Origin of the sequence: Streptomyces sp. NPDC013187, from assembly GCF_042899705.1 — a bacterium.
Lineage (GTDB): Bacteria > Actinomycetota > Actinomycetes > Streptomycetales > Streptomycetaceae > Streptomyces > Streptomyces hawaiiensis_A.
In genome coordinates, this window is the sequence record NZ_JBIBAF010000016.1 from 168202 (window position 1) to 214829 (window position 46628).

At 71.1% G+C, this 46628-nt stretch carries 43 protein-coding genes (1 of these 43 running past the window's edge); 31 read left to right on the top strand and 12 right to left on the bottom strand.

Features of this window, described 5'->3' with window-relative positions:
- From ACFY5B_RS31000 to ACFY5B_RS31035, 8 genes are all read left to right on the top strand, one after another.
- Positions 1-1133: the 3' portion of a septum formation family protein gene (locus tag ACFY5B_RS31000; protein ID WP_389975726.1), read on the top strand. The gene continues 25 nt to the left of window position 1, outside the view; 1133 of the gene's 1158 nt are visible here — the last part of the coding sequence; the start codon falls outside the window, past its left edge; its stop codon occupies positions 1131-1133.
- Between the two features lie 147 nt (positions 1134-1280).
- Entirely contained in the window at positions 1281-2033 is a 753-nt protein-coding gene (locus ACFY5B_RS31005) for a GntR family transcriptional regulator (protein ID WP_104777579.1), read from the top strand.
- A gap of 341 nt (positions 2034-2374) precedes the next feature.
- Positions 2375-2569: an SPOR domain-containing protein gene (locus ACFY5B_RS31010; RefSeq protein ID WP_033311135.1), complete on the top strand. Its 195-nt coding sequence runs from the start codon at positions 2375-2377 to the stop codon at positions 2567-2569.
- A 61-nt stretch (positions 2570-2630) separates the two neighbouring features.
- Positions 2631-3086 (top strand): (deoxy)nucleoside triphosphate pyrophosphohydrolase, encoded by a 456-nt coding sequence (locus ACFY5B_RS31015; protein WP_389975730.1) that lies wholly within the window; start codon positions 2631-2633, stop codon positions 3084-3086.
- 408 nt (positions 3087-3494) lie between these two features.
- Positions 3495-3926: an ATP-binding protein gene (locus tag ACFY5B_RS31020; protein WP_389975733.1), complete on the top strand. Its 432-nt coding sequence runs from the start codon at positions 3495-3497 to the stop codon at positions 3924-3926.
- Between the two features lie 252 nt (positions 3927-4178).
- On the top strand, positions 4179-6815 hold the full coding sequence (locus tag ACFY5B_RS31025) for a SpoIIE family protein phosphatase (protein ID WP_389975736.1): 2637 nt from the start codon (positions 4179-4181) through the stop codon (positions 6813-6815).
- Positions 6816-6836: 21 nt separating this feature from the next.
- The gene (locus ACFY5B_RS31030) at positions 6837-7412 is read left to right on the top strand and encodes a GNAT family N-acetyltransferase (protein WP_389975739.1); all 576 of its coding nucleotides are present in this window, start codon (positions 6837-6839) and stop codon (positions 7410-7412) included.
- 67 nt (positions 7413-7479) lie between these two features.
- Positions 7480-8571 carry a hypothetical protein gene (locus ACFY5B_RS31035; RefSeq protein ID WP_389975742.1) on the top strand — a complete coding sequence of 364 codons (1092 nt, stop codon included), beginning with the start codon at positions 7480-7482 and terminating at the stop codon, positions 8569-8571.
- 3 nt (positions 8572-8574) lie between these two features.
- Here the strand turns inward: ACFY5B_RS31035 and ACFY5B_RS31040 are convergent, their stop codons facing one another.
- Genes ACFY5B_RS31040 through ACFY5B_RS31055 form a run of 4 tightly spaced genes read right to left on the bottom strand, consistent with a single transcriptional unit; the run spans position 8575 to position 12517 of the window.
- Complete coding sequence (locus ACFY5B_RS31040) at positions 8575-9351, bottom strand: succinate dehydrogenase/fumarate reductase iron-sulfur subunit (RefSeq protein ID WP_389975745.1); 777 nt, start codon at positions 9349-9351, stop codon at positions 8575-8577.
- Complete coding sequence (locus ACFY5B_RS31045) at positions 9348-11315, bottom strand: fumarate reductase/succinate dehydrogenase flavoprotein subunit (protein WP_389975748.1); 1968 nt, start codon at positions 11313-11315, stop codon at positions 9348-9350. Before ACFY5B_RS31045 ends, ACFY5B_RS31040 begins: the two co-directional genes overlap by 4 nt.
- Before the next feature lie 17 nt (positions 11316-11332).
- Complete coding sequence (locus ACFY5B_RS31050) at positions 11333-12169, bottom strand: hypothetical protein (protein WP_389975751.1); 837 nt, start codon at positions 12167-12169, stop codon at positions 11333-11335.
- A 57-nt stretch (positions 12170-12226) separates the two neighbouring features.
- Entirely contained in the window at positions 12227-12517 is a 291-nt protein-coding gene (locus tag ACFY5B_RS31055; RefSeq protein WP_389975753.1) for a hypothetical protein, read from the bottom strand.
- Positions 12518-12805: 288 nt separating this feature from the next.
- On the opposite strand from ACFY5B_RS31055, the gene ACFY5B_RS31060 reads away from it, so the two are divergent.
- The 8 genes from ACFY5B_RS31060 (at position 12806) to ACFY5B_RS31095 (ending at position 24332) form a co-directional block, all read left to right on the top strand.
- On the top strand, positions 12806-14977 hold the full coding sequence (locus ACFY5B_RS31060; RefSeq protein WP_389975756.1) for an ABC transporter family substrate-binding protein: 2172 nt from the start codon (positions 12806-12808) through the stop codon (positions 14975-14977).
- 114 nt (positions 14978-15091) lie between these two features.
- Entirely contained in the window at positions 15092-15724 is a 633-nt protein-coding gene (locus tag ACFY5B_RS31065; protein ID WP_389975759.1) for a hypothetical protein, read from the top strand.
- A 211-nt stretch (positions 15725-15935) separates the two neighbouring features.
- Positions 15936-17843: a translational GTPase TypA gene (gene typA / locus ACFY5B_RS31070; RefSeq protein ID WP_031103289.1), complete on the top strand. Its 1908-nt coding sequence runs from the start codon at positions 15936-15938 to the stop codon at positions 17841-17843.
- Between the two features lie 603 nt (positions 17844-18446).
- Positions 18447-20087, top strand: coding sequence for an ABC transporter substrate-binding protein (locus tag ACFY5B_RS31075; RefSeq protein ID WP_389975762.1), 1641 nt, complete (start codon positions 18447-18449; stop codon positions 20085-20087).
- Between the two features lie 146 nt (positions 20088-20233).
- A complete protein-coding gene (locus ACFY5B_RS31080; RefSeq protein ID WP_053671697.1) occupies positions 20234-21160 on the top strand; it encodes an ABC transporter permease in 927 nt (308 codons plus the stop codon).
- Positions 21153-22121: an ABC transporter permease gene (locus ACFY5B_RS31085; RefSeq protein WP_306929516.1), complete on the top strand. Its 969-nt coding sequence runs from the start codon at positions 21153-21155 to the stop codon at positions 22119-22121. Before ACFY5B_RS31080 ends, ACFY5B_RS31085 begins: the two co-directional genes overlap by 8 nt.
- A gap of 11 nt (positions 22122-22132) precedes the next feature.
- Positions 22133-23191, top strand: a complete 1059-nt coding sequence (locus ACFY5B_RS31090; RefSeq protein WP_389975767.1) for an ABC transporter ATP-binding protein — start codon at positions 22133-22135, stop codon at positions 23189-23191.
- Positions 23184-24332: an ABC transporter ATP-binding protein gene (locus ACFY5B_RS31095; RefSeq protein ID WP_389975770.1), complete on the top strand. Its 1149-nt coding sequence runs from the start codon at positions 23184-23186 to the stop codon at positions 24330-24332. Before ACFY5B_RS31090 ends, ACFY5B_RS31095 begins: the two co-directional genes overlap by 8 nt.
- Positions 24333-24550: 218 nt before the next feature.
- Here the strand turns inward: ACFY5B_RS31095 and ACFY5B_RS31100 are convergent, their stop codons facing one another.
- On the bottom strand, positions 24551-26677 hold the full coding sequence (locus tag ACFY5B_RS31100) for a prolyl oligopeptidase family serine peptidase (RefSeq protein WP_389975773.1): 2127 nt from the start codon (positions 26675-26677) through the stop codon (positions 24551-24553).
- Positions 26678-26854: 177 nt separating this feature from the next.
- Here ACFY5B_RS31100 and ACFY5B_RS31105 point away from each other — a divergent pair, with 177 nt between their 5' ends.
- The 4 genes from ACFY5B_RS31105 to ACFY5B_RS31120 all read left to right on the top strand — a co-directional run bounded on the left by ACFY5B_RS31105 (position 26855) and on the right by ACFY5B_RS31120 (position 31196).
- On the top strand, positions 26855-27049 hold the full coding sequence (locus ACFY5B_RS31105) for a hypothetical protein (RefSeq protein WP_003992731.1): 195 nt from the start codon (positions 26855-26857) through the stop codon (positions 27047-27049).
- 28 nt (positions 27050-27077) lie between these two features.
- Positions 27078-27938, top strand: coding sequence for an N-acetyl-1-D-myo-inositol-2-amino-2-deoxy-alpha-D-glucopyranoside deacetylase (gene mshB / locus ACFY5B_RS31110; protein WP_389975777.1), 861 nt, complete (start codon positions 27078-27080; stop codon positions 27936-27938).
- Entirely contained in the window at positions 27935-28345 is a 411-nt protein-coding gene (locus ACFY5B_RS31115; RefSeq protein WP_389975780.1) for a DUF6113 family protein, read from the top strand. Before mshB ends, ACFY5B_RS31115 begins: the two co-directional genes overlap by 4 nt.
- 193 nt (positions 28346-28538) lie before the next feature.
- Complete coding sequence (locus tag ACFY5B_RS31120; protein WP_389975783.1) at positions 28539-31196, top strand: hypothetical protein; 2658 nt, start codon at positions 28539-28541, stop codon at positions 31194-31196.
- Between the two features lie 85 nt (positions 31197-31281).
- On the opposite strand, the gene ACFY5B_RS31125 is transcribed toward ACFY5B_RS31120, so the two are convergent.
- Positions 31282-31611, bottom strand: coding sequence for a hypothetical protein (locus ACFY5B_RS31125; RefSeq protein ID WP_389975786.1), 330 nt, complete (start codon positions 31609-31611; stop codon positions 31282-31284).
- Between the two features lie 220 nt (positions 31612-31831).
- Here ACFY5B_RS31125 and ACFY5B_RS31130 point away from each other — a divergent pair, with 220 nt between their 5' ends.
- From ACFY5B_RS31130 to ACFY5B_RS31145, 4 genes are read left to right on the top strand one after another with little or no spacing between them, the layout of a single operon-like run.
- Complete coding sequence (locus ACFY5B_RS31130; protein ID WP_389975789.1) at positions 31832-32743, top strand: ABC transporter ATP-binding protein; 912 nt, start codon at positions 31832-31834, stop codon at positions 32741-32743.
- Complete coding sequence (locus ACFY5B_RS31135) at positions 32740-33480, top strand: ABC transporter permease (protein WP_389975792.1); 741 nt, start codon at positions 32740-32742, stop codon at positions 33478-33480. The genes ACFY5B_RS31130 and ACFY5B_RS31135 overlap by 4 nt, the downstream gene beginning before the upstream one ends.
- On the top strand, positions 33477-34643 hold the full coding sequence (locus ACFY5B_RS31140; RefSeq protein ID WP_389975795.1) for a sensor histidine kinase: 1167 nt from the start codon (positions 33477-33479) through the stop codon (positions 34641-34643). Before ACFY5B_RS31135 ends, ACFY5B_RS31140 begins: the two co-directional genes overlap by 4 nt.
- Positions 34640-35254: a response regulator gene (locus ACFY5B_RS31145; RefSeq protein WP_389975798.1), complete on the top strand. Its 615-nt coding sequence runs from the start codon at positions 34640-34642 to the stop codon at positions 35252-35254. Before ACFY5B_RS31140 ends, ACFY5B_RS31145 begins: the two co-directional genes overlap by 4 nt.
- 114 nt (positions 35255-35368) lie before the next feature.
- Here ACFY5B_RS31145 and ACFY5B_RS31150 read toward each other — a convergent pair whose 3' ends face one another.
- On the bottom strand, positions 35369-36220 hold the full coding sequence (locus ACFY5B_RS31150; RefSeq protein WP_389975800.1) for a tetratricopeptide repeat protein: 852 nt from the start codon (positions 36218-36220) through the stop codon (positions 35369-35371).
- Between the two features lie 30 nt (positions 36221-36250).
- Complete coding sequence (locus tag ACFY5B_RS31155) at positions 36251-37258, bottom strand: GNAT family N-acetyltransferase (protein ID WP_389975803.1); 1008 nt, start codon at positions 37256-37258, stop codon at positions 36251-36253.
- A gap of 140 nt (positions 37259-37398) precedes the next feature.
- Between ACFY5B_RS31155 and fdxA the strand changes: the two genes are divergently transcribed.
- Together fdxA and ACFY5B_RS31165 are read left to right on the top strand one after the other, a co-directional pair.
- A complete protein-coding gene (fdxA, locus tag ACFY5B_RS31160) occupies positions 37399-37719 on the top strand; it encodes a ferredoxin (protein WP_003973842.1) in 321 nt (106 codons plus the stop codon).
- Between the two features lie 120 nt (positions 37720-37839).
- Complete coding sequence (locus tag ACFY5B_RS31165; RefSeq protein ID WP_389975806.1) at positions 37840-38931, top strand: bifunctional succinyldiaminopimelate transaminase/glutamate-prephenate aminotransferase; 1092 nt, start codon at positions 37840-37842, stop codon at positions 38929-38931.
- Positions 38932-39012: 81 nt separating this feature from the next.
- Here ACFY5B_RS31165 and ACFY5B_RS31170 read toward each other — a convergent pair whose 3' ends face one another.
- On the bottom strand, positions 39013-39459 hold the full coding sequence (locus tag ACFY5B_RS31170; protein WP_389975809.1) for an ATP-binding protein: 447 nt from the start codon (positions 39457-39459) through the stop codon (positions 39013-39015).
- Positions 39460-39803: 344 nt separating this feature from the next.
- The gene (locus ACFY5B_RS31175) at positions 39804-40724 is read right to left on the bottom strand and encodes a heavy metal transporter (RefSeq protein WP_389975812.1); all 921 of its coding nucleotides are present in this window, start codon (positions 40722-40724) and stop codon (positions 39804-39806) included.
- A 145-nt stretch (positions 40725-40869) separates the two neighbouring features.
- Here ACFY5B_RS31175 and dapE point away from each other — a divergent pair, with 145 nt between their 5' ends.
- Together dapE and ACFY5B_RS31185 are read left to right on the top strand one after the other, a co-directional pair.
- The gene (dapE, locus tag ACFY5B_RS31180) at positions 40870-41949 is read left to right on the top strand and encodes a succinyl-diaminopimelate desuccinylase (protein ID WP_389975814.1); all 1080 of its coding nucleotides are present in this window, start codon (positions 40870-40872) and stop codon (positions 41947-41949) included.
- 119 nt (positions 41950-42068) lie between these two features.
- Complete coding sequence (locus ACFY5B_RS31185; protein WP_389975817.1) at positions 42069-42827, top strand: TIGR00730 family Rossman fold protein; 759 nt, start codon at positions 42069-42071, stop codon at positions 42825-42827.
- A gap of 166 nt (positions 42828-42993) precedes the next feature.
- On the opposite strand, the gene folP is transcribed toward ACFY5B_RS31185, so the two are convergent.
- Positions 42994-43854, bottom strand: a complete 861-nt coding sequence (gene folP / locus ACFY5B_RS31190) for a dihydropteroate synthase (RefSeq protein WP_389975820.1) — start codon at positions 43852-43854, stop codon at positions 42994-42996.
- Between the two features lie 145 nt (positions 43855-43999).
- On the opposite strand from folP, the gene ACFY5B_RS31195 reads away from it, so the two are divergent.
- Complete coding sequence (locus ACFY5B_RS31195; protein ID WP_389975823.1) at positions 44000-44383, top strand: DivIVA domain-containing protein; 384 nt, start codon at positions 44000-44002, stop codon at positions 44381-44383.
- The gene (locus ACFY5B_RS31200) at positions 44380-44967 is read left to right on the top strand and encodes a DNA-3-methyladenine glycosylase I (RefSeq protein ID WP_389975826.1); all 588 of its coding nucleotides are present in this window, start codon (positions 44380-44382) and stop codon (positions 44965-44967) included. The genes ACFY5B_RS31195 and ACFY5B_RS31200 overlap by 4 nt, the downstream gene beginning before the upstream one ends.
- A 94-nt stretch (positions 44968-45061) precedes the next feature.
- Here ACFY5B_RS31200 and ACFY5B_RS31205 read toward each other — a convergent pair whose 3' ends face one another.
- The gene (locus ACFY5B_RS31205) at positions 45062-45865 is read right to left on the bottom strand and encodes an enoyl-CoA hydratase/isomerase family protein (protein WP_389975829.1); all 804 of its coding nucleotides are present in this window, start codon (positions 45863-45865) and stop codon (positions 45062-45064) included.
- 384 nt (positions 45866-46249) lie between these two features.
- Here ACFY5B_RS31205 and ACFY5B_RS31210 point away from each other — a divergent pair, with 384 nt between their 5' ends.
- Positions 46250-46417 carry a DUF3117 domain-containing protein gene (locus ACFY5B_RS31210; RefSeq protein WP_003966491.1) on the top strand — a complete coding sequence of 56 codons (168 nt, stop codon included), beginning with the start codon at positions 46250-46252 and terminating at the stop codon, positions 46415-46417.
- Positions 46418-46628: the final 211 nt, after the last annotated feature.

The window sequence follows — 46628 nt, forward strand, 5'->3', positions numbered from 1 at the left end:
ACCAGCAGCCCGAGGACCCGTTCGGCCCGCCCGTGGTGAACGGGCCCCAGGGAGCCCCGGGTCACGGCCCTTACGGTCCCTTCGGCCCTGCCGGTCGCCCTTACGGAACTCCGGTCTCCGTCAACGCGCTCGCGGTGGCCGCGCTGGTCCTCGGCGTGCTCTGCTTCCTGCCCGCCGCGGGGCTCGTGCTGGGGCTGATCGCGCTGCGGCAGATCCGGAAGTCGGGGCAGAGCGGGCGGGGCATGGCGATCGCGGGGTCGGTGCTGTCGTTCGCCGGGATCGCACTGTGGGCGGTGGTGCTGTCCACGGGGGCCGCGTCCAAGGTCTGGGAGGGGGTCAAGGACGGCGCGCAGGGCAACGAGAGCCTGTCGCTGGAGAAGGGCGACTGCTTCGACGCGCCCGGCGGGCTGGAGGGCGACACCTACGACGTCGACCGGGTGCCGTGCCGGGGCGGGCACGACGGTGAGGTGTTCGCGGTCGTCACCCTGCCGGGCGGCGCCTTCCCGGGCGACGCCCGGATCACCGACGTCGCCGACGAGAAGTGCTACGCCCTCCGGGACCGGTACGCGATGGACACCTGGGCGATGCCGGCCGATGTCGACGTGTACTACCTGATGCCGTCCCGGGAGAGCTGGCGCTACGGCGACCGCGCGATCACCTGCATCTTCGGCAACACCGAGGCCGGGGCCGAGCTGACCGGTTCCCTGCGCGGCGACCCCACCACCCTCGACACCCACCAGGTCACCTTCCTGTCGACGGCCAACGCCCTCGACGCGGCGCTCTACCAGGAGCCCGAGAAGACCCCCGAGGAGGACCTCGCCGCCCACCGTGCCTGGGCCGCCCGGGTCCACGACGTGCTCGGCGAGCAGATCGAGGCCCTGCGTGGGCACGCCTGGCCGCCCGGTGCCCGCACACCCGTCGCCGACCTCGTCGCGGACCTGGAGGACGCCCGGACGGAGTGGAAGAGGGCGAGCACCGCGAGCGACGCGGACGGCTACTACGCGCACTACGACAAGGCGTACGGCTTCGTGGACGGGCCGGCGACCGTCACCGCGCGCAAGGCCCTCGGCCTGGCGGCGACCCCGCCGACCCCCGGGGAAAGCGAGAAGAAAGAGTCCGAAGCGCAGGTGTGACGGCGGCTATAGCGGGGAGAAAGTGCCTGCGTAAAGCCCTCCGCCACCCCATGTCATCACATCGAGTGATTCTCTGGCCTTTGCTTGCACCGCACAACCTACGGTTGCCACGCTGTTGCTGTCTGTACAACCTGATGGGAGCGGCCAGTGACATTCGGTGAGCAGCCGGCGTACCTGCGCGTCGCGGGTGATCTCCGCAAGAAGATCGTCGACGGTCAGCTGCCACCGCACACGCGCCTCCCCTCCCAGGCCAGAATCCGCCAGGAGTACGGGGTCTCGGACACGGTCGCGCTGGAGGCCCGCAAGGTGCTCATGGCGGAGGGCCTGGTCGAGGGCCGTTCCGGCTCGGGGACCTATGTGCGCGAGCGGCCCGTGCCCCGGCGCATCTCCCGCTCCGGCTACCGCCCGTCCGGCGGGGCCACACCGTTCCGCCAGGAGCAGGCCGACGGCGAGGGGCGCGGCACCTGGGAATCCAGCAGCGAGCAGTCCGAGGCGAGTGTCGCGGTCGCCGAGCGGCTGGGCATCGAGCCGGGCGAGCGGGTCATGTGCACGCGGTACCTCTACCGTGAGGGCGGCGAGGCGATGATGCTGTCCACGTCCTGGGAGCCCCTCACCGTCACGGGGCGTACGCCCGTGATGCTGCCGGAGGAGGGGCCGGTCGGCGGTATGGGCGTCGTCGAGCGCATGCGCGCCATCGACGTGGTCGTGGACAACGTCACCGAGGAGGTCGGCGCCCGGCCCGGCCTCGCCGAGGAACTGCTCGTCCTGGGCGGCGTCCCGGGGCATGTGGTCCTGGTCATCCAGCGCACCTTCTACGCCTCAGGACGTCCGGTGGAGACGGCCGACGTGGTCATTCCGGCCGATCGGTACCGGGTGGCCTACCACCTTCCGGTCAAGTAGCACACGCTCCCATCCGCCCCGCGGCGCGCTCCTCGCGCGCCCCGCCCACCCGATCGCCGTACAGACCGGCCTGGGCCGGGGCGCCGCGCGACCCGGGGCCGACCGTCGTTCACGCAGGTGGACGCCCATGTATGCGGTATGCCTGCGGCTGGTTGCGCAGAGGCACGCGAACGGCGCGTTCAGCGGCGTGCGCCCCCTGGGTTCTGGCTGGTTGCGTACCTCTTCGTGAAAACCCGTATTCGCTCCGTGAAGGTAAGGCGTAGGCTCGGGCATATGCGCATTGCGGTTTCCTCAGCGGGTGGGGCACGGCACAGGCCGCGGGCGGGAAGTGGAGGGGCGCGATGAACGACAGCACGGTCACTCTCCCCTGGCTCGTGATACGAGAGGACGACAACGGCAACCGCTACCGAGTGGGCCGGTACGCGACCCGGGCCGAGGCCCAGAAGATCGCGGACAGTCTCGACGGTCGCGGCCACAAGCAGCTGTACTGGGTCGAGCGGCTCGGCCAGAACGGGCCGGCGGTGGCGCACGACTGACCGTTGAGGGGGCGCCCGGGGAGGGCTCCGGAGAGCGGCGGGGCTCCCGTAGGCTCCCCGCATGAGTGAGCGGATCGTCGTGGGGGCCGCGCTGGTCGAGGACGGGCGGCTGCTGGCCGCCCGGCGCAGCGCGCCCGTCGAGCTGGCCGGGCGCTGGGAGCTGCCCGGCGGCAAGGTCGAGCCCGGGGAGACGGCCGACGCGGCGCTCGCGCGGGAGCTGCGTGAGGAACTCGGCGTCGACGCCGAGGTCAGCGGGCGCGTTCCGGGGGAGTGGCCGCTCAGGGCGCCCTACGTCCTGCACGTGTGGACCGCCCGGCTGCGCCCCGGTTCAGCCGCTCCCCGGCCCCTGCAGGACCACGACGAACTGCGCTGGCTCGGCCCCGACGAGATCTGGGACGTGCCCTGGCTCGACCAGGACGTCCCGGCCGTACGGCAGGTCCTCGCGCACCTGGGAGTCGCACAGAGCCCGGCCTCGCACGGCCCCCGCCCCGGCGGACCGGAAGAGCCCGGAGCCTGAAGCCGGCAGGAAGAGCACCGCCCCGGCGGACCGGATGAGCCCCGCCCCGGCGGACCGGAAGAGCCCGGAGCCTGAAGCCGGCAGGAAGAGCACCGCCCCGGTGGACCGGATGAGCCCCGCCCCGACGGACCGGCAGAGCCCAGTCCAGCGGACCAGAAGAGCCCGGAGCCTGAAGCCGGCAGGAAGAGCACCGCCCCGGTGGACCGGATGAGCCCCGCCCCGGCGGACCGGATGAGCCCCGCCCCGGCGGACCGGAAGAGCCCGGCGCCTGAAGCTGGCCCGGGGCGTGCGGCCTCATCGCACTGCCGTACCAGCGCCCTCTACGCCTTTCGTGCCACAGTGCGCCGCCCCGCGCGATACTCCGCCCCAGATATCGGGTATGTGCCCATTAACCCCATGAAACCGGACATGGGCGGGGCTCCTGCCTGGGAAGTGATCGGCGTGATCGACACCGAGGACGACCGCGCCGACTGGACCTTTCCCGCCGAACCGGGCGCCGTACGCACCGCTCGCCAGGCCGTGCGCGGCCAGCTCCGCGACTGGGACCTCGACAGCCTCGCGGACCTTGCGGCACTGCTGGTCAGCGAGTTGGTCACCAACGCCCTGCGGCACGCCACGGGCCCCATCGGGGTCCGCCTGGTGCGCCGCTCGGGCCTGGACGGCGCCCTCCTGGTCGAGGTCTCCGACCCGTTGCCGGACCCGCCCCGCGAGCGCGCCGCCCGACTCGAGGACGAAAGCGGCCGCGGACTGCATCTGGTGGCCTCCTCCTCCCGTCGCTGGGGCACCCGGCCCGGCGCCACGGGCAAGACGGTGTGGTTCGAACTCGCAGTGCCGGAGTGAATATCCGGTGTACGTACGGCTCGCCGCTGTAGAGCGATTGGTTCACGCCAGTGGCGGTTGCCGTCGGACGGGATTCGACGACGTGTCCCCTGGTTAGAAGACTGGAAGTGTTGTCACGGTCCGGACCGAAAACCATCGGGACCGTGCTGTGATCGTGAACATCGTGTTGTGCGGCACCGTAGTGCTGGATACTGCGGGCAGCCGCCCCCGGTGACCGGTGCCGGACGCGGTGAGCTGGAGGGGACGGTTCGCGTGAGCGAGATACCAGCGAAGGCCACGGAGTCCGAGGACCCGTCGGAGGGCGCGAGGGCAAGGGCTGCCGACGGCCTGGCCTCCGCGGTGGGAGGTGCGCTCGCCGCCGACGGTGTGCCGCCCGGGGACGCCATGTGGCAGAGCAGTCCCCCCGGATCCATCTACGACTACATCAAGGTCGCGTCCTTCTCCATCGGCCCCGACGGGCTGGTCGACCAGTGGAGCCTGCGAGCCGAGCACCTCTTCGGCATCCGCGCCGACCACGCGGTGGGCATGGACCCCATCGAGGCGTTCATCGACCCGCGCCACCGTGAACGCGGCATGCGCAAGATGGCCGAGATCCTCGACGGCCGCGAGTGGACCGGCGTGGTGCCCTTCCGGATGCCGAGCGGCGCCGAGGGGGAACGCGGCCACGAGGGACTCGCCGAGGTGTACGTCATGCCGACGCGCACCGAAGAGGGTGAGAAGGCCGCCGTCTGCATCGTCGTCGACGTGCGCACCCTGCGCAGCATCGAGACCGACCTCGCCGCCTCGCAGGCCATTTTCAGTCAATCCCCGTTCGGCTTCCTGCTGATCGACCCCGACCTGCGGGTCCGCCGCGTCAACCAGCGGTTCGCCTCCATCTTCGGCGGCGCGCCCGACGACCACCGCGGCAAGGGCGTCCACGACTACCTCCAGCGCGGCGAGGCCGACCGGGTCGCCGCGACCCTGCGGCGGGTGCTGGAGACCGGCAGCTCCATCACCGACATGCACGTCACGGGCTTCGTGCCGGGCTCCGACGAGCGCCGCCACTGGTCCGTCAACCTCTACCGCGTGCACAGCGGTTCGGGCCGCCCCATCGGGATCGCCTGGCTCGGCATCGACATCACCGCCCGCCGCGCCGCCGCCCGTGAGGCCGCCGCCGCCCGGCGCAACCTCGCCCTGCTGAACGAGGCCGGTGCCCGCATCGGCAACTCCCTCGACCTGGAGACCACGGCCCGGCAACTCCTCGACGTCGTCGTCCCCGGCTTCTGCGACCTGGCCACCGTCGACCTCTACCAGGGCCTGCTGGTCGGCGACGAGACCCCGCCCGGACTCGCCGACGGCAGCGGCGAGCTGCGCCGGGTGGCCTTCGCCAGTGCCGTCTCCGACGCGCCCTTCGCCGGCACCGGCGTGCCCGTCGCGGTGGGCGCCGTCCACCACTATCCGTTCAACTCGCCCTGTGCGGACGCCCTGCGCACCGCCCGGCCCCAGACCGTGCCGGGCGAGGACGGCGGGCTCGTGCAGTCCACGCTCGCCGTGCCGATGGTCGCCCACGACACCGTCGTAGGACTCGTGCAGTTCGCCCGCACCAAGGGCAGCGAGCCGTTCGGCGACCGGGACCGGGACCTGGCCGTCGAACTCGCCGCCCGTGCCGCGGTCTGTATCGACAACGCCCGCCTCTACCGACGCGAGCACGAACGCGCGTTGATACTGCAGCGGTCCCTGCTCCCGCCCGGCGACCCGGAGGCCTCCGGTCTCGACATCGCCTGCCGCTATCTGCCCGGCAGCGTCAACACCGGCCGGCCCAGCGAGGTCGGCGGCGACTGGTTCGACGTCATCGAACTGCCCGGGCACCGCACCGCGCTGGTCGTCGGCGACGTCATGGGCCGCGGCCTGCGCGCCGCCGTCGCCATGGGCGAACTCCGCACGGCGGTCCGCACCCTGGCCCAGCTGGACCTGGAACCGGCCGAGGTGCTCTCCCAGTTGGACGAGATCGCCCGCGGCCTCGGCGCCCCCGGAGGGGTCCAGCAGGCGACCCGGGCGGCCCGCCGCCCCCGCGAGGCGGACCTGTCGGAGGTGTACCTCGCCACCTGCGTCTACGCCGTCTACGACTCCGTCACCCGGCGCTGCACCTTCGCCAACGCGGGCCATCTGCCGCCCGTGCTGGTCGAACCGGGTGAGGCCGCGCTGATGCTCGACGTGCCGCCGGGCATGCCGCTCGGCGTCGGCGGGGAGCCCTTCGAGGAGGTCGAGGTCGAACTGCCCGAGGGTGCCCTGCTCGCGCTCTACACGGACGGCCTGGTCGAGAGCCGCGACCACCCCCTGGACGAGGGCCTCCAGGCCTTCGTCAGCGCCCTCTCCGACCCGACCCAGCCGCTCGAGGACGTCTGCGACCACGTCCTCAACACCCTCGACACCCATCACGGCGAGGACGACATCGCGCTGCTGATGGCACGTGTGCAGGGGCTGCCCGCGGATTCCGTCGGTGACTGGACCCTGCCGCGTGAGCCGCGCAGCGTGGGCCGGGCCCGCGAGTACGCGCGCGCCCGGTTGCTGGCCTGGGACATGGAGCCCCTGGTCGACACCACGGAGCTTCTGGTCAGCGAGCTGGTCACCAACGCCCTGCGCTACGGCGAGGGTGAGATCCGGTTGCGCCTCCTGCTCGACCGCACCCTGGTCTGCGAGGTGTGGGACTCCGGCCTGGTCCAGCCCCGACGCCGCCGGGCCCGTGACACCGACGAGGGCGGCCGCGGCCTCCAGCTCGTCGGCCTGCTCAGCGCCGCGTGGGGCTCCCGCCGCACGCCCCGGGGCAAGACGGTGTGGTTCGAACTGCCCCTGCCCGGCGGCGACACGAGCCTCACCGATCCGGCGGAGGCCCTCCTGAGCCTGTTCTGACCGAGCCCGTACGATCGCCCCATGCCCGACACCACGCCCCGTCTCCGCGCACCCGCGACACCGACGGCCCCCGCCCTGGTGCTGCGTCCCTGGAGCCTGGCGGACGCGGAGGGGCTGGTCGCGTTGAGTGGGGACGAGGCCCTGCGCCGCTGGACGTCCTTCGCCGTGGACGACGCGTCGAGTGCGGTGCGGTGGCTGCGGGAGCAGCGGCACGCATGGGAGCAGGGCCGCCGCTTCGCGTTCGCCGTCGAGGAGGCCCGCCCCTCGGCAGAAGGGCAGGTGGCCGGCCACGTGGTCCTCAAGGACGTCGCCCCCGGGGCCGCCTCCGCCGAGGTCGGCTACTGGACGGCGGCGCGGGCACGCGGCCGGGGCATCGCGCCGCGTGCCCTGCGCGCACTGTCCGACTGGACCTTCACGACCTTCGCCCGCACCGGCCTGACCAGCCTCACTCTCCTCCACCAGGTGGACAACACGGCCTCCTGCCGCGTGGCGGAGAAGAGCGGCTACGCACGCACCGGCGTCCTGCCGGCGAAGCCGCCCGCCTACCCCCTGGAGGGCCACCTGCACCTGCGGCACCTGGCAGACGCCCCCAGCTGATCGCAACCGAACGTGCGTACTGATCGTCCTCCCCGGCGACATCGACCGCACCGGCAGGGGAGACGGCATGGACCGCACGGAAGCCATCGAGCGCGCGAACTCCTTACAGCCCCGGGATGATCCCGCGCCCGACCGTGCCGGCGGCACGAGGCGCAGGCGCTGGGTCAGACGGACGGCCATCGCCGTCCCCCTGCTCCTCCTGCTCCCCCTTCTCTCCGCTCTGGCAGCCCTCCGCGTCAACTACACGGGCGACCCGGCGGACGGCACCCGGACCCGCAACCGGGACGCCCTCTGGCTCGGGCATGCCTGGGTCGACGGGCGTAAGAAGGAAGCCGACGTCAACGCCCTGGCCGGCCGCCTGCGCGGCACCGGCATCCGCGATCTGTACGTCCACTCGGGTCCGCTGGAACACGACGGCACGCTCCCCGAGTCGGTGTATCCCAAGGCTCGCTGGTTCATCGACGCCGTCCACGAGAAGCTGCCCGGCGTCCGCGTCCAGGCCTTCCTCGGCGATGTCCTCGCCACCGAGACCCCCGACGGCATGCGTCTGGAGAAGCCGGAGACCCGCACCGCTGTCGTCCGCTCCGCCCGCCAGGTCCTGGACACCGGCTACGAGGGCATTCACCTGGACCTGGAGCCCCTGCACTCCGGCGACAGCGACTACCTCACCCTCCTCGACGCCCTGCGCCGCGAGACCCGCTCCCGGGACGCGAAACTCTCCGTCGCCGCCCACCAGATCGATCCGCTCCCGGCCTTCCACACCGTCTGGGGCGGCATCACCGGCCACCCCAAGTGGTGGTCGCAGGAGTTCTTCGGCCAGGTCGCCCGCCGCGTCGACCAGATCGCCATGATGTCGTACGACACGATGCAGCCCCTGGAGAGCACCTACGGCGGTTACGTCGCCCAGCAGACGTCCCTCGCGCTGGAGGTCACCCCGCCGTCCACCGACCTGCTGATGGGGCTGCCCTTCTTCCACGAGAACCGCTTCGGGCACTGGAACCACGCCGAAACCGTCCCCGCCGCCGTACGCGGTGTCCGCCTCGGCCTGTCCCGCACGGACGCGGACCGGGCCCGCTTCGGTGTCGCGCTGTACATCGACTTCGCCGCGACCGAGGCGGACTGGCACGCCTATGAAGAGGGCTGGGCCGACAGGCTCTAGTGCTCAGCCTGCTGAGGACCGCCTCCTGATCTTCGATCCCAGCCACACCAGCGGGTCGTACTTGCGGTCGGCCGCCCGTTCCTTCAGGGGGATCAGCGCGTTGTCCGTGATCTTGATGCCCTCGGGACAGACCTCCGTGCAGCACTTGGTGATGTTGCAGTAGCCGAGGCCGTGTTCGTCCTGGGCGGTGCTCTTGCGGTCCAGGCCCGACTCCGCCGCCGCGTCCAGCGGGTGCATGTCCAGCTCCGCCACCCGCATCAGGAAACGCGGCCCGGCGAACGCCTGCTTGTTCTCCTCGTGGTCGCGCACCACATGGCAGGTGTCCTGGCACAGGAAGCACTCGATGCACTTGCGGAACTCCTGCGAGCGGTCCACGTCCTCCTGCATCATGCGGTACTCGCCCGGAGCGACACCGGCCGGCGGGACGAAGGCCGGGACCTCCCTCGCCTTCTGGTAGTTGAAGCCGACGTCGGTGACCAGGTCGCGGACGACCGGGAACGCCCGCAGCGGCGTCACCGTGATGGTCTCGTCCCGGTCGAACACCGACATGCGGGTCATGCACATCAGCCGCGGCCGGCCGTTGATCTCCGCGGAGCAGGAACCGCACTTGCCCGCCTTGCAGTTCCAGCGCACGGCGAGGTCGGGTGTCTGGGTGGCCTGGAGGCGGTGGATGATGTCGAGCACCACCTCGCCGTCGTTGACCTCGACCTCGAAGTCCTCCAGGCCGCCGCCGCTCACGTCCCCGCGCCACACCTTGAAGTGGGCCGTGTAGCCGCTCATTCGTACAGCTCCTCTTCGGCGAGGTACTTGACCAGCTCCTCCTTGTCGAACAGGGCGAGCAGGTCGGTACGGACGGGTTCGGTGGTCTCCCGGGTGAGGGTGATCTGGCCGCGGACCGGGTCCGTCGCCGCCAGGCCGCCCGTCGGGTCGGTGAGCGCGCACAGCAGGTTGATCCGCCGCCACTTGCGGTCCATGCCCGGATGGTCCTCCCGGGTGTGCCCGCCGCGCGACTCGGTGCGCTCCAGCGCGGCCCGCGCCACGCACTCGCTCACCAGCAGCATGTTCCTGAGGTCCAGGGCGAGGTGCCAGCCCGGGTTGAACTGCCGGTGCCCCTCGACCCCGGCCCGGCGGGCCCGTAGCCGCAGCTCGGCCAGCTTCTGAAGGGCCTGCTTCATCTCCGGCTCCCGGCGGATGATGCCGACCAGGTCGTTCATCGTCTGCTGGAGCTCCTGGTGCAGGGTGTACGGGTTCTCCGGCGGACCGCCCGCCGGTTCCTCGATCTCCGCCTCGGCCGAGAAGGGCCGCAGGGCCTCCGCAGCCGCCGAGTCGACCTGGACGTCGTCCACCACGGGCCGCGCCCCCGCCAGGCCTGCCGTGTAATCGGCCGCGTGCCGGCCCGCCCGGCGGCCGAACACCAGCAGGTCGGACAGGGAGTTGCCGCCGAGCCGGTTGGAGCCGTGCATGCCGCCGGCCACCTCACCGGCCGCGTACAGCCCGGGCACCCCGCGCGCCGCCGCCGTGTCGGAGTCGACCGCGACTCCGCCCATCACGTAGTGGCAGGTGGGCCCCACCTCCATCGCCTCCGCCGTGATGTCGACGTCCGCCAGCTCCTTGAACTGGTGGTACATCGACGGCAGTCGGCGCCTGATGACCTCGGCGGGCATCCGGGTCGACACGTCGAGGAACACGCCTCCGTGCGGGGAGCCGCGTCCCTCCTTCACCTCGGCGTTGATGGCTCGCGCGACCTCGTCGCGGGGGAGCAGCTCGGGCGGGCGCCTGTTGTGGTCCGGGTCGTCGTACCAGCGGTCGCCCTCCTCCTCCGTCTCGGCGTACTTGTCCTTGAAGACGTCGGGGATGTAGTCGAACATGAACCGCTTGCCGTCGGAGTTGCGCAGCACCCCGCCGTCGCCGCGCACCGACTCGGTGACGAGGATGCCCTTCACCGACGGCGGCCAGACCATGCCGGTCGGGTGGAACTGCACGAACTCCATGTTCAGCAGGGGAGCGCCCGCGAGCAGGGCCAGCGCATGGCCGTCGCCCGTGTACTCCCAGGAGTTCGACGTCACCTTGAAGGACTTGCCGATGCCGCCGGTGGCGATCACCACGGCCGGTGCCTCCAGCACGAAGAACCGGCCCGACTCGCGCTCGTAGGCGAAGACCCCGGAGACCCGGCCGCCGCCCGCGGCGGAGCCGCTGTCGGACACGGTCTTCAGCACGCGCGTGACCGTGCACTCCTGGAAGACCTTCAGCCGGGACTCGTAGTCGCCGGTCTCCTTGTAGTCCTCCTGCTGGAGAGAGACGATCTTCTGCTGGAGGGTGCGGATCAGCTCCAGGCCGGTGCGGTCACCGACGTGCGCGAGGCGGGGGTACTCGTGGCCGCCGAAGTTGCGCTGGGAGATCCGGCCGTCCTTCGTACGGTCGAAGAGCGCGCCCCAGGTCTCCAGCTCCCACACCCGCTGCGGCGCCTCCTGGGCGTGCAGCTCGGCCATCCGCCACTGGTTGAGGAACTTGCCGCCGCGCATGGTGTCGCGGAAGTGCACCTGCCAGGAGTCGTTCTCGTTGGCGTTGGCCATCGCCGCCGCGATGCCGCCCTCGGCCATCACCGTGTGCGCCTTGCCGAACAGCGACTTGCAGATCACGGCCGTACGGGCGCCCCGCTCGCGGGCCTCGATGGCGGCGCGCAGCCCGGCACCGCCCGCGCCCACCACGACGACGTCCCACTCCTGCCGGTCGACCACGGACATCAGAAGGCCTCATCCCTCTAGAAGAAGCGCGGATCGTCGAAGGCGCCCGACGCGACCAGGTAGACGTAGAAGTCGGCGAGCGCCACGCTCACCAGCGACGCCCAGGCGAGCTGCATGTGCCGGGCGTTGAGCTTCCCCGCCCACTGCCACATCCGGTAGCGCACGGGATGCTTGGAGAAGTGCTTGAGCTTGCCGCCGACGATGTGCCGGCAGGAGTGGCAGGAGATCGTGTACGCCCAGATCAGCACGATGTTGACCAGGAACACGAGCGTGCCGAGACCCATGTGGCCCCAGGCGTAGGTCTCGTCGCGGAAGGCGAGCACGGTGTCGTAGGTCAGGATCCCGGCGACCACGATCGCGGCGTAGAAGAAGTACCGGTGGATGTTCTGCAGGATCAGCGGGAAGCGGGTCTCGCCGGTGTACTTCTTGTGCGGCTCGGCCACCGCGCAGGCCGGCGGCGACGCCCAGAAGCCCCGGTAGTAGGCCTTGCGGTAGTAGTAGCAGGTCAGGCGGAAGCCGAGCGGGAAGATCAGGATGATGATCGCGGGGGAGATGCCCCACCAGCTCCCGAGGAGTTCCCAGTTCGGGCCGGACCTCATCGGCTCGCAGTTCTCCGCCAGGCACGGGGAGTAGAACGGCGAGACGTACGGTGCCGCGTAGTAGTCGGTGTTCGCGAAGGCCCGCCAGGTCGAGTAGACGATGAAGGCGAGCAGGCCCGCGGCGGTGCCGGCCGGGGCCAGCCACCAGCGGTCGGTGCGCAGGTGCGGGGCGGCGATCGCGGCCCGCGCAGCGCCCCGGACACCGCCGCTCTCAGGTCTGGGTTCGGTGGCAGGGGTTTCCGTACCAGTGGCCACGTGACGACTCCGGTCGGGTTCGGGGGAGGTGCCGGTCGGGCTCGACTCCTCCCCGGATCAGGGAGCGCGCCGGTCCCGGGCGCCGAGCCCCTCGTCGTCCGAGTCGCTCCACAGGGCGGAGTCGTACGGCGTGTCCGAGATGGTGACCAGCTCGGGGCGGGTCGGCGCGGCCGATGACGCGGCGGCGTCGCGCAGCAGGGCGACGCTCTCGCGCAGGTGGTTGGCGTCGGCACGGACGCGGCGCATCTCCAGGCCGCCGGTGCCGAGCTGCTTCTCCAGACGTCCCAGCGATCGCAACACTTCGTCGAGACTGCGCTGGACTGACGTCAGTTCGTCGTGAACGGACATGACTTGCCCTCACTTCCGCGGGTCCTTCATGGCCCAAGGCGGCAACGCTCATGCGCCTGCGAGTGTTGCGCGTCACACCTTGTGCTGTGAAGGGATGTGCATCGATTGGCCGAGGCGTGCGGGTGCACTGTGCGGTGCGTTGCGCCGCACGGGTGACTTCCCGTCGGTGACCGCCGTGTCGCTCTGTGTTGCCGAACCCTTTCCTCTTCAGTGGCCGCATACATCAGATGAACTCCAAATACCGCCAAAAGTGATCATAACGCCCGCGGCTTCCCGGAGGTAGCACAGATGTCCCAGCACGGCGTCGGCCCGCGCGCGGTCATGCGCTCGGTCGCCTTCCTCACCGCGGGCGTGCTCGCGGTGCCCGCGCTCGCCGGATGCGGCTCCGACGACCCGTCCGGCAAGCCGCTCGCCGGGCAGGACATCCAGCCCGCCCCCCGCGACCGGATCACCGACGGCGGCACGCTGCGCTGGGCCGTCGACTCCGTACCCGACACGCTGAACACCTTCCAGTCGGACGCCGACGCCACCACCGCCCGCGTCGCCCAGGCCGTCCTGCCGTCGATGTTCCGTATGGACGCCTCCGGCCGCCCGGAGCGCAACCCCGACTATCTGGAGTCCGCCGAGGTCGTCGACACCGAGCCCAAGCAGGTCGTCCTGTACAAGCTCAACCAGCAGGCCGTCTGGAGCGACGGCCGGGAGATCGGCGCCGCCGACTTCGCCGCCCAGTGGCGCGCCCTGTCCGGCAAGAACACCGCCTACTGGACCGCCCGCAACGCCGGCTACGACCGCATCCAGAAGATCGAGCGCGGCGAAAACGCCCTGGAGGTCCGGGTCACCTTCAGCCGCCCGTACGCGGACTGGCGCTCGCTGTTCTCCCCGCTGTACCCGAAGGACGTCATGGGCACCCCGGACTCCTTCAACGACGGGGCCCGCAAGAAGCTCAAGGTCACCGCCGGACCCTTCACCGTGAAGGAGGTCGACCGCAAGGACGAGGAGATCACCCTCGCCCGCAGCCCGCGCTGGTGGGGCAAGCCGGCCAAGCTCTCCGAGATCGTGCTGCGCACCGTCCCGCGCGACAAGCGGGCCGCCGAGCTGGCCGCCGGCGACCTCGACCTGGCCGAGATCGACCCCACGGCGGCCCGCCGCATCACCGTCGCCGCCCGCCCGCAGGGTTCCACCGGCCCGCAGATGGGCCCCGGCGCCGACCGGTCCGCCGCTGACTCCCTGGAGTCCTGGGCCCGCGCCAACGGCTCCGACGAGGACGCCGCCGACGAGGAGATCGTCGCCCGCAAGAAGCTGCGCAAGGCGGTCGTCAAGTACACCCGGCAGCAGCAGGCCCTCAGCGGTTTCGAGGTACGCAAGTCCCTGGAGCCCGCCTACACCCAGCTCGCCCTGAACGGCGCCGAGGGCCCGCTCACCGACGAGCGCGTCCGCAGGGCGGTCGCCCGCGCCCTGGACCGCAAGGAACTCGCCCGGGTCGTCCTGGGGCCCCTCGGCCTGCCCGCCGTCCCGGTCGGCAGCCACCTCGCCCTGTCCGGCCAGGCCGCCTACGCCGACAACAGCGGCGCCCTCGGCGGCCAGGACACCAAGGAGGCCCAGGCCCTGCTCGCGGACGCCGGGTGGGTGCGCGGCGGCCCGGTCAAGGAGGAGAAGAAGAAAGAGGAGGCGGCCGGTCCCGAGGGCGGCAAGGCCGCCGGTCCCGAGGGCGGGAAGTCCGACGACAGCGGCGAGGACGACAAGGCGCGGCGGGGACCGGACCCCGCGGAGCACCTCGCCCGGGACGGCAAGCAGTACGCGCCCCCGCACCAGGGTGGCGCGCCCGGGGCGTACGCCCCCCGCGGCACCGCCGCCCCGGCGAACCAGGAGGCCGCCCCGCTCGCCAAGAACGGCAAGGCTCTCACGCTCCGCTTCGTGCTGCCCTCCGGGCCCGGCTCCCAGACGCTGCGCACGGTCGCGAACCGCATCTCCCGCATGCTGGAGCGCGTCGGCATCACGACCGAGATCTCCAAGGTCTCCGACGAGTCCTACTTCAAGGACCACATCGCGTCCGGCCAGTACGACCTCGCCCTGTACTCCTGGCCCGCCACGGCGTTCCCCGCCACCGACGCCCGCCCCGTCTACGCCAAGCCCGTCCCGGCCGCCGACGGCTCGCTGAACGTCGAGCAGAACTACACCCGCGTCGGCACCGACCAGGTCGACCAGCTCTTCGACGAGGCCGTGGCCACCCTCGACGAGAGCGAGTCCCGCTCCCTGCTCCGCAAGGCCGACTCCAGGATCTGGGCGGCGGCGGGCTCGATCCCCCTCTTCCAGCGCCCCCAGCTCCTGGCGGCCCGCAAGAACCTGGTCAACACCGGCGCCTTCGGCTTCGGCACGCCGGTCTACGAGGACATGGGCTTCCTGAAGAAGGGCGCGAAGCCGGCGGCGGGCCCGTCGGTGAAGGGCTCGACCGCCCCGTAGCTCTGGGAACGCTCAAACGCCTTGCCGTCCCGCGCCCGGCGTCCGCACCATGAGGCGAGCAGTGATCATGGTGCGGACGCCGGGCGTCCGTACACGGGGGACGGGGGCGGGCGGATGCGCGGCACGGTGGGACGGGTCTGGCGGGCCGGGCTGGTCGTCGGGGCGCTGGTGACGGCGGCAGCGGCCTGTTCGGGCGGCTCGGGTGGCGACGGGAACGGCAGGGCGGAGGCCTGCGCGGAGGGTACGTACGCCTGGTCGGGTGTCCGGCGGGAGCAGCGGCTGACCGCGCTGTCCGACCCGATCTGGTTCAAGAAGAAGACCGACAGCTACACCTCCCGCCTCGAGCCCGTCGGCGACAGGGTGTACCGGCCCTCGGTGACCGGTACGCCCGAGGGCGTCGGCGCGGCAGGGGTCATCAAGGCCCTGGGCAGGCACCTGAAGACCGAGGAACCGCTCGCCGGCCCGTCCGAGGAGGAAGTGCCGGAGAGGGACCACTACTTCGAGGCGGAGACCGGCGACCTCAAGGGCGCCTACTACGCCTGGGGCTACGTCGAGCTGGTCACGGCCGACTTCACGTACACCTGCGGAAACGACGAGCCCGTCAAGGGGCGGGTGCGGACCTGGGAGGGCACCGGCAGCGGCTTCATGCCCTGTTCCGAGGAGCCCTCCTCCGACGGCGCGGCCGGCCGTGCGGCGGCCGGTGAACTGTGCCCCGCGGACTCCCGGGCCGCGAGGGCAGCGGACTGAGCCGAGCCGTCCCCGGCGGCCCGCCCCGGCCGCCGGGCGCCCTGGAGGAAGCCGTGGAACCCTCGCCACCTGCGTATACGCCTCCCGGGGCGTCCCAGCCGCAGCGCACCCGTACCATGGGGTGAGGCCGTGGCACGTTCAGCCCGGCAGGGCCCGCGCACCGCAGACGTCCGCGCAGGGCATTCCTCACCACTCCGGGAGTACGCCTTTTATGGCCACGCGCCACGACATCCGCAACGTCGCCATCGTCGCCCACGTCGACCACGGCAAGACCACCATCGTCGACGGCATGCTGAAGCAGGCCGGCGCCTTCGCCGCGCACCAGCTCGAAGGCGTCGACGACCGCATGATGGACTCGAACGACCTGGAGCGTGAGAAGGGCATCACGATCCTGGCCAAGAACACGGCGGTGAAGTACCACCCGAAGGACGGGGGGGACGTCATCACCATCAACATCATCGACACCCCCGGTCACGCCGACTTCGGTGGTGAGGTGGAGCGTGGTCTGTCGATGGTCGACGGTGTCGTCCTGCTCGTGGACGCCTCCGAGGGCCCGCTCCCGCAGACCCGCTTCGTGCTGCGCAAGGCGCTCCAGCAGCGCCTGCCCGTCATCCTGTGCATCAACAAGACGGACCGCCCGGACTCCCGGATCGACGAGGTCGTCAACGAGACGTACGACCTGTTCCTCGACCTGGACGCCGACGAGGAGCAGATCGAGTTCCCGATCGTCTACGCCTGCGGCCGCGACGGCATCGCCTCGCTGACCAAGCCGGACAACGGCACGGTCCCCGCCGACTCCACCAGCCTGGAGCCGTTCTTCTCCACGATCCTGGAGCACATCCCGGCCCCGACCTACGACGAGGCCGCCCCGCTCCAGGCCCACGTCACCAACCTGGACGCCGACAACTTCCTCGGCCGTATCGCGCTGCTCCGCGTCGAGCAGGGCGAGCTGCGCAAGGGCCAGACGGTCGCGTGGATGAAGCGCGACGGGTCCGTCAGCAACGTCCGCATCTCCGAGCTGATGATGACCGAGGCGCTCACCCGCAAGCCGGCCGAGATGGCCGGCCCCGGTGACATCTGCGCCGTCGCCGGTATCCCGGACATCATGATCGGCGAGACGCTGGCCGACCCGGAGAACCCGGTCGCGCTGCCGCTGATCACGGTCGACGAGCCCGCGATCTCCATGGTCATCGGTACCAACACCTCCCCGCTGGTCGGCCGTGGCGCCACCGGCAAGGGCGCCGACAACAAGGCGGCCGTCAAGGACCGCAAGGTCACCGCCCGCCAGGTCAAGGACCGCCTCGACCGCGAGCTGATCGGTAACGTCAGCCTCCGGGTGCTGGACACCGAGCGTCCCGACGCCTGGGAGGTGCAGGGCCGTGGTGAGCTGGCGCTGGCCATCCTGGTCGAGCAGATGCGCCGCGAGGGCTTCGAGCTGACCATCGGCAAGCCGCAGGTCGTCACCAAGGAGGTCGACGGCAAGACGTACGAGCCCGTCGAGCGCATGACGATCGACGTGCCCGAGGAGCACATGGGCGCGGTCACGCAGCTCATGGGCGTCCGCAAGGGCCGCATGGACAACATGTCGAACCACGGCTCCGGCTGGGTCCGCATGGAGTTCGTGGTGCCGTCCCGCGGTCTCATCGGGTTCCGGACCGAGTTCCTGACCCAGACCCGCGGCACCGGCATCGGCCACTCCATCCACGAGGGCTTCGAGCCCTGGTTCGGCACCCTGCAGACCCGTAACAACGGCTCGCTGGTCGCCGACCGCTCCGGTGCCGTCACCGCCTTCGCGATGACGAACCTCCAGGAGCGCGGCGTGCTCTTCGTGGACCCCGGCACCGAGGTGTACGAGGGCATGATCGTCGGCGAGAACTCGCGCTCCGACGACATGGACGTGAACATCACCAAGGAGAAGAAGCTCACGAACATGCGGTCCTCCTCGGCCGACTCGTTCGAGGCGATCGTCCCGCCGCGCAAGCTGTCGCTGGAGCAGTCCCTGGAGTTCTGCCGGGACGACGAGTGCGTCGAGGTCACCCCGGAGGCCGTGCGCATCCGCAAGGTGAATCTGGACGCCCGCGAGCGCGCCCGCGCCGCTAGCCGCGCCAAGCACGGCTGACGTCCTTCACCACGGCACCGGGCACCCCGCTCATGCGGGGTGCCCGGTGCCGTTGTGTAAAGGAGGGGGAACGCGAAGGGAAGGGGTAGGGAAAACCCTCGATTTGCCGGTCACAGCCGTCAGGGGCGGTTTTCTCCCACTACCCTGCTCCGGAAGCGCCGCGCGTCCCCGGCCTCGGGGATCGCGCAACGGCCTTGCCGCACAAGCTACTTGAGCGTGCGACAGACATCGATGGAACCCTGCACGGATTCCACGGTACGCCGCAAGCGGTTTATCTCACTCTCGTGTCCGGAATGCGGACAGCCGACACCGATAGATGTGTAACAAGTCCGTTTCGCAGGGATCTTTCACCAAACCCTTTGTCCGGATTTTGGAAGATGTAGGCGAGAGCTGTGATCGAACCGAGACCTCGAGAGTGTGGTTCGGTCCTGGCGTTTGGCAGATAGTTAGGCGCGTAGAGCTCGGATGTACGGGTCAGTAGCCGGCAGCGGCGCGACTCACGAGCGCGGGGGCACTCGACGAATTCCGGCACCGGCGACGGGCGGGGGCCGTGATGTGTCGTGTGCTCCCTTCGCGTGAACCAATGACTTCTAGGAGGAACCCATGCGCGGTGCCAAGAGCGCCAAGTGGGTCGCGGGGGCGATAGTCGTCGCCCTGGCCGCCACTGCCTGCGGCGGCGGCGACGACAGTGCCGGCGACGACATGAACAAGGGGAAGGCCGACCCGAACGGCATCGTCACTGCGCAGCTGAGCGAACCGCAGAACCCGCTCCAGCCGGCCAACGCCAAGGAGAGCCAGGGCAGCCGCGTGCTGCGCACGATCTTCGCCGGCCTGGTCGACTACGAGCCCGGCACCGGCAAGCTCGAGTACATCAACGCCGAGTCGGTCACGCCGAACAAGGACTCGTCGGAGTGGACCGTCAAGCTCAAGCCGGGCTGGAAGTTCCACGACGGCACCCCGGTCACCGCGAAGTCCTACGTGGACTCCTGGAACTGGTCCGCCAACATCAAGAACAACCAGACCAACTCCAGCTGGTTCTCGGACATCGTCGGCTTCGAGGACGTGCACCCGGAGAAGGGTGACCCGAAGAGCGACAAGATGTCGGGTCTGAAGGTCGTCGACGACAACACCTTCACGATCAAGCTGACGCAGCCGGTCTCGTACTTCGCGTACAAGCTGGGCTACGACGTGTGGGCTCCGCTGCCCGAGGCCTTCTTCAAGGACCCGAAGGGCTTCGGCGAGAAGCCGGTCGGCAACGGCCCGTACAAGTTCGTGTCCTGGGAGCACAACAAGCTCATCAAGGTCCGCAAGTTCGCGGGCTACAAGGGTCCGAACGTCGCCAAGAACGGCGGCATCGACTTCAAGAACTACACGACCGCCGACGCCGCGTACTCGGACCTGCGTTCGGACAACGTGGACTGGATCGAGCAGGTCCCGACCACCGCGCTGACGAACTACAAGACCGACCTCGGCGACCGCGCCATCGACGAGCCCTACTCGGCCGTCCAGTCGATCGTCCCGGCGTTCTACACCAAGCAGTTCAAGGACATCGACCCCAAGGTCATCCAGGGTCTGTCCATGGCGATCGACCGCCAGACGATCACCAAGACCGTCCTCCAGGGCACGCGTACCCCGGCCGACTCCTACGTCGCCCCGGGCGTCCTCGGCTACAAGGAGGGCGCGCTCGGCGACATCGTCAAGTTCGACCCGGCCCAGGCCAAGAAGCTCATCCAGGAGGGTGGCGGCGTCCCGGGCAACAAGATCCAGATCCAGTACAACGCCGACCAGGACCACAAGCCCTGGGTCGACGCGGTCTGCAACTCGATCCGCAAGTCCACCGGCGTGGAGTGCACCGGCGACCCGAAGCCGACCTTCCAGGCCGACCTCGACGCCCGTGACAAGGACCAGGTCAAGTCCATGTACCGCGGTGGCTGGGTGCTCGACTACCCGGTCAACTCGAACTTCATGCGCGACCTGTACGGCACCACGGCGGCCGGCAACACGAGCGGCTACTCCAACAAGGAGTTCGACAAGCTGAGCTCCGAGGCGGACAAGGCCAGCTCGATCGACGAGACCGTGAAGATGTACCAGCAGGCGGAGCAGCTCCTCGCCAAGGACATGCCGGCCATTCCGCTCTGGTTCTACAAGGTCAACAGCGGTCAGTCCAAGAACATCCTGGGCAAGATCGAGTACGGCCAGGACGGTGACCCGATCTTCGACACCATCCAGGTCAAGCAGAAGTAACCAGACGACCGCAGACCGGTGCCGCCCCTCCCGCACAAGGGGAGCGGCGGCGCCGGTCCGTAGGCACAGGCCTCCACCTCACCCTCCTCACCTGCGGTAGATGAGTGCGCAGGCCTCGCCGACCCCTCACGGCATGGAGGCGCAAGATGGGGCGCTACGCCGCCAGGCGACTGCTCCAGATGATCCCGATCTTCATCGGGACAACTCTGTTGATCTTCCTGATGGTCCACATCCTGCCGGGCGACCCGGTCCGGGCCATCTACGGGGACAAGGCTCCCGATCCCGCACAGATCGCGCAGATCAAGCGCGAGTACGGCTTCGACAAGCCCGTCCTCGAGCAGTACTTCCACTACATGCTGAATCTCCTCAAGGGAGACTTCGGCAACAACCTCGCCGGACGCCCGGTCATCGACCTCATGAGCGAGGCCTTCCCGGTGACCCTGCGGCTGACGCTGCTCGCCATCACCATCGAGATCATCATCGGTGTCGGCCTGGGCGCGTGGGCCGGTCTGCGGGCCGGCAAGGCCGCCGACACCGGCGTGCTGGTCTTCACCCTGACGGTGATCTCCATCCCGGTGTTCGTCCTCGGCTTCATCGCCCGGTTCATCTTCGCCGACGAACTCGGCTGGCTGCCGCCCAACGTCCAGGACTCCACGGACTATTCGCAGTTGTTCCTGCCCGCGTTCGTCCTGGCCATGCTGTCCATGGCCTACGTGGCCCGGCTGACCAGGACGACCTTCGCCGAGAACCTGCGGGCCGACTACATGCGCACCGCGCTGGCCAAGGGGCTGCCCCGGCGCCGCATCATCGGTGTCCACCTGCTGCGGAACTCGCTGATCCCGGTCGTCACCTTCGTCGGTACCGACGTCGGCGGCTTCATCGGCGGCGCGGTCATCACCGAGGGCATCTTCAACATCCAGGGTGTCGGTAACCTCCTCTACAGGGCGATCCAGACGAGCGAGGGCTCGACGGTCACGGGTGTGGTGACGGTCCTCGTCCTCGTCATCCTCCTGATCAACCTGCTCATCGACCTGCTGTACGCGGTCCTGGACCCGAGGATCCGGTATGCCTGACGTGACCAAGGCCCAGACCACCGACGCCGCGGCCGTGGACGCCATCGCCCCGCCGGCCGTCGACGCACCCGGCAAGGAGAGCACGCAGAAGAGCGAGAAACCCCGCTCCCTGTGGGGCGACGCCTGGTACGACCTGCGGCACCGGCCCATGTTCTGGATCTCCTCGGTGCTGCTGGTCATGCTGCTCGTGATCGCCGCGTTCCCCGGCTGGTTCACCAGCGTCGACCCGCGTGACGGCGACCTGGTCCACCACTACCTGGGCAAGCCGGAGCTGGGGCACTTCTTCCAGCCCGACTGGTTCGGCTACGACCAGCAGGGCCGCTCGATCTACTCGCGCGTCATCCACGGCACCCGTGCCTCGATCCTCGTCGGCGTCTGCGTCACCGCGGCCGTCACGCTGCTCGGCGGTCTGCTCGGCATGCTGGCGGGCTACTTCGGCGGCTGGATCGACTCGGTGATCTCCCGGATCGTCGACATCTTCTTCGGCCTGCCGTTCCTGCTCGGCACGATGGTCGTCCTGAACGCCTTCACCGAGCGCAAGGTCTACGTGGTCATCCTGGCCCTGGCCTTCCTGGGGTGGACCTCGATCGCCCGCGTCATGCGCAGCTCGGTGATCACGGCCAAGCAGGCGGACTACGTGACGGCGGCCCGGGCGCTCGGCGCCGGCACCACGCGGATCCTGTTCCGCCACGTGATGCCGAACGCCGTCGCGCCGACCATCGTCGTGGCCACGATCGCCCTCGGCGGTTACATCTCGGCGGAGGCGACGCTGTCGTTCCTCGGCCTCGGCCTCAGCGACCCGACGATCTCGTGGGGCATCGACATCTCCGAGGGCAGCAAGGTGATCCGGGACAACCCGCACACGCTGCTGTTCCCGGCGGGCATGCTCAGCCTCACCGTCTTCGCGTTCATCATGCTCGGCGACGCGGTCCGCGACGCCCTTGACCCGAAGCTGCGCTGAGGAGGGCGTACGTGACCACCATCGACAAGACCCGGAACGTCCCCGAGCCGCGCGGAGCGGCCGAGGGTGACGTTCCCCTGCTCGAAGTGCGCGACCTGCACGTCGAGTTCCACACCCGTGACGGTGTGGCCAAGGCCGTCAACGGCGTCAACTACACCGTGAGCTCCGGCGAGACCCTCGCCGTGCTCGGCGAGTCCGGCTCCGGCAAGTCCGTGACCGCGCAGGCGATCATGGGCATCCTCGACATGCCGCCCGGGCGGATCCCCCAGGGGCAGATCCTGTACCGGGGCGAGGACATGCTCACCATGTCCGCCGACGCCCGGCGCAAGATCCGCGGCCGGAAGATCGCCATGATCTTCCAGGACGCGCTGTCCGCGCTGAACCCCGTGCTGTCCGTCGGCTACCAGCTCGGCGAGATGTTCCGCGTCCACCAGGGCCTGAGCAAGAAGGAAGCCAAGGCCAGGGCCATCGAGCTGATGGACCGCGTGAAGATCCCGGCCGCGAAGGAGCGTGTCGGCGACTACCCGCACCAGTTCTCCGGCGGTATGCGCCAGCGCATCATGATCGCCATGGCGCTCGCCCTGGAGCCGGACCTGATCATCGCCGACGAGCCGACCACGGCCCTCGACGTGACGGTCCAGGCCCAGGTGATGGACCTGCTCGCGGAGCTGCAGCGCGAGTACAACATGGGCCTGATCCTGATCACCCACGACCTCGGTGTCGTCGCCGACGTCGCGGACAAGATCGCCGTGATGTACGCGGGCCGGATCGTGGAGACCGCGCCCGTGCACGAGCTGTACAAGCGGCCCGCGCACCCCTACACCAAGGGTCTGCTCGAGTCGATCCCGCGCCTGGACCAGAAGGGCCAGGAGCTGTACGCGATCAAGGGCCTGCCGCCCAACCTGACGCGGATCCCGTCCGGTTGTGCCTTCAACCCGCGGTGCCCGCAGGCGCAGGACATCTGCCGTACGGACGTCCCGCCGCTGCACCCGGTCACCGAGCGAGACGGCGGCGAGCTGGTCGGCCGCGGCAGCGCGTGCCACTTCTGGAAGGAGACGATCCATGGCTGAGCTGGACAAGACGGACGAGTCCATGGACGCCACCCCCAACGTCACCGAGGTCGAGACGGTCGACGCGGCCACCGAACAGGAGGCCGTCGCCGCCATCGAGGCGCCGGTCGAACGCGGTGAGCCGATCCTGCAGGTGCGCAACCTGGTCAAGCACTTCCCGCTGACCCAGGGCATCCTGTTCAAGCGTCAGATCGGTGCGGTCAAGGCCGTGGACGGGGTCTCCTTCGACCTCTACCAGGGCGAGACTCTCGGCATCGTGGGCGAGTCCGGCTGTGGCAAGTCCACCGTCGCCAAGCTGCTGATGATGCTGGAGAAGGCGACCGCGGGCGAGATCTTCTACAAGGGCCAGGACATCACCAAGCTGTCCGGGCGCGCGCTGAAGGCGGTCCGCCGGAACATCCAGATGGTGTTCCAGGACCCGTACACCTCGCTCAACCCCCGTATGACGGTGGGCGACATCATCGGGGAGACCTTCGAGATCCACCCCGAGGTGGCGCCGAAGGGCGACCGCCGCCGCAAGGTCCAGGAGCTCCTGGACGTCGTCGGCCTCAACCCGGAGTACATCAACCGCTACCCGCACCAGTTCTCGGGCGGTCAGCGCCAGCGCATCGGCATCGCCCGCGGCCTCGCGCTCAACCCCGAGATCATCATCTGCGACGAGCCGGTCTCCGCGCTGGACGTGTCCGTCCAGGCGCAGGTCATCAACCTGATGGAGAAGCTGCAGAACGAGTTCAACCTCTCGTATCTCTTCATCGCGCACGACCTGTCGATCGTCCGGCACATCTCGGACCGCGTGGGTGTGATGTACCTCGGCAAGATGGCCGAGATCGGCTCGGACACGGAGATCTACGACCACCCGACGCACCCCTACACCCAGGCGCTGCTGTCGGCCGTCCCGGTCCCCGACCCGGAGTCCCGCGAGGGCCGCGAGCGGATCATCCTCACCGGCGACGTCCCTTCCCCGGCCAACCCGCCCTCGGGCTGCCGCTTCCGCACCCGCTGCTGGAAGGCCCAGGACAAGTGCGCCCAGGAGACCCCGCTGCTGGCCATCCCCGAGCGCTTCCAGGGCTCGGACACCCCGGCGGCCCACGAGTCGGCCTGCCACTTCGCTGAGGAGAAGGACGTGGTCCACGCGGCCTGACCTCGCCGCTTCGTTTCCCGGCATCCCCAGGGGTGCCGGGAAACGCTGCTGTCCGGGCCGGGCTTCCACACCGCGAGCTCCCGCCAACTGCGTTAACACGCAGGCAACTTCGCCGACCCGGTTCCGATATACGGACACGTCAGGCTGGTCAGCGTACGGCCGTGCGGGTGCCGTAGGCGGGCCGGGGCGCTGTGAGGCGTCCCGGCCCGTCGCCGTGTTCAGGCGGTCGTGATGCCCAGGGAGCGTTTCAGGAAGTCGACCTGGAGGAGGAGCAGGTTCTCGGCGACCTGTTCCTGTGGGGTGATGTGGGTGACGCCGGACAGCGGCAGTACCTCGTGGGGGCGGCCGGCGGCCAGCAGGGCCGAGGACAGGCGCAGGGCGTGGGCGACCACGACGTTGTCGTCGGCGAGGCCGTGCACGACCATCAGGGGGCGGTGCGGCTCGGCGGGGGAGGACAGCCCCTCGGAGGTGATCAGGGAGCTCTTCGCGTACGCCTCCGGGTGCTCCGCCGGAGTGCCCAGGTAGCGCTCGGTGTAGTGGGTGTCGTACAGGCTCCAGTCCGTCACCGGTGCGCCCGCGATGCCGGCGTGGAAGACGTCCGGACGGCGCAGCACCGCCAGGCCCGCCAGCCAGCCGCCGTAGGACCAGCCGCGGATCGCCACCCGGGACAGGTCCAGGGGGTAGCGCTTCGCGAGGTCCTCCAGGGCCTCCACCTGGTCGTCCAGCGACAGCGTGAAGTCGTGGTGGATCGCCTTCTCCCAGGCGGGGGAGCGGCCCGGGGTGCCGCGGCCGTCCGCGACCACGACCGCGAAGCCCTGGTCCGCGAACCACTGCGAGGTGAGGTGGGCGTTGTGCGCGGCCACCACCCGCTGGCCGTGCGGACCTCCGTACGGGTCCATGAGCACCGGCAGTGGGGTGTCACCGTCGTAGTCCCGAGGCATAAGCACGGCGCACGGGACACGGCGTGCGCCCCCCTCGGTGAGTGTCACGCGGGGGGACATACCAGGATTTTCGGCGTACGAAGGGACAGTCCTGGTCGGTTTTCCGTCGCGCAGGACCTGCACCAGTGAACCTGGCCGGTTCAGTGCCGCCGAGACCAGGACCGTCACCTCCCCGGCCCGCACCGCCGCGTGCACGCCCGGCTCCCGCGAGACCCGCTCCACCCCCAGCTCGTTCACCCGGTACACGTGCACCTCGCCCGTCTCCGGCTCCCCGGAGGCCTCCGCGCCCGCCGACGCCGAGATCAGCACGTCGTGCGCGGAGACGTCCAGCAGGGCCCGGACGTGCAGCTGCGCACCGGTGAGCGGCCGGTCCCCGACCGCCAGCACCCGCGCACCGCCCTCGTCGGCGATCCGCACCAGCTGACCGGAGGGGCTCCAGCACGGCACCCCGGGGAAAAGATCAAGCCATGTTCGATCTTCGTCGGCGTGCACCATCCGTGTCGCGCCCGAGTCCGGATCCACGGCCAGGATCAGCTGGCTGCGCTGGTCGCGCGCCTGTACGAGCAGCAGTGGCGCACCCGCCGCTGACCAGTGGACATGTGCCAGGTACGGGTAGCGCGCCCGGTCCCAGGTGACCTCCGTCCGCAGCCCGTCCAGGCCGATCACGAACAGCCGCACCTCCGCGTTGCCGGTGCCCGCCGCCGGGTACGGCACTCGCTGCGGCTCCCGCTCCGGATGGGCGGGGTCGGCGATCCACCAGCGCCGCACCGGCGTGTCGTCCACCCGCGCCATGAGCAGCCGGTCCGACTCCGGGGCCCACCAGAAGCCCCGCGAACGCCCCATCTCCTCGGCCGCGATGAACTCGGCCAGTCCGTACGAGACATTCTCCGACTCCGGCCCGGCGAGCGCCCGGTCGTCCTCTCCCTCGGCGCCCACCACCCGCAGGGCACCCTGCGCGACATACGCGACGTGCCGCCCGTCGGGCGACGGACGTGGGTCGATCACCGGCCCCGGCACGGACAGTTCACGCGCCGTCCCGGCCCGCAGCTCGGCCGCGAAAAGCCGCCCCGACAAGGCGAAAGAGGCCAACTCGACGGCCGTGTCGGTGGCATACCCGACGATGCCGGCCCCGCCCTCGCGGCTGCGTTCGCGCCGGGCCCGTTCCTCGGGTGAGAGGTCCTCCGAGGCGCCGCCCAGCAGGGTGCGCGGGTCGGCGGCAACGCGCTCCGTGCCCTCCTGCGTGTCGAGGACCCAGAGCGAATTCGCCCGGTCCGTACCGGAACCGGAGCGCAGGAACACGACACGCGAACCGTCGGGCGCCACGGTGAACGAACGCGGCGCGCCGAGCGTGAAGCGCTGGGTACGGGCGTGCCGTCGGGGGAAGGAGTGAGGCTCGGTCGTCATGCCCTGACCATATTGGCCATGCGCCCCCTTGTGCGGCCGTGCGCCGATCGATGCGCGCAGAGGGATAGTTATGATCAATGTCGCATAGTGGGTATGAACCTGCTGGCTGCTGTACGGATTTGATGCCCCCATAGTCCGACCCCCCGCGCCCTCGTGGATCTTTGGAGGTGAACCGCCGTGGCACTCTCGATTTCGGCGGTGGTGCTGCTGGCGATCATCGTCTTCCTGCTGATCAAGAAGTCGGGACTGAAGGCGGGGCATGCGATCGTCTGCATGCTGCTCGGCTTCTACCTCGCCTCCTCGACCGTCGCTCCCACGATCAGCGAGCTGACGACGAACATCGCGGGCATGATCGGCAGCATCAAGTTCTGAGCCTCGTGGGACCTCGTAGGCTGGTCCCATGACGGAACTGCCCGACCGGCGTCTGCTACTGGTGCACGCGCACCCGGACGACGAGTCGATCAACAACGGCGCGACCATGGCCAGGTACGCGGCCGAGGGTGCCCACGTCACCCTGGTCACCTGCACCCTCGGCGAGCGCGGCGAGGTCATCCCGCCCGGGCTCGCACATCTGACGGGCGCCGCCCTGGGTCAGCACCGCCGCCGTGAGCTCACCGCCGCCATGGCTGAGCTCGGCGTCCAGGACTTCCGCCTGCTCGGCGGCGCCGGGCGCTACAGCGACTCCGGGATGATGGGCCTGCCCGACAACGACGACCCCGGCTGCTTCTGGCAGGCCGACGTCGACGAGGCCGCAGCGCACCTCGTCGAGGTGATCCGCGAGGTACGCCCCCAGGTTCTCGTCACCTACGACGACAACGGCGGCTACGGTCACCCGGACCACATCCAGGCCCACCGCGTCGCCATGCGCGCCGCGGAACTCTCCGCCGACACCGGCCTGCCGATCCCCAAGGTCTACTGGAACCGGGTCCCCCGGCCGGTTGTGGAGGAGTCCTTCGCGCGACTGAGGGAGGACCTGCCCGGCACGGCCTTCACCAAGGCCGCCGACGTCGACGACGTCCCGGGTGTCGTGCCCGAGGAGCGGATCACCACCGTGATCGACGGCACCGCCCACGCCGCCGCCAAGGCCGCCGCGATGCGCGCTCACGCCACCCAGATCACCGTGGACGGTCCGTACTTCGTGCTGTCCAACGAACTCGCCCAGCCGATCCTCACCGCCGAGTACTACGAGCTGGTGCGCGGCGAGGCGGGACCCGGCGAGCGGGAGACGGACCTGTTCGCCGGTCTCGAGGAGGCCTCATGAGCGACCGGACGCCGATGCTGGCCCAGCCGATGCGCCCGCCCACCGCCGGACGCGTGGGCGCCTGCCTCGGATTCTTCGTGCTCGGCGCCGTGGTCGGCCTCGCCGGGGCCCTGGTGCAGCCCGGGTGGTTCCCGGGCGGGCTGCTGCTCGCCCTGGCCGGAGAGGCCGGAGCCGTCCTGGGCGCCTCATGGGCCGTCCGCGGCCGGGCCGGGGGCGTCGCGGCCGCCGCCGGCTGGATGCTCGCCGTCGTCCTGCTCACCGCCAGCCGTCCCGAGGGCGACTTCCTCTTCGCCGCGGGGAGCGGCTCCTACCTCTTCCTGCTCGGGGGCATCGCCGTGGCTGTGATCTGCGCCACCCTCGCCCCGGGGCGGCAACCGGACGGCGGCCCCGTCCGACTTGCCAAATGACGTACCACTTCGCCAGGACGTGGCCGTGGGGGTCCGGTGTGGGTTTCCACGGCGGTCACGGGATACGGGCGAGAAGTGGCCAGTATGGTGGTGCGCGCCGCCGAGCCTCCCCCAAGCGCTCGACTTCGCTCGTGCAGGGGGACCCCCATCGTGAGGTCGTGACGGGCGGCGGAGCCAACCGGGAGAACCTGCCTTGAGTCGTGAAACTGACACTCCGTCCTCCGGGCCCAACGGGCGCGGCGGAGCCGCCTACCCGTCGGGTACGCCGCCGTACGGGATTCCGGCGGTCACCGACGCCGGTGCGGACGCGGGCCGTTCCGCCACACGGCCGGAGGAACGCAAGACCGAGACCACGCTGACGACCCGGATCCGGATCAACATCCCCGGGTCGCGGCCCATTCCGCCCGTGGTGGTGCGCAAGCCCGTCGCGGAGACGGAGGACACGGCCGACACCGACACCAGCGGTGAGGTGACGGCGACGCCTGGCACCGCCCCGCCCCCGTCGCCGGCCGAGCCTCCCGCCGAGCCCGGTCAGCCGGGCGACGACAAGCCGGCCAGCGACTGGTTCGCGCCCCGCAAGTCGGGCGGCGGCAAGGGCGGTCCGGGCAGCGGCTCCACCAACGGGGCCGGGGTGCCGGGCGGTTCGCGTCCGGCAGCGGGCGGTCCCGGTGGCGCGGCACCGGGTTCCGGCGCGTCCGGTGGGGCGCGGCCGGGTGCCGGGCGGCCCGGAGGTGTGGTCGGCTCCATGGGCGCGCCGGGCGGCTCCCGGTCCGGGGGTACGAACGGTGCCGGGCTTCCGGGCGGCGCGACCGGCGGCCCCGTCGCGCCCGGGCACGGCGGCGGCACCGGCTCCTTCGACGTCACCGAGGCCCTCGCGGCGGGCCCGCTGGGCAACGGCTCGCGTCCCGCCCCGGGCGGCGGCGAACCACGCCGCGACGACCTGCCGTACTTCTCCGAGAACGGCCGCGACGGACAGAACGGGCAGAGCGGGCAGAGCGGGCAGGGTGGCTACGGCGGTCCGTCCGGCGGTCCCGGATCGCAGGGCCCGGCCGGCCCGACCGGCGGACCGGTCACCGGCGACGGCCCGATGGTGCCGCCGGCCGGCGGCCCGGGCGGCTTCGACGCACCCGGCGGGCAGGGTGGCCCCGGCGGCTTCAACGCGCCAGGCGGTCCTGACGGCTTCGGCAACGGGCCGGGCGGTCCTGGCGGTCCTGACGGCTTCGGCAACGGGCCGGGCGGTCCAGGCGGTCCTGACGGCTTCGGCAACGGGCCAGGCGGTCCTGGCGGTCATGACGCCTTCAACACCCCCGGCGCACCCGCTGCCCCTGGTGGCCCCGGCGGCCCTGGCGCCTCCGGCCCCGGCGGCTTCGGTGACCCGGGCAGGCCCGGTGGCCCCGAGGCGTTCAACGAGCCCGGCCGCCGCCCCGGCGGCCCAGGAGCTCCTGGTCCCTTCGACGAGCCCGGCCGCCCCGGCCGCCCCGGTGGGCCCAACGGCCCTGGAGCGCCCGGTGCCTTCGACGAGCCCGGCCGGCCGGGAGGCCCCGGTGCTCCTGGTATTCCCGGAGCGCCTGGCGGCCCCGGGGCCACCGGCCCGCTCGCCGGCGCCCCCGGCGGCACCCCCGCTCCCGGCACCGCAGGCCCCGGCCCCGGCGGCGGCATGAGCGACGACACCGCCATCCTCACCCCGCAGAAGCCGGCCCCCGAGCCGTCGGACGGCCCGGGCTACGGCCCCCGGCACGACAACGTCTCCGGGCACACGGTCACCAGCGGCATCCCCGTCGTACCGTCCGGCGGCGCCTCGCCGTTCGCCCCGGGCGCCCCCGGTGACGGCCCGGTGCCCCACGCCGCCCCCAAGCTGCCCGAGCCGGTCTCGCCGCCCCCGGCGAGTTCCTCGAAGGCACCGAAGAAGAAGGGCCGCAGCAAGCTCGTGCTGCTGGCCGTCGGCGTGGTCGTCCTCGCCGGTGGCGTCTACGGCGCCGGTCTGCTGATGAACCGCACCGACGTGCCCAAGGGCACCACCGTGCTCGGCGTCGACATCGGCGGCACCACCCGCGACGGCGCGGTCAAGAAGCTCGACGAGGCATTCGACAAGAACGTCGGCAAGGAGCTGAAGCTGTCGGTGGGCGGCAAGACCGTTGCCCTCGACCCGGACAACGCGGGCCTGCAGTTCGACATGGACGCCACGGCCGACGCGGCGGCGAAGAGTGACTACAACCCGGTCTCCGTGATCGCCTCGCTCTTCGGCAACCACCGTGCCGTCACGCCGGTCATGCCCGTCGACGAGGAGAAGCTGCACGCCTCCCTGGAGGACGCGGCGGGCGGCTCCGGCGCGTCGACCGACGGCACGATCGAGTTCAAGGGCGGCAAGGCCGTCCCCGTGTACGGCAAGGTGGGCAAGGGCATCGACCTCGCCAAGGCGACGACCACGGTGGAGGAGGCGTACCGCACCCAGGTGGAGACCGGCACGGCCGGCACGGTGAACCTCCCGACCACCACCAGGCAGCCGACCATCTCGAACGCCGAGGTCGACCGGGTCCTGAAGGACTTCGCGCAGCCCGCGATGTCGGCCAAGGCCATCGTGCAGACCGACGCCGCGCACAGCATCCCGTTCGGCGCGCTGTCGCTGCCGAAGATCCTGAGCTTCAAGGCCGTCGACGGCAAGCTCGTGGACACGTACAACCTCAAGGCGCTCCAGGAGGCGTACGGCCAGACCTTCGACGGCGTGCAGATCGAGGGTGCGAGCGGCAAGCGCGACGTCACGCCGCAGGACGTCGTCACGGCCCTGCGCAAGGCCCTGCGCGGCAAGACTCCGGCGGAGCGCGTCGGAGTCATCGACACCAACCCGAACTGATCCCCGCGTGAACGACGGAGCCCCTGCCTCGCCGGGCAGGGGCTCCGTCGTTCACCCATGTCGTGAGCTCACGGGTGCATGGACGTCACGGGCGCGTGATGCAGTAGAGGGCCACGTAGCCCCGGATGCCCTGGTAGTTGATCGCGATCCAGAAGTATCCGTTGGTGTAGCCGCAGGCGGTGAAGGTTCCGCCCTCCGACGCCCCGCCGCACTCCGCTCCCGCGCCCTTCGGGAAGAGGCCGAGGGAGGTTGAGCCGGTCGACTTGGACTGCCGGATCCGGACGCTCTCCTTGGCATGGCAGTTGATCGCCTGCACCGACGTCGTGTCCGAGGTGGCAGCCTGCGCCGGGGCGGCGAAGGTGAGACCGGCGAAGGCGATCATGGTGGTGGCGGCACCGGCGAGAAGCTTGCGCATCGAGGTGTTCCCCCTTTGTGGTGTGCCCGACAGGTCCGGTCGGGCGGCGATCAAGCTAGCGGCTTTAGCGCGTTCATGCCACGGGTTTCCCGGTCCCCGGCACGTCCCGCGAAGGGGGTTCCGGGCACCTCTCGGACGGCCCCCGGCATGACAACTGTCATGCGGCACTCCGGACACCCGGCACTGCCCTCGCCGGCACCCCCGAAGCCACGATGTCCGTATGACAACGACAGCTTCGGTGGTCGCGTTCGACCAGGTGAGCAAGGCGTACGACGCCGTCCGGGCCGTGGACGGGCTGACCCTCGACCTCAGGCCGGGGGAGACCGTGGCACTGCTCGGCCCCAACGGCGCCGGCAAGTCCACCACCCTCGATCTGCTGCTCGGCCTCAAGAAGCCCGACAGCGGCACCGTCCGGCTCTTCGGCACCGGCCCCCGGGAGGCCATCGTCGCCGGGCGCGTGGGCGCCATGCTGCAGAGCGGCGGCCTCATGGACGAGGTCACGGTCGCCGAACTCGTGCGGCTCGCCTGCGACCTGCACCCAAGGGCGTACCGGCCCTCCGAGGTCCTGTCCCGCGCGGGCATCGCGCAGATCGCCGACCGCAAGGTCGACAAGCTCTCCGGCGGACAGGCCCAGCGCGTCCGCTTCGCCCTCGCCACCGCCGGCGACAGCGACCTCATCGTCCTGGACGAGCCCACCACCGGCATGGACGTCACCACCCGCCAGGCCTTCTGGGCCACCATGCGCGAGCAGGCCGGCCAGGGCCGGACCGTCCTCTTCGCCACCCACTACCTCGAAGAGGCCGACGCCGTCGCCGACCGGGTCCTCGTCCTGCACCGCGGCCGCCTCCTCGCCGACGGCACGGCCGCCGAGATCAAGGCCAAGGCGGGCGCCCGCCGCGTCTCCTTCGACGTGGAGGGCACCGTCGACGAACCCGCCCTGCGTGCCCTGCCCTTCCTGACCGCCATCGACATCTCCGGCCGGACCGTGCGCATCCAGTCCTCCGACGCCGACGCCACCGTCCACGCCCTGTACGGCCTCGGCGTCTACCCCCGCAACCTCGAAGTCGCCGGACTCGGCCTGGAGCAGGCCTTCGTCGCCATCACCACCGCCGAGGAGGCGAAGTCGAAGTGAACAGCCTGATCAAGCTGGAGCTCACCCGCGCCCTGCGCAACCGCAAGTTCCTGTTCTTCTCGGTGATCTACCCGTCGGTGCTGTTCCTGATCATCGCGGGCAACGCCGACAGCACCACCGAGGTCCCCGGCAGCGGCCTGACCCTCCCGACGTACATGATGGTCTCCATGGCGTCTTTCGGCGCCCTCACGGCCGTCCTCATGGGCAACAGCGAGCGCATCGCCAAGGAGCGCGAGGGCGGCTGGGTGCGGCAACTGCGCCTGACCACGCTGCCGGGCCGCGGTTACGTCCTCGCCAAGACCGCGAGCGCGGCCGTCGTCAGCCTGCCGTCCATCGTCATCGTCTTCGCCGTCGCCGCGGCCGTGAAGGACGTACGCCTGGACGCCTGGCAGTGGCTCGCCCTCACCGGCGCGATCTGGGCCGGCAGTCTCGTCTTCGCCGCGCTCGGCGTCGCCATCGGTTATCTCGCCAGCGGGGACGCGGTCCGGCCGATCACGATGATCACCTACTTCGGCCTGTCCATGCTCGGAGGGCTGTGGATGCCCACGACGACCTTCCCGGGCTGGCTCCAGGACATCGCGAAGTGGCTGCCCACGCACGCGTACGCTGCCCTGGGGCAGGCCATCGAGCAGAGCCGGGCCCCGCACGTCCAGGATCTCGCCGTCCTCGTGGTGTCGTTCGTCCTGTTCGCGGGCGGCGCGGCCTGGCTGTACCGGAAGGACACCCTGAAGGCGTGAACGACGTCGGCGTCGGTATCGGGCAGCGCCCGGTCAACCGCAGACAGCGGGTGGTGAAGTCGCTGTGGACCGGCATCTGGCTGGTCTACCTGAGCGCACCCGTCTCCGACCTGCTGCACGGCGGCCACAGCACCGGCGTGCGGATCCTCGGCTGGCTCGGTCTGGCCGCCTTCGTCACCTGGTACATGCTGCTGGTCTTCCGCACCGGCCGCGGTGAGCGCAACGGCCTGGTGCTCGGCTCGCTCGGGGTCCTCGCGGCCCAGTCCACGCTCCTCGCCCTCACCCTGGGCCGCGAGTGGCTGGTGCTGTTCGTGTACGTGTCGATCGCGTCCGGTGCCGCCCTGCCGTTGCGCATGGCCCGCTGGACGATCCCGGGCGCCTGCGCGCTGCTGACCGCCGTGGCGTTCGCCGCGCCGGACGGACACTCCTACCTGGCCGGGCTGCTCATCCCGGCCTTGCTGGGCGGCTTCGCGATGACCGGCGTACGCGAACTCGTCCGGACGACCATCGCCCTGCGCGAGGCCCGTGCGACCGTCGCCCAGCTCGCCGCCAACGAGGAGCGCCTTCGCCTGGCCAGGGACCTGCACGACCTGCTCGGCCACTCGCTGTCCCTGATCACGCTGAAGAGCGAGCTGGCCGGGCGGATGCTGCCCGACCGTCCCGACAAGGCGGCCCAGCAGGTCGCCGACATCGAGCAGGTCAGCCGCCAGGCCCTCGTCGACGTACGCGAGGCCGTCACCGGCTATCGCCGTCCCCGGCTGAACGCCGAACTCGCCGGGGCCCGGGTCGCCCTGACCGCGGCCGGCGTCACCGCCGAACTGCCCGCCGAACCCGCCCTCGCCGACGTGCCCGAGGAGAGTGAGTCCGCCCTCGCCTGGGCGCTGCGCGAGGCGGTCACCAACGTCGTACGGCACAGCGGCGCCCGCCGCTGCACGGTCGAGCTGCTGGGCCGTCAGACCCTCGACGGGCCGGTACTGGAACTCAGCGTCGAGGACGACGGCTCGGGCGGCAAGGACACCGGCGACGGCAACGGCCTCGCGGGTCTGACCGAGCGCCTCACCAAGGCGGGCGGCACCCTGGAGGCAGGCCCGTCCAAGTACGGCTTCCGTCTGGTCGCCCGCGTGCCGACGGCCGGACCGGCGGACGTAGGATCCCCGGCATGAGCCGCACGATCAAGGTCCTGCTCGCCGAGGACCAGTCGATGGTCCGCGAGGCCCTGGCCGCTCTGCTCGGCCTGGAGGAGGACATCGAGGTCGTGGTCCAGGTGGCCCGCGGCGACGAGGTCCTCCAAGCGGCCCGGGCGCACCCCGTGGACGTGGCCCTGCTGGACATCGAGATGCCCGGCGCGACGGGCATAGAGGCCGCGGCCCGCCTGCACGCCGAACTCCCGGCCGTGAAGCTGGTCATCCTCACCACCTTCGGCCGCCCCGGCCACCTGCGCAGCGCCATGGAGGCCGGCGCCGACGCCTTCCTGGTCAAGGACGCCCCGGCCGCCCAGCTCGCCGAGGCGATCCGCAAGGTCCTCACCGGCGAACGCGTCATCGACCCGACCCTGGCGGCAGCGGCCCTGGCGGAGGGCGCCAACCCGCTGACGGACCGGGAGCGAGAGATCCTCCGGGCCGCCGCCGACGGCTCCACCAACGCCGAAGTGGCCACGGCCCTGCACCTGTCCCAGGGCACGGTCCGCAACTACCTCTCCACGGCGATCCAGAAACTGGCGGTGCGGAACCGCGCGGAAGCGGTCCGGGTGGCACGGGAAAAGGGCTGGTTGTAGATCCGGCCCTCCTGGGGGCGCGGGGCTGTGTCGATATGCGGCTCCGCCGCGTGAGCGCGAACAGCCCCCACGCGCCCGCACACGCGAGACCACGCGAAGCCCTGCGGCGAGAGGTCAGTTCAACATCGCCCTGGCCGCCAAAGCCTCCCCCCGCACCCGCTCCGCGGCCCCCTCGTCCACCGCCGAGACAACCTCCGCATAGGCCTCCAACTCCACGGCCCCGGCCACGAACTCCCCGCGCTGCACCAGCAACTGCGCCCGCTCGTACCGCAACCGCGCCGGATGCGACGGCAGCAGCAACGACAACTCCACCGCCCACAACGCCACATCCGACCGCTCCGGCCGGGCCGCCGCCCAAGCCCGCACGTTGTTCAGGATCCGCAGCACCACATCCAGCGGATCCGCCGGCCGCAACATCGCCGCGTCCAGCCGCGCCCCCGTCGCCCCGGCCACCAGCAACTCCGCGTCGGCCCCGGTCAGCACCCGGCCCCCGTCGAACGGATCGGCGAGCACCTGCCCCTCCTCGGGCCCGAACCCGACCACGAAGTGCCCCGGCAGCGCCACCCCGTAGACCGGCGCCCCCGCCCGCCGGGCCACCTCCATCCACACCACCGACAGCAGGATCGGCAGCCCCCTGCGCCGCACCAGCACCTCGTGCAGCAGCGAGGACTCCAGGCGCTGATAGTCGCCCGGGGTGCCGTGGAACCCCATCCGGTCACCGAGCAGCTCCCGCAGGGCGGCCGCCCAGGCCCGCGGCCCGGCGGGCCGGTACGGCAGCAGTCCGGCCAGCCGGTCCAGTTCGACCTGAGCGGCGTCCAGGCCCGCCTCGTCCAGCTCCCCGTCCGCCTCCGCGCCCACCAGCAGGCACAGCGTCGACAGATCGGGCCGTTCCGAGCGGGCCTCCTCGGCGAACCGCCGCCGCAGCTCGGCGGAACGCTCGGGGGACGGGGGATACGGGGGACGCATGGCTGGCTCGTGCCCTCTCGCGACGATCGGTTACCGGCCGGTGCCGTCGGCGTCCGGCGCGCGGTAGTGGTGGTAGACGTGGTGCGCGGCGAAGCCCATGGGGGTGTACAGCGCCCGCGCTCCCGCGTTCTCCGCCTCGACCTGGAGCCACGCGGCCGAGGCGCCCTCGTCGAGCGCCCGGCGCGCCAGCGCGGCCATCACGGCCGTCGCGAGACCCTGCCGCCGCAGCGCCGGATCGACCTCGACGGCGGCGAACCCGGCCCACCGCCCGTCGACGACACACCGCCCGATGGCGGCCGGCCCCGTCGCCCCGGGCACGCTCGCGAACCACACGGAGGGCCCGCCCTGAAGCACCCGCAACGCCACCTCGCTCACGCCCTTGCGCTGATACCGGGCCAGCCAGGCCTCATCGGCCTCCCGGGACAGCACGACCCCCGCCGGATCACCCCGGTCGGCGATCGGCGCCAGCGGCCCGACCCACAGCTCGGCGGTCACCTCCCGCGCCCAGCCGCGCCGCTCCAGCTCGGCGCAGAGCAGCTCCTGCGTGCCCTCGGCGCCGGTCGCGGTCTGGACGTAGGCGGGCAGTCCGCGCTCGCCGTACCACCGCCGCACGGCGTCGAAAGCCTCGTCGAGCGGCACGCCCGGCGAGCCCAGCGGCAGCACCGAGTTGGCCCGCCGGGTGAATCCCGACGCAGCCCGCAGCTCCCACTCACCGAGCCGTTCGCTCTCCACGGGCCGCCAGGCCCGCGCGGCGACCCGGGCCAGCTCCTCGTACGAGGCGGCCGGGCCACGGCGACGCGCCGGTGCGGCGGGCACGGTCTTGCCCGCGACCAGGGCGGATTCCGCGATGCGGACGCTCTCGCCACTCTTGCGTGTGATGAGCAGCACACCGCTGTCCCATGATGTGAGAACACCGACCGTGTCGGTGAACTTCTCACCCGGAGCGTCATGTTCGATCAAGCTCCGTACGGAGACCCGTTTACCCACGTCAGCAGCGGTGATGCGGACCTCGAGTCGCCCGGCGGCAGAGATTTCCACAGGTCAGTTCACCCCTCCTGTTCGGATCATGCCCAAGAACGGAGATACTAGGGGCGGGCATCGACGACGCCGCGCTCCCGCGCGCCAGGCGGCGGAGCCTGAGGAGGCCCGCCAGCGCCCTATCGAGGAGGAACGACAGCGTGACCTACGTCATCGCGCAGCCTTGTGTCGACGTCAAGGACAAGGCGTGCATCGAGGAGTGCCCGGTCGACTGCATCTACGAGGGCCAGCGGTCCTTGTACATCCACCCGGACGAATGCGTCGACTGTGGTGCCTGTGAGCCGGTCTGCCCGGTCGAGGCGATCTTCTACGAGGACGACACTCCCGAGGAGTGGAAGGACTACTACAAGGCGAACGTCGAGTTCTTCGACGAGCTCGGTTCGCCCGGCGGAGCCAGCAAGCTGGGGCTGATCGAGCGCGACCACCCCTTCGTCGCCGCGCTGCCGCCGCAGAACCAGTAAGAGCGGCCCGCACTCCGTGCCGCCTCGGTCCCGTACGGCCCGATCACCCGTTGATCGCCGTACGGGGCCGAGGCGTTTGCCGTCACCGGCTCGTACGTACCAGAAAGTGAGCCAGAACCCGTGTCCGCAGTCTCCGACCGCCTGCCCACCTTCCCCTGGGACAAGCTGACCCCGTACAAGGCCACGGCAGCCGCCCACCCGGACGGCATCGTCGACCTGTCCGTCGGCACGCCCGTCGACCCGGTGCCCGAGCTGATCCAGAAGGCGCTGGTGGCCGCCGCCGACTCGCCGGGCTACCCGACCGTCTGGGGCACGCCCGAGCTGCGCGACGCGATCACCGGCTGGGTGGAGCGCCGCCTCGGCGCCCGGGACGTCACCCACCACCACGTGCTGCCGATCGTCGGCTCCAAGGAACTCGTCGCCTGGCTCCCGACCCAGCTGGGCCTCGGCCCCGGCGACCGGGTGGCCTTCCCGCGCCTGGCCTACCCGACGTACGAGGTCGGCGCGCGGCTGGCACGCGCCGCGTACGAGGCCTACGACGACCCGACGGAGCTGGACCCCGAGGGCCTGAAGCTGCTCTGGCTGAACTCCCCGTCGAACCCCACGGGCAAGGTGCTGTCCCAGGAGGAGCTGACCCGGATCGTCGCCTGGGCCCGCTCGCACGGCATCCTGCTCGTCTCCGACGAGTGCTACCTGGAGCTGGGCTGGGAGGCCGACCCGGTCTCGGTCCTGCACCCGGACGTCAACGGTGGCTCGTACGACGGCATCGTCGCCGTCCACTCGCTCTCCAAGCGCTCGAACCTCGCCGGCTACCGCGCGGCCTTCCTGGCCGGTGACCCGGCGGTCCTCGGCCCGCTCCTGGAGATCCGCAAGCACGGCGGCATGATGACGTCGGCTCCGACGCAGGCGGCGGTGATCGCGGCCCTCGGCGACGACGGCCACGTCCGCGTCCAGCGCGAGCGCTACGCGTCCCGTCGCGAGCTGCTGCGCGAGGCCCTGGTCACCCACGGCTTCCGCATCGAGCACAGCGAGGCCAGCCTCTACCTGTGGGCCACCAGGGGCGAGTCCTGCTGGGACACGGTCGACCACCTCGCCAAGCGGGGCATCCTCGTGGCCCCCGGCGACTTCTACGGCCCGGCCGGTGCGGAGTTCGTCCGGGTGGCGCTGACGGCGACGGACGAGAGGGTGGCGGCGGCGGTACGGCGTCTGTGACCGCTGCCGCGGTGAGCACATGCCTGAGGGGCCCGGGGAAGCTTCCCCGGGCCCCTCAGGTCTCGGACGTGGGGCTCGGCGTCAGCCGACCGGCAGGCCCTTCGTCGGCAGGGTGCCCGTGGAGGGCACGCCACCCTTCGTCAGGGAGTCCGTCGGCAGACCGCCCTGGGCCGAACCGGCTGCCTCACCGACGAGCTGCCCGGCGGAGCCCGCCGCCGCACCGGCCGCCTTCTGCGCGACGGGCGTGGCCTTCTTGACCGTCTTGCCGCCGAGCTTGCCCGCGGCCGGCACCGCCTTCTTGACGGTCTTGCTGCCGGCGTCACCCGCGGACCTGGAGGCGTCCGTCGCCGCGCTGTCGACGGTCTTGCCGACGTTCGCCCCGTCCAGGGCGGTCAGCCCGCCGAGGTTCGGGTTGGCCGGCAGCTCGGGGGCCGCACTGGCGGAGCCGGCCGCACCGACCCCGGCAGCCGCTCCCGCAGCGACGATCAGCGCGGCACGGGCGATACGGCGGGTCAGGGGGAGGGACATGGTGCTCCTTCAACGGGAGAGAACAGAGGTTCGTGAAGTGTCCGACCGACACCGGGCGTTGATCGACTGGCTGCGATCGCCCCCGGCTCGGCCGCAGTGACTACCGCTTGAAACCCGCGAAGGTTGCGGCGCCGGAACCTAAAGAATTGGTAATGCGTCGCATAATCGGCTGTGGACAAACGGGCGAAAAGGCCCCTGCCGGAAAGCCCGCCGCATCCCTCCCGGCCCTGTGCGCCCAAGGGTTTTCCGGAGTTCCGGGGTGAGGGTGCGAAAACCTGCGCACACCCTCGGTGCGGAGTGGCACGGATAACGCCCAGGGGTGAGTTCCCGTACCCCTGCGCGATCTACCGCATCGTGACAATACGGACAGCGTCGGCGGTGCGTTCCGCACCCGCGGTGCCCTTCTCCGCGGCGGTGCGCCACTGGCTCGCGGTGTTTCCCGCCACCCACTCCCGCCCCGCGTAGGTGACGCGCGCGATGTGCAGCTCGGAGGCGTTGGCCACGGCCCAGTGCGCCAGCTGCCAGCCGCGCAGCCCCGAGCCCCGCCCGGTCGCCGAAGCGGTGTCGGCGGTCACCGGCAGTGTCACGGTCCGCCCGCCGGTCCCGTCCGTGGCGCTCGGGGACGGCGTGGGCGTGTCCCTCGACGTACCGTCCACCTCGGCACCGACCGGGTCCAGCACATCGCGCCCGAAGTCACGCACGAGCGCGGCACGCACCCCGTCCGGGCCCGACGCCCGGGTCGCGGCCGGGCGGCCGTCGCAGGTCAGCGTGGCCGCGGACTGCCCGGTGAGGGCCGCGGCCAGCAGCGCGGCGTCCGGCTCGTGCTTGGCGTAGGCCTGCGGGAAGCCGCTGCGCTGCACGCGCTGCGCGGCGACGGTGAGCGGCAGCCGGGTGTAGCCGGGCACCTTGACCAGGTGGTCGTAGAACTCACCGGCCGAGTACGTCGGGTCCATGATCTCCTTCGGCGTGCCCCAGCCCTGCGAGGGCCGCTGCTGGAACAGGCCGAGGGAGTCCCGGTCGCCGTGCTTGATGTTGCGCAGGGCAGACTCCTGCAGCGCGGTCGCCAGCGCGATGGTCACGGCCCGCTCGGGCAGACCGCGCGCGGTCCCCACGGCGGTGATGGTGGCGGCGTTCACCGCCTGCTCGGGCGTGAACTCGTACGACGCCCCGTCGCCGTTGCCGGAGACGACCTTGCAGCCCGGTCCGCCCGAGCCCCCGGTGACGTACTGCACGACGAGGTACCCGGCGACCGCGAGCAGGGCCACGAAGGCGGCTCCGCATCGGAAGAGGCGGCCACGACGCTTGGGAGAGGACGACTCTGGCACGCCGTACAAGGTACTGGAGAGTACGGAGTGACATGAGCAGGGTGGGGACAGTGAGGCCTCGGCCTGGCGCGTTAGGGTCGACGGCATGGCCGACACCTCGCTTGACCTCACGCTGGACGCCGCGGAGCTCACCGCCCGGCTCGTCGACTTCCGCTCCGAGAGCGGCACCGAGAAGCCCCTCGCCGACGCGATCGAGACCGCGCTGCGCGCCCTGCCCCATCTGACGGTCGACCGGTACGGCAACAACGTCGTGGCCCGCACGAACCTCGGCCGCTCGGAGCGGGTCATCCTGGCCGGTCACATCGACACCGTCCCGATCGCGGACAACGTCCCCTCCCGGCTCGACGAGGACGGGGTGCTGTGGGGCTGCGGCACCTGCGACATGAAGTCGGGTGTCGCGGTCCAGCTGCGCATCGCGGCCACGGTCCCGGCCCCCAACCGCGACCTGACCTTCGTCTTCTACGACAACGAGGAGGTCGCCGCCGAGCTGAACGGCCTCAAGCACGTCTCCGAGACGCACCCCGAGTGGCTGGAGGGCGATTTCGCGGTGCTCCTGGAGCCGTCGGACGGCCAGGTCGAGGGCGGCTGCCAGGGCACGCTGCGGGTCCTGCTGAAGACCACCGGCGAGCGGGCCCACTCCGCGCGCGGCTGGATGGGCTCCAACGCGATCCACGCCGCGTCCCCGATCCTCGCCCGCCTGGCCTCCTACGAGCCCCGCTGGCCCGTGATCGACGGCCTGGAGTACCGCGAGGGCCTGAACGCGGTCGGGATCAGCGGGGGAGTGGCAGGCAACGTGATCCCCGACGAGTGCGTCGTCACCGTCAACTTCCGCTACGCGCCCGACCGCACGCCCGAGGAGGCCGTCGCCCACGTCCGGGAGGTCTTCGCGGACTGCGGGGTCGAGGAGTTCGAGGTCGTCGACCACAGCGGCGCGGCGATGCCCGGACTGTCCCATCCGGCGGCGAAGGCCTTCATCGAGGCGGTCGGCGGCACCCCGATGCCGAAGTACGGCTGGACGGACGTCTCCCGCTTCTCGGCGCTCGGTGTGCCGGCGGTCAACTACGGCCCGGGCAACCCCCACTTGGCGCACAAGCGGGACGAGCGGGTGGAGATCGCCAAGATCCTCGCGGGCGAGGAGCGCCTGCGGAACTGGCTGACCGCCTGACCCCGCCGGGACGTCCCCGTGTTTACGGCGCTTCATCGCGGACATGCTCACGTCCCTCGTTCGTAACCCGCGTAGATCTACGCTGAGGTGGAAAGACAGGCACGACGGAGGGAGCGCACATGGCGACCGGCAACCCCGAGGGGAAGAAGCAGCCGCCGGAGGAGAAGCGCCTGGGCCCGGTCCTCCAGCGGCGGGACCAGGTGCAGGCCAGCACGACCGACCAGCGGCTGCTGGACGAGCGGGCCCCCTCCGACTGGGTCCACACGGACCCCTGGCGCGTGCTGCGCATCCAGTCGGAGTTCATCGAGGGCTTCGGCACGCTCGCCGAACTCCCGCCCGCCATCAGCGTGTTCGGCTCGGCCCGGACCCCGGTGGACTCGCCCGAGTACGAGGCGGGCGTCCGGCTCGGCCGGGGCCTGGTGGACGCGGGCTTCGCCGTCATCACGGGCGGCGGCCCGGGCGCGATGGAGGCGGCCAACAAGGGCGCCCTCGAGGCGAAGGGAGTCTCCGTCGGCCTCGGTATCGAGCTGCCGTTCGAACAGGGCCTGAACCCGTACGTCGACATCGGCCTGAACTTCCGCTACTTCTTCGTCCGGAAGATGATGTTCGTCAAGTACGCCCAGGGCTTCGTGGTCCTGCCCGGCGGTCTCGGCACCCTCGACGAGCTCTTCGAGGCCCTCACCCTCGTCCAGACCCAGAAGGTCACCCGCTTCCCGATCGTCCTCTTCGGCAGCGACTACTGGGGCGGCCTGGTCGACTGGCTCCGCGACACGGTGATCGCCCAGGGCAAGGCGGCGGAGAAGGACCTGCTGCTGTTCCACGTGACGGACGACGTGGACGAGGCGGTGGCGTTGGTGTCGAAGGAGGCGGGCAGGTAGGGGTTCCAGGAGCCCAGCCTTCCGCCGGACCGTGCCGGGCGGGGCGGGGCGGGCTTCCTGCCGGTCCGCTTCGGGCGGGGCGAGCCGGGTTTCTTGTCCGGGTGATTTGGGTGGCGGGTGGGCATAGGCCGGGGGGTCCGGGGGGCGGAGCCCCCTGGTGCCCGGGCTAAGCCAACCCCCGCCGGGCAACGGCAGGAGCCCGATGCCCCGCGATCGCCGAGACCATGTCCAGCACCTGCCGCGTCTCGGCGACCTCGTGCACCCGGTACACCTGCGCCCCCAGCCACGCGGACACCGCCGTCGTCGCCAGCGTCCCCACGACCCGCTCCTTCACGGGCCGGTCCAGCGTCTCCCCGACGAAGTCCTTGTTGGACAGCGACACCAGCACCGGCCACCCCGTGGCGACCATCTCGTCCAGCCGCCGCGTCGCCTCCAGGCTGTGCCGGGTGTTCTTCCCGAAGTCGTGCCCCGGATCGATCATGATCGACTCCCGCGGCACCCCCAGCGCGAGCGCCCGCTCGGCCAGGCCGACCGTCACGTCGAGGATGTCCGCCATGACGTCGTCGTACTCGATCCGGTGCGGCCGCGTCCGCGGCTCCGCTCCGCCGGCGTGCGTGCACACCAACCCCACCCGATGGCGCGCGGCGACCTCCGCCAGCCCCGGGTCGACCCCGCCCCACGCGTCGTTCAGCAGATCGGCCCCGGCCTCGCACACGGCCTCGCCGACGTCGGCCCGCCAGGTGTCCACGCTGATGATCACGTCCGGGAACCGCCGCCGCACCTCCGCGACGAACCCGACCGTCCGCCGGGCCTCCTCCTCGGCCGTGACCTCCTCGCCCGGCCCGGCCTTGACCCCGCCGATGTCGATGATCGCGGCCCCGTCGGCCACCGCCTGCTCCACCCGCGCGAGGGCCGGCTCGTCGCGGAAGGTGGCGCCCTGGTCGTAGAAGGAGTCCGGGGTGCGGTTCACGATCGCCATGATCACCGGCTCGTGTGGTCCGAATTCCCGCTTGCCCAGCCTGAGCATCCCCTGTGACCTTTCCTGGGTACGTCCCGTCTTGTGCCGCCTGCGACCCTAACCGTCCGACTCACATGGCACGATCGGAGCCTGACAACATCCGACTCGGAGGACGTCCGCAGCGTCCGATCCATCCGACCGTGGGGGCCCCGCGATGGTTATGTTCCTGTTCCTGGTCGTCGCGCTCGCCGTCGTGGTCGGCGCGGTGACGCTCGCCGTGGTGGGCGGCGGCGAGAACAGCCCGCTGCCCGAGGCCGTCCCCGAGCGGCTGCGGGACCCGCTGCCCCCGGACCGGCCGGTGAACCGCGCGGACGTGGAGGGCCTTCGCTTCCCGCTCGCCGCCCGCGGCTACCGCATGGCCGACGTGGACGACGCCCTCAGCCGCCTCGGCGCCGAGCTCGCCGAGCGCGACGCCCGCATCGCCGACCTGGAGTCCGCCCTGGCCGGTGCCCGGTCTGCCTCCGCCCACGGGCCGGTGCCCGCCGCCGGGGAGAACCACGTCTCCATGGACAAGCCGCGGCGGGAGGACCGGCCGTGAGCGACGGCGCCGCCCTGGCCGGCCCGGACGGCGCACCGCGCTGCCCCTGGGCCCTGTCCGCCCCGGAGTACGTCGCGTACCACGACGAGGAGTGGGGCCGCCCCGTCCACGGCGACGACGCGCTCTTCGAGCGGCTCAGCCTGGAGGCCTTCCAGTCCGGCCTGTCGTGGATCACCATCCTGCGCCGCCGGCCCGGCTTCCGCGCCGCCTTCGCCGACTTCAAGATCGCGTCGGTGGCCGCCTTCACCGAGGAGGACCGCGAGCGGCTCCTCGCCGACGCGGGCATCATCCGCAACCGCGCCAAGATCGACGCGACCCTCGCCAACGCGCGTGCGCTGACCGAATGGACCCCGGGCGAACTGGACGAACTGATCTGGTCCCACGCCCCCGACCCGGTCGGCCGTCCGGCTCCCAAGACCCTCTCCGACGTCCCACCCGTCACACCCGAGTCGACGGCCCTGTCCAAGGCCCTGAAGAAGCGCGGCCTGCGCTTCGTGGGCCCGACGACGGCGTACGCGCTGATGCAGGCGTGCGGTCTGGTGGACGATCACCTGGAAACCTGCGTCGCCAGGAGCGCCCCGTAAGGGGCTCGGGGCTGAGTCGATGTGCCGCTCCGCCGCGGGGGCGCGATCAACCACGGAGGATCCGCAGCCCCCGACGGCGCTCCTGGCCCCGCACTCACCGGCCCAGGTACTTCGGCTTCTCCTTGTTGACGAAGGCCTGCACCGCGATCGCGTGATCCTCGGAGGAGCCGGCCCGGGTCTGGAGCTCGTCCTCCTTCTCCAGTGCCTCCTCCAGGGAGTGCGTCAGCCCGTACGCCACCGACTCCTTCAGCGCCGCGTACGCCACCGTCGGGCCCTCGGCCAGCGCCCGCGCCACCTTCTCGGCCTCCGTGCGCAGCTCAGCGGACGGGACCAGCCGGTTGGCGATGCCCAGCTCGTACGCCTCCTGCGCGCTGATGCTCCGCGGGAAGAGCAGCAGATCTGCGGCGCGGCCCGGGCCGATCACCCGCGGCAGCGTCCAGGAGATCCCCGAGTCGGCGGTCAGCGCCACCCCGGCGAACGAGGTGTTGAACGCCGCCGAGTCCGCCACGATCCGGTAGTCCGCGGCGAGCGCGAAGCCGAAGCCGGCGCCCGCCGCCACCCCGTTCACGGCGGCGACGACGGGCTTCGCCGCCCCCGCCAGCGCCCGCACGATCGGGTTGTAGTGGTCCCGGACCGTGCTCATGGTCTGCCCCGATCCGGTCTCCCGGTCCTGGACCAGCAGCCCGATGTGTTCCTTGAGGTCCTGCCCGACGCAGAACGCCCGCTCCCCGGTGGCGGTCAGCAGCACGGCCCGCACGGCGCCGTCGCCCGCCGCCGACTCGACCGCCTCCCGCAGGGCGACCTTGGTCTCCACGTTCAGCGCGTTCATCGCCTCCGGGCGGTTCAGCGTGATCGTCGCGAGTCCGTCGCTCACCTCGTAGAGCACGGTGTCGGCCATGGCGTATCCCCTCCGGGTCGCGGAACGGGACGTACCGGCCGGTACGTCCCGGGTCTGCAGGACAGCATGACGGAGATCGCGGGCCGGGAACCTGACCGGACGTGTGACCTGCGTCAAACAATTCTCGTCCGGATTGGTTCGGCGGAAGTGTGTGCGGTGGCGGAGTATCGCAGTCTCATCGCCGAATTGAGTGGTTTTGCTCGCGTGCGTTGCCCAAGCGATGCCGACTGATGTTGGTCATCGGGTCCTGAGATGCGGGATAATGGCTTGGAAGCAATGTGTTCGATGCCGGTGTCGCGTGTCCTGCCACAAGGGCCGCACGTGTGCCCTTCTCAGGGGCCGTCGGCTTTGACGATGAGCTGGGTTTCAGGAAGGGGAACGAGCATGGCGGCCATGAAGCCGCGAACGGGTGATGGCCCGCTCGAGGTGACCAAGGAGGGGCGGGGCATCGTCATGCGCGTTCCGCTCGAAGGCGGCGGTCGGCTCGTCGTCGAGCTGACCCCTGACGAGGCCGACGCGCTCGGCGACGCCCTCAAGAAGGTCGTCGGCTGACGCGCAAGCGACCATACCCTTTCAGTCGCCCCGGCATCACCTCGGTGCCGGGGCGGCTGTTTTCCCAGCGATGACACTCGTCTGCCCCGGCTCCCGCTCCGATAACGTGCGCCCCGGCTAGGGCCTGTCGTTTGGATCGGGTCGGCCGGGAGTGACAGCGCCTCTCGGCCGACCCGAGCGGGGCGTGGTGCGTGCAGATGCAAGGCGGAGG

Excerpts from the sequence above, each read along its gene's own strand:
- ACFY5B_RS31195 (WP_389975823.1), top strand. The coding sequence starts at position 44,000 with ATGGTTATGTTCCTGTTCCTGGTCGTCGCGCTCGCCGTCGTGGTCGGC.
- ACFY5B_RS31075 (WP_389975762.1), top strand. The coding sequence starts at position 18,447 with ATGCGCGGTGCCAAGAGCGCCAAGTGGGTCGCGGGGGCGATAGTCGTC.
- ACFY5B_RS31020 (WP_389975733.1), top strand. The coding sequence starts at position 3,495 with ATGGGCGGGGCTCCTGCCTGGGAAGTGATCGGCGTGATCGACACCGAG.
- ACFY5B_RS31065 (WP_389975759.1), top strand. The coding sequence starts at position 15,092 with ATGCGCGGCACGGTGGGACGGGTCTGGCGGGCCGGGCTGGTCGTCGGG.
- ACFY5B_RS31035 (WP_389975742.1), top strand. The coding sequence starts at position 7,480 with ATGGACCGCACGGAAGCCATCGAGCGCGCGAACTCCTTACAGCCCCGG.
- ACFY5B_RS31060 (WP_389975756.1), top strand. The coding sequence starts at position 12,806 with ATGTCCCAGCACGGCGTCGGCCCGCGCGCGGTCATGCGCTCGGTCGCC.
- ACFY5B_RS31095 (WP_389975770.1), top strand. The coding sequence starts at position 23,184 with ATGGCTGAGCTGGACAAGACGGACGAGTCCATGGACGCCACCCCCAAC.
- ACFY5B_RS31145 (WP_389975798.1), top strand. The coding sequence starts at position 34,640 with ATGAGCCGCACGATCAAGGTCCTGCTCGCCGAGGACCAGTCGATGGTC.
- ACFY5B_RS31210 (WP_003966491.1), top strand. The coding sequence starts at position 46,250 with ATGGCGGCCATGAAGCCGCGAACGGGTGATGGCCCGCTCGAGGTGACC.
- ACFY5B_RS31205 (WP_389975829.1), bottom strand. The coding sequence starts at position 45,865 with ATGGCCGACACCGTGCTCTACGAGGTGAGCGACGGACTCGCGACGATC.
- ACFY5B_RS31170 (WP_389975809.1), bottom strand. The coding sequence starts at position 39,459 with ATGTCCCTCCCCCTGACCCGCCGTATCGCCCGTGCCGCGCTGATCGTC.
- ACFY5B_RS31040 (WP_389975745.1), bottom strand. The coding sequence starts at position 9,351 with ATGAGCGGCTACACGGCCCACTTCAAGGTGTGGCGCGGGGACGTGAGC.
- ACFY5B_RS31085 (WP_306929516.1), top strand. The coding sequence starts at position 21,153 with ATGCCTGACGTGACCAAGGCCCAGACCACCGACGCCGCGGCCGTGGAC.
- ACFY5B_RS31030 (WP_389975739.1), top strand. The coding sequence starts at position 6,837 with ATGCCCGACACCACGCCCCGTCTCCGCGCACCCGCGACACCGACGGCC.
- ACFY5B_RS31125 (WP_389975786.1), bottom strand. The coding sequence starts at position 31,611 with ATGCGCAAGCTTCTCGCCGGTGCCGCCACCACCATGATCGCCTTCGCC.
- folP (WP_389975820.1), bottom strand. The coding sequence starts at position 43,854 with ATGCTCAGGCTGGGCAAGCGGGAATTCGGACCACACGAGCCGGTGATC.
- mshB (WP_389975777.1), top strand. The coding sequence starts at position 27,078 with ATGACGGAACTGCCCGACCGGCGTCTGCTACTGGTGCACGCGCACCCG.
- ACFY5B_RS31185 (WP_389975817.1), top strand. The coding sequence starts at position 42,069 with ATGGCGACCGGCAACCCCGAGGGGAAGAAGCAGCCGCCGGAGGAGAAG.
- ACFY5B_RS31080 (WP_053671697.1), top strand. The coding sequence starts at position 20,234 with ATGGGGCGCTACGCCGCCAGGCGACTGCTCCAGATGATCCCGATCTTC.
- ACFY5B_RS31015 (WP_389975730.1), top strand. The coding sequence starts at position 2,631 with ATGAGTGAGCGGATCGTCGTGGGGGCCGCGCTGGTCGAGGACGGGCGG.
- ACFY5B_RS31055 (WP_389975753.1), bottom strand. The coding sequence starts at position 12,517 with ATGTCCGTTCACGACGAACTGACGTCAGTCCAGCGCAGTCTCGACGAA.
- typA (WP_031103289.1), top strand. The coding sequence starts at position 15,936 with ATGGCCACGCGCCACGACATCCGCAACGTCGCCATCGTCGCCCACGTC.
- ACFY5B_RS31115 (WP_389975780.1), top strand. The coding sequence starts at position 27,935 with ATGAGCGACCGGACGCCGATGCTGGCCCAGCCGATGCGCCCGCCCACC.
- ACFY5B_RS31045 (WP_389975748.1), bottom strand. The coding sequence starts at position 11,315 with ATGTCCGTGGTCGACCGGCAGGAGTGGGACGTCGTCGTGGTGGGCGCG.
- ACFY5B_RS31010 (WP_033311135.1), top strand. The coding sequence starts at position 2,375 with ATGAACGACAGCACGGTCACTCTCCCCTGGCTCGTGATACGAGAGGAC.
- ACFY5B_RS31100 (WP_389975773.1), bottom strand. The coding sequence starts at position 26,677 with ATGACGACCGAGCCTCACTCCTTCCCCCGACGGCACGCCCGTACCCAG.
- dapE (WP_389975814.1), top strand. The coding sequence starts at position 40,870 with ATGGCCGACACCTCGCTTGACCTCACGCTGGACGCCGCGGAGCTCACC.
- ACFY5B_RS31130 (WP_389975789.1), top strand. The coding sequence starts at position 31,832 with ATGACAACGACAGCTTCGGTGGTCGCGTTCGACCAGGTGAGCAAGGCG.
- ACFY5B_RS31150 (WP_389975800.1), bottom strand. The coding sequence starts at position 36,220 with ATGCGTCCCCCGTATCCCCCGTCCCCCGAGCGTTCCGCCGAGCTGCGG.